Origin of the sequence: Paraburkholderia sp. J67, from assembly GCF_905220265.1 — a bacterium.
Lineage (GTDB): Bacteria > Pseudomonadota > Gammaproteobacteria > Burkholderiales > Burkholderiaceae > Paraburkholderia.
Map to the genome: position 1 here is coordinate 230,687 of NZ_CAJMZK010000008.1, position 57,671 is coordinate 288,357.

Consider the following 57,671-nt stretch of genomic DNA (forward strand, 5'->3'; position numbering starts at 1 on the left):
AGTTTTTCGCGCATATCGGGCCAGCGCGAGGTGTCGTGCTGGTCGGGCATGTCGGCCTGCTCAAGCCCAAGCAGGTCCAGCATATTGCGCCAGAAGCGGGCTTCATTGGCCCCCACGCTGAGCCAGCGTCCGTCCTTCGTCTCATACACGTTGTACCAGGGCGCGCCCGAATCCAGCCGGTTGCTGGCGCGCTGGTCACTCCAGTAGCCACTGGCGAGCAGGCCATAGCAAAGCGTCATCAACGAAGCCGAGCCATCCACCATCGCGGCATCGACCACTTGCCCTTTGCCCGAGCGGCGGCTCTCCAGAATCGCCGACACCACGCCAAGCGCGAGATAGAGCGAGCCGCCGCCGAAGTCGCCCGCAAGATTCAGAGGAATGGCGGGCGGCCCGTCAGCGGGACCAATGGCGTGCAGTACGCCTGTGAGGGAGATGTAATTGATGTCATGGCCCGGAGCCTGAGCGAGCGGGCCATCCTGGCCCCAGCCCGTCATGCGGCCGTAGACCAGCGCGGGATTCGCAGCGAGGCATGGGTCGGGACCGAGGCCCAGTTTCTCTGCCACACCAGGGCGAAAGCCTTCGACCAGGGCATCGGCTTTCGCGACCAGTTTCAGAACGGCCGCTGCGGCATCGGGACGCTTCAGATCGAACGACGCGCTACGGCGGCCACGATTGAGCAGGTTAAAGCGCGGGTCGCCCGGGACGCCGCCATCGTAGCCGGGCGGCCGATCGATACGGATCACGTCGGCGCCGAGGTCCGACAGCAACATGCAGCAGAACGGCACGGGCCCGACGCCACCCAGTTCCACGATTCGAACGCCGCTCAGCGGGCCTTGGTTGTCGCGCATTATCGGAAGTCTCCATTCGGGGGCATTCCAGATTACTGCGCACACCACCCGCGACCAATCGCGAAAATTCGAAGTGCCGCTTCGATATCAGCGAATCGCGTCGAGCACGTTTGCGGGCCTGTCCTGCGCTCAATGCCGGGCGCGTGCCGCCTCTTCAAGGAGGCGTTCACGGTGATCGGGATGGGCGATAGCAATCATCCGCGGAATGCGTTGCGCAAGCGACAGACCGCGCAGATCCGCGACGCCGAATTCGGTGACGATCACACAGGCGTCGCTGCGCGGCACGGTGACAGGGCCCGAGACGCGCGTAACGATCCGGCTATGCGCGCCCGCTGTCGAGGGCAGCGCGACGATCGGAACACCGCCGGGGCTGGCCTGCGCCGCGCGCAGGAAATCGCCAACGCCGCCAACCGCCCCCACGTAAGTGCCCGCGACCATCTCGGCATTCACCTGGCCGCTCAGGTCGACCTCTACCGCCGAGTTGATCGCGACGAAGCGCTCGATCCTGCCGAGCACCGTGGGGTTGTGCGTATATTCCGTGCCACGCAGCTCGAGCGCGGCATTGCGGTGCGCGAACTGGCGCACGCGTGCCGAGCCGATAATGACGCCGCCCACCGTGATGCCCGCGTCGATCGTCTTTCTTGCATTCGTGACCACCCCGGCCTCGCACAATGCAGCGACGCCATCACCGATGCTGCCCGTGTGCACGCCGAGATCGCGCCGATCGAGCAGTTGTGCGAGCACGGCATCCGGGATCGCACCGATGCCTGTTTGCAACGTCGCGCCATCTTCCACGAGGGTCGCGACGTGCCGACCGATGGCCTGCTCAATCTCACCAGGCGCTCCAGCGGGAGCTTCCATGAATGGCGTATCCGACGCGACTAGCAGGTCGATATCGGCACGTTCAAGCCAGGGACCGCCGTAGGTCCACGGCACCTCGGGATGGACCTCGGCAATGATCGCGCGCGCGTGCTTCACCGCTTCGACCAGGTACTCGCGAGCCAGGCCAAGACTGTAGCGCCCCTGTTCGTCGGGCGGCGACACCTGCAACATCACGACGTCGATACGCAATGCGCTGCTGGCGATCAATGCTGGCAACTGCGAATAGTGTGCAGGCAAGATGTCTAGCACACCCGCGCGGGCGAGCTTTCGATTCGTGCCGCTACCGCAGTAGGCGAGAAAGTCGAAAGCATCCGCATGCTCCGGCGCGAGCACATCGGCCAGACCGATGCCGAGAAAGAGCCGGATGCGCCTGAGCCGGTCGCGCTGCGCCACCAGCGCGCGCATGAGCGTGACCGGCTCCGCATGAGACTGTCCCCACATCACCGTGTCGCCTGGACGGATCAAGCCGGAAAGGTCAGGAACAGGGGTCGATTGGGCCGAAGTACCAGTTGATCCGGTGACTTCAAGATACGGGGATTCGTCGTGTTTCATGCGAATAAGAACGTTGGCAAAAAAGAATGATGGGTTACACAGGACTCCAACATTTAATGCCGGTCCCGCACGAAGTGCTGACCATTGCAGCATCGGCATGATCGCGCGTCTACGTGGTCTGGACGGTCGTTCCGTACTTCGATCTGAACGCGCATACGGCAATCTCAGCACTGAGCAAGCACGGCAGAGAACCGGCGAAAGCGTCTCACCTTCCGCATCTCGCACCACTGTACGGAACACGGTGCAGCGGCGTCTTCCCTGCCGGTTTCCCCTGCCATACAGTCGCCTTCATCCGTGACTCGCTGTCGGCGCTTTGCCGTGCAGGCAGACACGGGGGCCATTTCCACCCCGCCGGGCAGCCGTCCGCACTGAGAGCGGATGGTCGTCCACGCATCGGGCCTTGATTCCCGGCCTCGAATACAGATGCGGGGCGGCCGCCGGCGGGCGTCTTTTCCTTTGGCGGGCTTCGCTCGCGGGATGGGACAGTCGTAACGAACAGGAGACGTAAGGTGAAGGTATTGGTCGCGGTCAAGCGCGTGGTCGACGCGAACGTGAAGGTTGGCGTGAAGTCGGATGGCACGGGCGTCGATATCGGCAACGTGAAGATGTCGATGAACCCATTCGACGAAATCGCCATGGAAGAGGCGGTGCGCCTGAAAGAAGCCGGAGTGGCCAGCGAGGTGATCGCCGTTTCCGTTGGTGCCTCGCAGGCTCAGGAGACGCTGCGTACGGCGCTCGCCATCGGCGCGGATCGCGCGATCCTCGTCGAAACGAATACTGAAGTACAGCCGCTCGCGGTCGCCAAGGTGCTCAAGGCGCTGGTCGACAAGGAGCAGCCTTCGCTCGTGATTCTCGGCAAGCAGGCCATCGACGACGATTCGAACCAGACTGGCCAGATGCTCGCCGCCCTCGCCGATCTCCCCCAAGCGACCTTTGCTTCGAAATTGACGGTTGCCGATGGCAAGGCAACCGTTTCGCGTGAAGTGGACGGTGGCGCCGAAACGCTCTCGCTGACACTGCCCGCCGTCATCACGACGGACTTGCGCCTGATCGAGCCGCGCTATGTCACGCTGCCGAACATCATGAAGGCGAAGAAGAAGCCGCTGGAAACCCTCAAGCCTGAGGACCTCGGTGTGGATATCACACCGCGCCTGAAGACCCTCAAGGTCGTTGAGCCGCCCAGGCGCAGCGCAGGCGTGAAGGTGCCGGACGTGAAGACGCTGGTCGAGAAGCTGAGAACCGAAGCCAAGGTGCTGTAAGGAGCGATGGAAAAATGACGAATCTGGTGAATCTGGTTATCGCCGAACACGACAATCAGTCGATCAAGGCGCAACGTTGAACACGGTTGCCGCCGCGCAAAAGATTGGCGGCGACGTACACGTGCTGGTTGCGGGCCATAACGCGCAAGCGGCAGCCGACGCCGCAGCGAAGATCGCGGGCGTGTCGAAAGTACTGCTGGCCGACGCGCCGCAACTCGAAGCGGGCCTCGCGGAAAACGTCGCGGCGACGGTGCTGAACCTTGCGAAGGACTATTCGCATGTCTTGTTTGCCGCCACGGCGGCAGGCAAGAACGTGTCGCCGCGCGTGGCCGCGAAGCTGGACGTCGCGCAGATCTCCGACATCACCGCCGTCAATTCAGCAGACACGTTCGAGCGCCCGATCTACGCAGGCAACGCGATTGCCACCGTTCAGTCGGCGGACCCGGTCAAGGTCCTCACCGTTCGCGCAACGGGGTTCGACGCCGTCGCGGCCCTTGGCGGTAGCGCTGCGATCGAAAAGATCGAGGCAGCCGCCGATAGCGGCCTCTCGCGATTCGTGAGCCGCGAAACGACGAAGCTCGACCGGCCGGAACTCACGGGCGCGAAGATCATCGTCTCAGGTGGTCGCGGTCTGGGTAGCGGCGAAAACTACACGCAAGTACTGGAGCCGTTGGCTGACAAGCTCAATGCAGCGCTGGGCGCCTCGCGCGCCGCAGTCGACGCGGGCTATGTGCCGAACGATTATCAGGTCGGCCAGACGGGCAAGATCGTCGCGCCGCAACTGTATATCGCGGTCGGCATTTCAGGGGCGATCCAGCATCTTGCGGGCATGAAGGACTCGAAGATCATCGTCGCGATCAACAAGGACGAAGAAGCGCCGATTTTCGGCGTGGCCGATTACGGCCTCGTGGGCGATCTCTTCACGCTCGTGCCCGAGCTGGTGCAAGCGCTTTAATGCTGTCATGCCGCGCCGGTTCGACTGGCGCGGTATTCCTGCCGATCGACTGCTGGCCGTTATGTTTCACCATCGTTCGACATTGCCAGGCAGGTAGAACCGCTCGAGCTCCGGGAGCACCGAAAGCATCGCCCAACCCATAGGCGACGAAGCGATGCGCAGACGTGAACCCGCATGAAGCATCGGATCGACGGATACCGACTCGCCCGCACAGGTTTCGAGCACAATCACGTCGAGACGCTCGCGCGTGCCTAACACCACGCAGGTATCGTTTGCATTCGCGAAGGCCTGCATTTCGAGCCGCGCGAACCGTTGCGCACCGGAATGCGCGATGGCCGCGTAGCCAAGCGATAGGACGGCCGCGGCGAGCCGGTGCTTGCGCTTCGCGGGCGAATAATGCAAATAGCCGAGTGCGACGAGGGAGCGCGTCATGCGCGAGATCGTCGGTGCCGGAATGCCGGTTTCGAGTACGAGATCCTTGTTGCCGCGCCACGGTTGGTGCGGCGAAAACGCTGAAAGTATCGTCAGGCATCGTGCGAACGGAGTGACCATTGCGCCGCTCGCGTGAGCACGTCCGCCACCACGGTCCCAGCGGTAGTCCGAAGCTACGGCAACGGATGGACCTTCGTAGTCGACCTGGTTCGACTGTAACGACATCGATTGCTCCGTTTTGTTGGCGCGAGTGAAACCGTTCAATACGCGCCAGTCACGCGGCGCGCATCGTCAGCCTCTGGGGCGACGGCGGGAGGACGCGCCAGGCGCCGTCCTCATGCCGGAAAAAGCAGAGCGTGATGTCGCCGCATGGGGCTCGCGCCTGCACCTGCACGCAGCGACCTTGCGCCGCGTTGCGCAACGCGCGAACCCTGAACGGCACGGCATGGCCAGGCGCCAGCCAACGCGCCACGACTTCACTCAACGACATTCGAACCGTTTCCATCATCATCTCCTGCATTTCAATACTCAACTGCGACTGCGGGTACGTTCGTCGGGTCGTCGTGCGATTCGTGGCTCGCTGCCGGCAGTCAGACGTCCGCGTATGCCATGCGTGCGGGCGCCGTCTCCCTGATCTGGGCCACGACTACGGCCGCGAGCACCGTCGGCACAGCAAACGCATAGAAGTTCCATTGCGTTCCCAGATTCGCGCCAATCACCCAACTGCCGATCATCGGCCCCAGAATCGCGCCGATCCGTCCCAACCCCTGCACGATGCCGATCGCCGAGGCCCGGCACGAAGCGGGAAAATACGTGGCGACATAGCCATAGCTCAGCGTGGTGGAGCCAATCGATCCCAGTCCCGCACCGAACACACCGATCATCAGCCACACGTAAGAAGGCTTCTGGCTAAGCACAAGCAGAGACAGTCCACAGGCGAGAAAGAAAGGAATGAGCACCCTTCTCGATCCGCCCCGATCCGAAAGCCATGCGCCAAACAAGTTGCCCGTGACCGCGCCGAATTGCATCACCAGTAGAAACTGGAGCGATGAACCCAACGGATAACCCGCCTTGCGCATCAGGAGCGGCAGCCACACATTGAGACCATAGACAACCAGTTGGATGCAGAAAGCCATCAGCGCGAACAACAGCACCGCTGAGCGCCAGCCTGACGACATCGCGAGCGTCAAGCCCCGCACGCGCGGTGTGGGTGTAGCGGAATGCGAATGCAATGCGTGCTGCTGTTCTTGCAGAACCTCGTCGAAGTCGATGGCGTAACGTGACGACAGTGCGCGCGCCTCATCCTTGCGGCCGTGATCGACGAGAAAATTCACGGACTCGGGCAAGAAGAAATACATCACCGGCAGAATGAGAATATAGAGTGCGCCGGCGGCATAAAGAACGCGCCATCCATGACTTTCGAGCAGCGCGATGGCGAGCAGCGAACAGATCACGCCGCCGATCGGGTAACCCGTGAGCGCAAGCGCGCTGTACAGTTGCCGGCGATTGCGTGGTGCGTACTCGACGCTCAGCGCGACCGACGACGGCACCACTGCGCCCAGCCCGATACCGGTTGCGAACCGGGCCACACCAAAGGCGAACGGCGAATGCGCGAGCGCGCAAAGGAGCGCACCGATGGAGAACCACAAGACGCCCAGCATGATGAGCTTGCGACGCCCGATACGGTCCGCGAGCGGCCCGGCACCTACCAGGCCCACCATCAGTCCCGCGAGCGTCCAGCTACCGATCATTCCCACGCCGTTCGCATTGAGCACCCAACCCGGTTCCGCGATGAGACGCGGCACCGTCGCGCCATAGACGATGAGGTCGTAGCCATCCACGGCAATGGTCAAAAAGCACAACAACACCACCCATAGACGACTTCCAGTTTGCGCAGACGAATCGTTCACGTTGTCTCCTGTCCTCTCACGGTCACGGGGACCGTGCGGCTTTTATCGTTTTGGGTTAGCCCAACTATAGGGAGGCGAGCTGCCCCCACCAAGTGACGGATTTCGAAGCGAAGCTTTCCAGAGCCCGAATTGCACGCAAGGGGGCTAGAACTTGTGGAGGATGCCGACGCCACCGCCAACGGTCGTGCCGTTCGTGCCCTGCAACGCGCCATCCACGTCGAGACCGAGCGTGGAACGGCCACGGTTATTCGTCACGCCGACCTGCGCGTACAACGACGTGCGCCGCGACAGCGAATACTGCGAGCCCAGTGCGACGAGCAGTCCGTGCGTGCCCGACTCATGCGGATCCCGCTGATACCAGACGCCCGAATTGATCGTGAGCGCCGGGGTGGCGTTGTAGACAAAGCCGAGGTTCCACACATCGTGATTGCCGCCGCCTACCAGGCCACCGAGCGTGGTCTCAGGCGCCTTGTAGTTGGTGAACGAACCCTTCACCGTAAAAGACGAGATGGTGTAGCCCAAACCAAAGGTCTTCGCGATCAGCGGAACCTTGAACAGCGTGTCGTTCAGACTCGCTTCATTGCCCGCACTCGCGTCGTAGACCGCAGCGTTGACCAGCAGCCCCGCGCCCTCGTATTTCAGACTGGCCGAATACTGCCGGCCCGCCTTGAAATCTCCGGCTACGCCGCCGAGCGCGTACATCAGGCTTCCCGTGAAACCGGCCAGTTTGGGCGAGATGTAGGTGATGGCGTTCGAGACGAAAGACCCGGTGAACGTGTTGTTGCCATATACGGAGATGTTGCTGGCGAACTGCGCCATACTGCGCGGATCGGAATCGTAAAGCGCGAGAATGAAGGGCGAAAACTGCACGCCCGCCTTCAACTCCCCTAGATTGCTCGCAAGGGAAATCCACGCCTGGCGGCCGAACAAGCCACCGTTGCTGTTGTCGAAACCGCCGTTGGCAAGACTGATCCCGCTTTCAAGCTTGAATTTGGCCCTCACGCCGCCGCCCAGATCCTCCTGTCCGGTCAAACCGAACACCGACGGCTCCAGCCCGCTGCTGATCATCTGGAATTGCTTGCCGCCGTTCTGTCCGTTTGCCGGATTGAATGACTTGTTCGTGTAGATAAAACCCGCATCGAGTACGCCATACAGCGTCACGCTGGACTGTGCCCACACACTGACCGGCAATGCCGACACCGCCACCAGAACGGCCATTCGCTTGACTGCGAATTTGAATACGCCGTATGAACTCATGTCTGTCTCCTTGATATAGATATCGCTTTGTTATTTTGTTGGCGCTATGGAGCGGTAGATTCCTTGATTAAGGGCTTCTGGCTTCACGGCGATTTCTCCAAACCCCCTGTACGGGAGCCAAATCCATGTCATTCTGGTGGTGGTCCTCCAATCGAATTGCTTACGGAAGGCTATATTTCATTCCTTTCGCAATCTACATTTCAACTAGGATGCCTAATCAATTATTCGGAAGATCGTGTATTTATTTTTGTATCCGACATCCCCGATCAGGCATTTGAAAACCGGGTGGGCGTCGTTGCAACGATTAGAGCAATCGAAGCCAGGAGGGTCAACGCCGCCCCCTGAAACGTTCCGTACTTCGAGGAGCGCCCGGCAGTCCGCCGAGGTGAAGGGAAAAGCGCTTCCGCACTAACCCTGGGTGTCGGGCGTTGTGCGACGCGAATGCATCGTTATGGCGTCGTGCAATAGTCTGGTGCGCTGAGGGAAGCCTCGTCAGCGGCCAGCAGTTCGGGAATGTAATCCTTGAGAAATTCGACGAAGGTTTTGATCTTCGCATCGAGATATTGGCGCGAGGCATACATGGCGTACACCGTGAGCGTCTGGAGACGATGTTCCGGCAGCACTCTCAGCAGCGAACCATTGCGCATGGCGGGCACGGCGGTCGGCATGGGCAGCGCACCGATGCCCACCCCCTCGCGCAATGCCCCGCTCAATGCCTCCGCAACGTTCACCTGAAAGGTCGACGGCGGCAGTTCAAATGTCTCTGGCCCATTTGGCCCCTCCAGCCGCCATTTGTCGCGTTCGAACACGGGCGAAAACAGTTGCAGACAATCGTGTCCCGCGAGTTCCGCCACACTGCCAGGCGTCCCGTGCTCACGCAGATACGAAGGCGCGGCGCAAAGCACGCTATGCAACGTGCCCAGCGCATGCGAGACAAGTCCGGAATCGGGCAGATTCACGGCACTGAGTTGCAACGTGACGTCATAGCCCTCGTCAAGAAGGTCTGGAACATGCTGTGACAACGTCAATTCGACCGCGACTGAACGATGGCGCTGCTGATAGCGCACGATCGCAGGCACCACATAAGCCTGGCCGAATCCCGCTGTGGCGTGCACACGCAGACGGCCGGCGGGCAATGCCTGTGCGTTGCCGGCTTCGGCTTCCGCCTGATCGATGTAGGCGAGGATCTGCTCGCAACGCCGTAGATAACGCTCACCGGCTTCGGTGAGCACCACGCGACGGGTGCTGCGGTTCAGCAGACGAGCCTGTAGATGCTTCTCCAGGCTCGCTACTGCGCGTGACACGGCCGCGGTCGTCATGTCCAGATGCTGCGCAGCGGAAGTGAAGCTGGCTGCGCCGGCGACCCGCGCGAAGATGCGCATACAATGCAGTCTATCCATCTGACAAACTCAGGAAGCGACCGAAAACAATCGCGGCAACACCGCACTCGCGTACCGCACGAATTCAACGGCGATCAAGACGACGACGGCCGGTGAAACGCCGGCCAGCGTTGCAGGACAAGTTCGCGAGAGGCACCGTAGGCATGGCAACTGTCGATCTTGAGCGGTTTGCCGTTCGCGTCGGTGGCCTCCATGAGTCCCTGAGCGCGTAGTGGATTGACGGCCTGGATCGCCGCCGTCGCAAGTGGTATCAGAATCTCCCGCAGATGCGTGCAGGTCTCGCCGGCAGGCAGCCGCTTGCGGACTTCACCGCTCCAACCCGCGCCGATGCGCAGGCCCACAAGGGCCTGCAACGATTCGCCCCCGCCTGCGCAGTCGCGATAGGGAAACGCCCTCATGAAAGTCGAGACGGCGTGGATGACCATCTCCAGGTCGAAGACGACACTTACGCCGATGTCATGGATCGGCGTATTCGCAGAAACCACCCGCAGGCCGCCAGGCGGCGTGAATTCGTACGGTTTCGTGTCGCCAAGCTGGCCGACGATTTCGAACATGCCATCGCTGCGCCTGAAGCCTTCGAAGTGAATGTTTCGGATATGGATGGGTTCGCCCGTCGAGGCCGGTATCGATGCTTCAGTCATGTCCTTCCCTTGCGCCGTTCCGTATCCTTCAGAATGCGGCGCACGCGCAAGGCAGTCAATTTACGCAATCGACTTGTTCCGTACACCGAAACGGCGACATCGCAAAGACGCCGCCGTCTTCAGACCTTTCAGAGGTTTTCCTTGAAGAAGGGGCCACGCTTGCTCATCGCCTGCTCGACGCACGCCGGCTTGTCGTAGAGATCGTAGTGGCTCGCCCCTTCAACGACAAAGAGGTTCTTTCGGCTCGAACGGGCACGGCTGAACAACTTGTAGCCGTCACGCTGCGAACCGAACGCACCGGGTCGGCTGCCGCTCAGTCAGGCCGCCTTGTCGCTACGGGGCATTGACGCCACGGATTCCATCAGCGCCAGATGTCGTAGCAGCTTTCTGACCATTGCGGCCACAACGAACGAGAGGATCACAAAAAATATCGCGAGCGGCGTTAGCGACTGAATGGACACGAAGCCCGCAAGCCCCATCATCGCCGACGACACGAGCAACAGCGCGCACCCAAGAATGGCGCTGGTCAGCCCGGCGATATGCGGGAACAGCGAATTGCCTTTGGCCATCAGCGTCGGGTACATCGCACCGGCGCAGAACCCCATCACCAGTACTGGCGTGGCAAGCGTCCACACCTGCAGACCGACCGTCAGCGCGAGCACCAGCATCGTGACCGAAGCGCCTGCCATGATTCGCGTACCGATGCGCAGACGCTGCTCCGGCGTCGGCAGGCCCGGGCCGTGAATGCGATTGGACAGTCCGCCAAGGAAGTACATCATCCCGATGCCAAGCGCAAGATAGCCGAAATACGTCGGCGGCTTGTGCAGCGTGCTCTGCACCATGAACGGGCCGACGATATTGAACACCAGCAAGATGCTGTAGCACAGCCCCTGGGCGAGAAAACAGCTTTGAAACACCGGGCTCGACAGCACTTTGCCCGCATTCTGCATGAGCGTGCGCGGCTCCAGATGGACGGGCTGGCGCAAGGTCTCGTGATAGCGCGCGAGGAACGCCCACATCACGAGCGAACACACCAGCAGAAACACGAGGCACGCCTGCCAGCCAAACCACGTCTGCAAATGCGCGCCAATCACCGGCGCGACGATCGGCGCAAGCCCCCAGGCGATCGACATATAGGTGAACGCGTGCATCAGGGCCTGCCCGGAAAACGAGTCCGTGATGATGGCCTTCGCAAGCAGATTGGTGGCCGCGATACCGAAACCTTGCAGGCAGCGCGCCGCGAGGAATAGCCCGATATTGGGCGCAGCAAGCGACAGCACACAGCCCAGTGTGTAGATCACGAGTCCCGATGCGAGCACGCGCTTGCGTCCGTAAGCATCGGCAATCGGCCCGAAGACCAGCTGTCCGAATGCGTAGGCGGCCATGTAGCCCGACACGCTCGACTGGATCGCTTGCGGCGAGGTGGAGAAGTAATGCGCCATCGCGGGCAACGCGGGCACATAAACGTCGATGGCGAACTGACCGGCCGAGGCAAAGAGGCAGATCAGGATCAGCAGGAAGCGAGGTGTGTTCGATGCGCGGGAAGGTGCGATGGAGCGGTCGATACGATCGTGGCTCATGGGTCCGTCGAGGTTGCGAATTCGGCGGACATACTAGCATCGCCCTTGCAGAATTTCCTGGACTGCTTCTGCCCGCCGACTTTGCGCTTCACTCAATCGTCATGCGGAATGCCTTCGATCGGGCACTCGGCCGTCCCGGGAGTCGGTCGCGTCAGCGCCTCGACCCGGCCGCGCATGGCTTCCGGGTCTTCGACCCAGTCGCGATAGAACCCAAACGGACAGGCCGCCACGCCGTTCACGCCGTCGCCCGAGTTGATCGTGCCCGTATATCCACGATGCAGCAGTTTGTAGAGATGGTTCTGCGACTGCATGTTGCGCCGCGCGTCGCGGATCATGCCCACCGAAAGCTCCGCGTACTGCACGCCCATCTCCTCTTCGCCGCATTCGCCGAGCGTGCGCCCGTCGAAGCCGACGATCGCCGAGTGTCCGAAGTACGAATACACGCCATCCCAGCCCGTAGCATTGGCCACGGCGACATACGTGTTGTTCATCCACGCCATCGCTTTGGCGACCATGATCTGCTGCTCCTTGGCCGGATACATATAGCCCTGGCAGCGCACGATCAACTCCGCGCCGTTCATCGCGCAGTCGCGCCAGATCTCGGGATAGTTGCCGTCGTCGCAGATGATCAGGCTGATCTTGAGGCCCTTCGGCCCCTCCGTCACATAGGTTCGATCGCCGGGATACCAGCCTTCGATCGGCGTCCACGGCATGATCTTGCGGTACTTCTGGACGATCTCGCCGCGATTGTCGATCAGCACCAGTGTGTTGTACGGCACCTTGTGCGGATGCTCCTCGTGCCGCTCGCCGGTGATCGAGAACACGCCCCAGACGTTGGCCTTGCGGCACGCCGCCGCGAAGATATCGGTTTCCTCGCCGGGCACCGTCGACGCCGTGTCGAACATCTCCTCGCGGTCGTACATGATGCCGTGCGTCGAATACTCGGGGAACACGACGAGGTCCATGCCCGGCAAGCCCTGCTTCATACCGACCACCATCTCGCCAATTCGCCGCGCGTTGGCGATCACTTCCGACTTCGAATGAAGTCGCGGCATCTTGTAGTTGACGACCGCCACGCCCACGCAGTCGCGGCTGCTCGAAATATCACCATGTCGCATGATTCATCCTCCTTGAACACAGATGCAGCGCGAGCGGAGTCCGGCACAAGGGCTCCGCTCGCGCCGATACGCCATTAATGGCTAATCATCCAGGGCCGTCCCGCCGGCCGTTTCAGACCGTCCGCCGCCGCGCCTGCGAGCTTCGCCCCGCCTCCCGTGCAGCAACTGCATCCCGCGCGATGGCGCAGCGGCGCGCCCTCACCCTCGCCCGACTGGCGCGGCGCATGCGCCGCCCGTTCGTTCGTGGCGTGCGCCGAGCGGCGCGTGGACGCCATCAAGGCGAGCGACGGCGCGCTGATCACGCGGCCGCCTTCGGCGCCGCAATCGGGACAGCGGCAAGGTTTTTCGCGGTCCGCGATGCGGCGCATGACGGAGAACGGACCGCAGCTCGCGCACTCGAAGTCGTAAATCGGCATGACAGGCTCCTCTCGTGGCGATGCCTCAGACCTTGATGAGATCCGGCGAACGCGGCAGATCCACCCCGCCCTTGATATGCTGGATCGGCCCTTCAGCGTTCGGGCGAATATCGAAATCGAAGATCTGCGTGGGCAGCCACAAGGTCGCGCAGGCATTCGGAATATCGACGACCCCGCTGATATGCCCCTGCACCGGCGCGCAGCCCAGCAGCGAATACGCTTGCGCACCCGAATAGCCGAACTTCTTCAGATACTCGATGGCATTCAGACAGGCCTGCCGGTACGCGACGGTCACGTCGAGATAATGCTGACCGCCCTGCTCGTCCACCGAAATACCTTCGAAAATGAGGTAATCGTTATAGGCCGGCGTAATCGGACTCGGCTGGAACACGGGATTGCGAATGCCGTATTTCGCCATGCCGCCCTTGATGAGATTCACGCGCATGTGCACCCAACCGGCCATCTCGATCGCACCGCAGAACGTGATCTCGCCGTCGCCCTGGCTGAAGTGCAGATCGCCGACCGAGAGGCCCGCGCCATCCACATACACCGGGAAGAACACTTTCGAGCCGCGCGACAGATCCTTGATGTCGCAATTGCCGCCGTGTTCGCGCGGCGGCACCGTGCGCGCGCCTTGCGCCGCCGCTTTGTCGCGCGCCTCGCCCGTGAGGCTGCCCATATGCGCCGTCGCGGCAAACGGCGGATTCGCGAGCGGCGGCACACGCTCGGGCGCGGTGGCGATCAGCCCGGTCTCGCGCGTGTTCCACGTTTCGAGCAGCTTCGGATCAGGCAGGCACCCAATCAGGCCCGGGTGAATCAATCCCGCGAAATTCACGCCCGGAATATGGCGCGAGCTCGTATAGAGGCCGTGAAAATCCCAGATCGACTTCTGCGCTTCCGGGAAATGGTCGGTGAGAAAGCCGCCGCCATTGCTCTTCGAAAAGAAACCGTTGAAGCCCCACTGACTATCGGCCTTCGCGCCGATGTCGAGCAGATCCACCACCAGCAGGTCGCCGGGTTCCGCGCCGTGCACGCCCACCGGGCCGGACAGAAAATGCACGATCGACAGGTCGATATCGCGCACGTCGTCGGCGCTGTCGTCGTTCTTGATGAAGCCGCCGGTCCAGTCGTAGGTTTCGAGGATGAAATCGTCGCCGGGCTTGACCCAGCAGGCCATCGGAATATCCGGGTGCCAGCGGTTGTGGACTTGTTCGTTTTCGTAGGCTGACTGATTCAGATCGACCTTGATGAGGGTGTCGGTCATTGCGTTCGCTCCTGGGTTCGCAAGTTCGAGGGTTCGCAGCTTGGGATAGATGACGCGGCCAGCCTTGCGGCGCGCCGCGCCGCACTCAAACGGAGAGGTATTCGCGGATACGGTCGGTGTCGCCCGCCTCGCGCGTGCTTTGGTGCACGAAGCGCCCGCCTTCGATCACGAAGAGCCGGTCGGCCACATCGAGCGCAAAACTCAAAACCTGTTCGGACACGACGATGGCGATATTGCGGCTCGTGCGAATCTCGTTGAGCGCTTTCGCGATGTCCTTGATGACGGAGGGCTGAATGCCCTCGGTGGGTTCGTCGAGCAGCAGCACCTTCGGCTCGGTCGCGAGCGCGCGCGCAATGGCGAGTTGCTGTTGCTGGCCGCCCGAGAGATTGCCGCCCTTGCGCCGCCGCATGTCGAACAGCACGGGAAAAAGCGCATAGAGATCGTCGGGCACGCGCTGGCTCTGCGCGTTTTCGAGGCCCGTCTGAATGTTTTCTTCGACGGTGAGCGAGGCGAAAATCTGCCGGCCTTGCGGCACATAGCCGATGCCTTTCGCCACGCGTCGATAACTTTCGTCTTTCGACACGTTGGCCCCGCCTACGCGCACCGTGCCGCGATTGGCCGGCAGCATGCCGATCAGCGCCTTGAATAGCGTGGTCTTGCCCATTCCGTTGCGGCCCATCACCGCCACGCTTTCGCCGCTCGCGACGGAAAAGCCGATGCCGTGCAGCACTTCGCTCTGGCCGTAGCTGACGACGAGATCGTCGACTTCCAGCATGATGTGTTCTCCGTTGTAGCTTTCGGTGGCCAACTCAGTGGCCCATTTAGTGCCCGAGATAGACATCGATCACGCGCGGATCGGCCTGCACCTGGGCCATCGGCCCTTCCGCGAGAATCTTGCCCTGATGCATCACCGTGACCTTGTGCGCGATGCGCTCGACGAAGGCCATGTCGTGCTCGATCACGATCATCGAGCGATTGCGGCAGATACGATCGAGCAGTTCCGCGGTCAACTCACGCTCGCGCACGCTCATGCCCGCGATCGGCTCGTCGAGCATCAACAGTTCGGGATCCTGCATAAGCAGCATGCCGATCTCCAGCCACTGTTTCTGCCCGTGCGACAGCAGCCCCGCTTCGAGATCGAGCACGGCGGCCAGACCGATCTCTTCCGCCACATCGTGCACTCGCCCGGCGACTTCGTCGTCTTGCCGATAGGCGAGCGCGCCAAACACGCTGCGTCCGCGCGGAAACGACACTTCGAGGTTCTGCGCGACGCTCAGGTTTTCGTAGATCGACGGCGTCTGGAACTTGCGGCCGATGCCCTTGCGCACGCGCCGGAATTCGGCGAGGTTCGTGATTTCCTCGTTGCGGAACTTGATGCTGCCGGCCGTCTCCTTCGTCTTGCCGCAGATGAGGTCAAGCAGCGTCGTCTTGCCCGCGCCGTTCGGGCCGATCACGACGCGCAACTCGCCGCGTTCGAGATAGAGATTGAGCGAATCGATCGCCTTGAAGCCGTCGAACGACACGGTCAGGTCTTCGATCGCGAGCAGAAAATCGGTATTGCTCATGCTTCACGCCTCCTTGTTCGCTGCGCCGAGCAGCCGCCGCAGACGCGGGCGCACATGCTCGTCATAGAGGCCCGCGAGCCCGTTCGGAAACACCATCACCACGCCGATGAACATCGCCGCCATCAGATAAAGCCAGAGGTTCGGGAAACTCTCCGAAAACCAGCTCTTGCCGAGATTCACGAGAATCGCGCCATAGACCGCGCCCACGAGCGACATGCGCCCGCCAATCGCCGCGTAGATCACCATTTCGATCGACGGCACGATGCCGACGAACGACGGCGACATGAAGCCCACCTGCAAGGTGAACATCGCGCCGCCGATGGCCGCGAGCATGGCCGCGAGGCAGAACGCGAACACCTTGAACATGGCGACGTCGTAACCGGAAAAGCGCACGCGGTCCTCCTTGTCGCGCATCGCGAGCAGCAGCGTGCCGGCCTTGCTGCGCTGGACCCAGCGGCAGGCGAGCAGCGCGCCGATCAGCAGCACGGCGTTCACGAAGTACAGAACCAGCTTCGCGTGGTCGGTGCGAATGTCCCAGCCCAGCAGCGTGCGCAGATCGGTCATGCCGTTCACGCCGCCCGTGTAGCCTTGCTGGCCGATGATCAGCACCGAGAGGATCAGCGCGACCGCCTGCGTGATGATCGCGAAGTACACGCCGCCCACGCGCCGCTTGAACATCGCGTAGCCGATCACAAATGCGAGTGCCGTGGGCACGACGAGCACGGCGAGAATCGAGAACGGCAGCGAGTGAAACGGCTTCCACCACGCGGGCAGCGCGGTGAGCTGGTTCCAGTCCATGAAGTCGGGGATGCCGGGCGTGGTCTGGGTGCGCGTGGCGGCCGGATCGGAGGCTTCGAGCTTGAGGAACATCGCCATTGCGTAGCCGCCCAGACCGAAGAACACGCCCTGGCCGAGACTGAGCACGCCGCCGTAGCCCCACGCGATCACGAGGCCGATCGCCACGAACGCATAGGTCAGGTACTTGCCCATCAGGTTCAGGCGAAACGTGTCGAGCGCGAGCGGAAACACGACCACGATCAGCACCGCAAGCAACACGATGCCCGCATAGCCCGACGCGTCGAGCCGCGCCGCGAGCGCGCGCCAGCCGCCCGGCGCGGCGCCCGGACCGGATCGCGGGGCGACGCCGCCCGCCGCGGGTTGGATGGGTTCCATGTCCATCTCTCCATACGAATGAAACAGTGAATAAGGCTTGCGCGATGTACTGCGCGGCGCGTTGCGCTCAGACGCGCCGCACCTTCGAGGCGAACAGGCCCTGCGGGCGCAGCATCAGGATTACGACGACGGTCAGCAGCGTGAGCACGCGGGCAATCGAGCCCGAGAGAAAGAACTCGCTGATCGACTGCATCTGCGCGATGCCGAAGGCCGACGCCACCGTGCCGAGCAGGCTCGCTGCACCGCCAAACGTGACGACGAGAAACGAATCGACGATGTACAGCGAGCCGCTCGTCGGCCCGGTCGAGCCGATCGCCGTGAACGCCGCGCCCGCCACGCCCGCAATACCGCAGCCGATGGCGAAGGTCATGCGGTCGGTGCGGCGCGTGTTGATGCCGGCCGCGTTCGCCATGGGCCGGTTGGCGACCGTGGCGCGCACGCGCAAACCCCAGCGCGAGCGATAGAGCGCGAGCAGCAGGCCGCCCGTCATGATCAGCGCAAGCCCCATCACAAACATGCCGCTTACCGGGATGTCGAGTCCCGGTGCGGGCTCCCACGACCCCATCAGCCAGTCGGGCAGCGCGGGGCTCACTTCCTTGGGGCCGAAGGTCGAGCGGAACACCTGCTGCATGCCAAGGCTTAAGCCCCAGGTGGCGAGCAGCGTGTCGAGCGGCCGCCGGTACAGATGGCGGATCAGCGCCCATTCCGCGAGCCATCCTGCCGCGAAGGCGAGTGCGAACGCCGCGAAGATCGCGAAGAAAAAGTACACAGGCGTAAACGCGTGCCAGACGTTCTGCGCGAACCATGAAAACATGTAGACCGTATAGGCGCCGATCGTCATGAACTCGCCGTGCGCCATATTGATCACGCCCATCTGGCCGAAGATCACGGCAAGCCCGAGCCCCATCAGGAGCAGGACGCTGAACAGGCTCAGACCGGCGAAGCCCTGCATCAGCGTGATGTTGAAAATGTCGGTAGCAGACATCGAATGCTCCTCGCGCGGCGACGTCATGCGTCGCCGCGCCGCTGCGGTTGACGGATTACATGTAGCCCTTGGGGAACGGATTCGGCTGGATCGGTTGCGCCGACTGCGCGACGACCTTGAACTGCCCGTCAGCCTGCCCCTCGCCGATCAACGAGCGGCTCCACAGGTGATGGTTCGCGTCGACCTTCGCGTAGCCTTGCGGGGCGTTCGCCACTTCGATACCCGCCGAGGACGCCACCACCTTGTCGACGTCGAAGCTCCCTGCCCGCTCGCACGCGGCCTTCCAGATCCACGGGCCCAGATAGGCGGCCTGCGTGACGTCGCCAATGACGGACTTCTGCCCGTAGCGCGCCTTGAACGCGGCCACGAACTTCTTGTTGTTCTCGTTATCGAGCGACTGGAAGTACTTCATCGACGAATAGAAGCCGGCGAAGTTTTCGCCGCCGATGCCAAGCACCTCGTCCTCGGTCACCGAAAGCGTGAGCAGGAACTGCTTCTGCGGCGTGATGCCGGCGGCCTTGAGCTGCTTGTAGAACGCCACGTTCGAGCCGCCCACGACGGTCGCGAAGATGCAGTCGGGGCGCGCGAGCTTGATCTTGTTCATCAGCGAGGCGAACTCGGTCGTTCCGAGCGGGTAATACTCCTCGCCCACCACCTTCGCGTGCAGATGCTGCTCGATGTGGCGGCGCGCGATCTTGTTCGACGTGCGCGGCCAGATGTAGTCCGAACCGATCAGGAAGAAGGTCTTGGCCTTCTTCGTGTTCGAGGCCCAGTCGAGGGCCCAGAGAATCTGCTGGGTGGCTTCCTGGCCCGTATAGAACACGTTCTTCGATTGCTCCAGGCCTTCGTAGAACGTCGGGTAATAGAGCAGGCCGTTGTCCTTCTCGAACACCGGCAGCACCGCCTTGCGCGAAGCCGAGGTCCAGCAGCCGAACACCGCCGCGACGTGATCGTTCTCCAGCAGCTTCTTCGACTTTTCCGCGAAGGTCGGCCAGTCCGAGGCGCCGTCTTCCTGGATGATCTGGATCTTGCGCCCGAGCACGCCGCCCATCGCGTTGATCTGCTCGATCGCCAGACGCTCCGCCTGGATCGAGCCGGTTTCGGAGATCGCCATCGTGCCGGTGGCCGAGTGCAACTGCCCGACCGTGACCGTCGTATCCGTGACCGCGAGGCCCGTCGTATTGACCTTGGCCGTGGGCGGCACCTGCGCAAAGGCGGTGCGCGGCAGCCCCAGCGCCATCAGCGGGGCGGCGGCGAGGCCGCCGATCAGGCGTCGGCGCAGCGGCGAAATTTCACGGGCATCGTCATCGTTCCGGTCGTCGATTCGGTCGTTTTTGGACATCGCGTTTTCCTTATTGAGTGCCCCGGCGCACTGGCGCTGTGGGCTCGGTCTGGGTTGGACGCAATGTAGAAAGCCAATTTCACGATCGAAATACGTCGATTGACGTATTCCCGGCGAGCGCGCTGGAATGTAACTTGCAACGTACGTCGATCCCGAAGTTCGCGCACCAATCCGGATCATCTTCATGTCTCACGTGCACCAGCCGCAGCCGTCGCAGCCTTCGAGTCCTCCCGCGGATACGCCCAGCACGCAGCGCATCGTCAAGGTCCGGCGCGACTACAACGCGTGGGTCGGCGATGAAACCCTCGAGGACTACGCGTTACGCTTCACGCCGCGCTCGTTTCGCCGCTGGTCGGAATTGCGCGTCGCCAATACGGCGATTGGTGCGGTGTCGTTTCTGGTGCTCGAAGCCATCGGCGGCAGTCTCGTCATCAATTACGGCTTCACGAACGCGATCTGGGCGATCGCGGCCGTCTCGGCGCTCATCTGGCTCACGAGTCTGCCCATCAGCTATTACGCGGCCCGCTATGGCGTGGACATGGACCTGCTCACGCGCGGCGCGGGCTTCGGCTATATCGGCTCGACCGTCACGTCGCTGCTCTACGCGGTCTTCACGTTTATTTTTTTCGCGCTCGAAGCGGCCATCATGGCGCTCGCGCTCCAGCTCTATTTCCATATTTCGCTGGCGATCGCCTATGTGGTGAGTTCGCTCGTGGTGATTCCCATCGTGATGTTCGGCATCACGCTCATCAATCGCCTGCAAAGCTGGACCCAACCGCTCTGGCTGGTGCTGTTCGTGCTGCCCTATGCGGCTGTCCTGTGGCGACATCCGGGCCTGCTTCAGGAGTGGACGACGTTCGCGGGTTTTGCGCCGCAAGGCCGCGCATTCAGCCTCATCGCTTTCGGCCAGGCGTCGACCGTGGTGTTCGCGTTGATCGTGCAAGTGGGCGAACAGGTGGACTATCTGCGCTTCCTGCCGCCGCTCACGGCACGCAACCGCACGCGCTGGTGGCTCGCGCTGCTCTCTGCGGGCCCCGGCTGGATCGTGCCGGGCGCGCTCAAGATGCTGGGCGGCGCGTTTCTCGCCTTCGTCGCGATTCAGTACGAGGTCGATGCGACCTACGCCGCGCAACCCACGCAGATGTATCTCGTCGCCTATCATCTGCTGCTCGACCCGCTCGGCCTCGCCGGATGGGCGCTGCCCGCCATGACGCTGTTCGTGATCGTTTCGCAGTTGAAGATCAACGTGACGAACGCATACGCGGGTTCGCTCGCGTGGTCGAATTTTTTCGCGCGCCTCACGCACAGCCATCCTGGGCGCGTCGTGTGGCTCGTGTTCAACGTGATGATCGCGTTGCTGCTGGTGGAAATGGGCGTATTCGAGGCGATCGGCAAGGTGCTGTCGCTCTACGCGAACATTGCGATTGCGTGGGTCGGCGCGCTGTTTGCCGACCTAGTCATCAACAAGCCGCTCGGTTACAGCCCGCGACATATCGAGTTCAAGCGGGCCCATCTTTACGATGTGAATCCCGTCGGCGTGGGCGCGATGCTGATTGCGGCGGCCGTCGCGATGCTCGCACACAGTGGCTTGTTCGGCATACTAACCAAGGCGATGTCGTCGTTCATCGCCTTCGGCGTGGCCTTCGCCTGCGCGCCCGTACTCGCGATCCTGACGCGCGGACGCTATTACATCGCGCGCGCCGCGCAGCCCACGGGCGACGCCACGTCGCTGCGTTGCGCGATCTGCGAAAACGCCTTCGAACCCGACGACACGGCCTACTGCCCCGCCTATGGCGGCACCATCTGCTCGCTGTGCTGCTCGCTCGACTCGCGTTGCCACGACCGCTGCAAGCCGCATGCGCGCTTTTCTGCGCAGGCCGACCGCGCGTTGCATCGCCTCTTTCCGCGCGCCCGTCTCGGCCCCGCCGCGCTGCGGCTGATTCACTACGCGAGCCTCATGGCCGCGATGCTCGCAGTGCTGTCGAGTGTGCTCTACCTGATCTGGTCGCAGAGCGTGACCTCGCTCGCGGCCACCGAATCGTCGCTCGGCCACGCCATCGCGAGCAGCTTCCTGAAGATTTTTTTCGCGCTCTCGCTCGTGGGCTGCATCGCCGCCTGGTGGTTCGTACTGGAACGCGAGAGCCGGCGCGTAACGCAAGAAGAGTCGCAGCGCCAGAACGAACTGCTGATGCTCGAAATCGACGCGCACCAGAAAACCGACGCCGCGCTCAAACGTGCGACCGCGGCCGCCGAATCGGCCAATCAGGCGAAGAGCCGTTATGTCTCCGGTTTGAGCCACGAATTGCGCACGCCGCTCAACAGCATCCTGGGTTACGCGCACTTGCTGCTGCAAGCACGGGAAGAACTGACACCGACGCGCTACAACGCGGTGCGCACGATTCATCGCAGCGGCGAACATCTGCTCGCGCTCGTCGATGGCCTGCTCGACGTCGCGCGCATCGAGGCGGGCAAACTGCAACTGAATATCGCCAAGGTGCCGCTCGCCGATTTCGTCGCGCATGTCACGTCGATGCTGCGCCCGCAGGCGCTGGAAAAAGCGCTCGCGTTCGATGTGCAGACCGTCGGCCGCCTGCCCGCCACCGTGCGCACCGACCAGAAGTGCGTGGGACAGATTCTCACCAACCTGATCGGCAACGCGATCCGCTTCACCTCGACGGGCACGGTGACGCTGCGGGTGAGCCACGTGCTCGACACGCTCAAGTTCGAAGTGGTCGATACCGGCCCCGGCATTCCGCCAGCCGAAATGGAGCGCCTGTTCCTGCCGTTCGAGCGCGGCGAGGCGGCCCATGCGCACGATCACGGCGCGGGTCTCGGCCTCACGATCTGCCGTTTGCTGACGCAGGCGCTCGGCGGGAGCCTCGAAGTCGACAGCGAGGTGGGCCGGGGCACGCGCTTCGTGGTGCGGCTGTTCGCGCCGGCCGTCGACAGCGCCGCCATTGCCCACGCCGAACTCGGCGCGATACGCGGCTACGCGGGCGCGCGCCGCGCGATTCTCGTGGTCGACGATCTCGCGGATCAACGCGGCATCGTCGCGCAGCTGCTGACGCCGCTGGGCTTCGACGTCGCCGAAGCCGCCAGCGGCCCCGACGCCTTGCGCTGGCTCGCCACCCACCGCGCGGACGCGATCATCATGGACATCTCCATGCCGCTGATGGACGGCTACGAAACGAGCCGGCTGATTTCCGAGAACCAGCTTTCGAACGCGCCCATCGTGCTGCTCTCCGCCAACGCTTTCGCCGACGATCGCGAGCGCGCGAGCGCAACCGGTTGTGCGGGCTATCTGGTGAAGCCGCTGCGGGTGAATCTGCTGCTCGACAAGCTCGCGCAACTGCTCTCGCTCGACTGGATTGCCTCGGAGACCATCGCGGCCGCGCCCGCGACGGATGCGCCGGCCGAGGCGCTGGCAGCCGCCCCGGCGTGGCCGCCCGCGCTCATCGAACATCTGCGCGCCCACCTCGAAGTCGGCTATGTACAAGGCGTGGTCGAACAACTCGACGCGGCGCGCGCCACCTGGCCGGCCTTGCAGGAACAATTCGACGTCCTGCGCGCGCTGGCCGAACGCTTTCAGCTAAGAGAACTGGAGCATGAACTTGCCCGACTTACGCGCGACGCCAACACCTGACGCGGACCACACCGCCGAACGACCGGCGTGGCAAGCCGACCGGCCCGTTGTGCTGATCGTCGACGATACGCCGGACAATCTGGCGTTTCTCTCCGACACGCTGCAGGCGCACGGCTATGCGGTGCTGGTCGCGCTCTCCGGCGAAGACGCGCTCAAGCGCCTCGCGCGCGTGACGCCCGATGTCGTGCTGCTCGACGCCATGATGCCCGGCATGGACGGCTTCGAAACCTGCCGACGTTTGAAACAGGACGAACAGCATGAACACCTGCCCGTGATCTTCATGACCGCGCTCACAGAAACCGAGCACGTGGTGCGCGGCTTTCGCGTGGGCGGGATCGACTACGTGACGAAGCCGGTGCGCCCCGAAGAGTTGTGCGCCCGGATTGGCGCACACGTGCAACGTTCGCGGGCCCAACTCTATGCACAGACCGCGCTGTCGCTCGATGCGCGCGCAGCGGTGATCGTCGGAGCGGATGCCACGATCCGCTGGCAAAGCCAGCAGGCGGCGCAGCAGATCGCGGCGTATTGCGCCGCCCCACCCGTTGCAGAGCCGAATGAAGCCGATACGCAGGCGAAGCTCCCCTTGCCGCTGCGTAACTGGTTTCTGACGTGGATCGCGCGGGGCGCGCAGGCCGACGCCACGCACGAGTTCACGCTGGGCCACGTACGGCGCTCGGCCAGCGTGACACCCACGGCCGAATCGGGCGAGTGGATCATCATCCTCAAGGAAAGCGACGACGCCTTGCACGGCGACGCGCTTGCGGCACGCTTCGGCCTCACGGCGCGCGAGGCCGAAGTGCTGCTCTGGGTGTCGCGCGGCAAGACCAACCGCGACATCGGCGACATCCTGGGCATGGCGACGCGCACCGTGAACAAGCATCTGGAACATCTGTTCCGCAAGCTGCATGTCGAGACGCGCGCCGCCGCAGCGGCGACGGCCATCAAGGCGCTGGATCGCGCGTGAGCGCAAGCGGTCGATTCGCTCGCTGGGGTGCGGCGTTTCGACGCGATTGTCGGGCCGCGCTGGCCTCAGGGATTCCCCACATTGACATTGTTCAGCCTCCCCGACTTGTCTTTTCGGTATCCGCTACTTTTTCCTGGACAAAACGCTGCTTAAACTACGACGCCTGAATCCGCGTTCAATTCACGCTCAATCCACGATTAAGGCCGTCATGCAAATCGACACCCCTGCGACTCCCGTAACCCTGGATGGAACGTCGACGTCCGCGAGTCAATGGCTCTCTGTCGTTGCTGTCGCCATTAGCGCATTCGCGTTTGTGACCGCCGAGTTTCTGCCGGTTGGCCTGCTGCCGCAAATCGCCCACGATCTGGGTGTGTCGACCGGCGTGGCGGGCCTGATGGTCACTACCCCTGGCGTCCTTGCCGCCATATCGGCGCCGATGCTCATCGTCGGCGCGGGCCGCATGGACCGCCGCTACGTGTTCCTGCTGCTCACCGCGGTGCTGCTGATCGCGAACGTGCTGTGCGCGATCGCGCCGAACCTGCCGGTCATGCTGGTGGGACGCGCCTTGCTCGGCGCAGCGCTGGGCGGCTTCTGGACACTGGCCACGGCAGCCGCCCCCCGCCTCGTGCAAGGCAAGGATGCCGCTCGCGCAACCGCGACGATCCTGACCGGCGTGACCTGTGCGACCGTGGCCGGTGTGCCGCTCGGTACGTTTATCGCGTCATTCTCCTCGTGGCGGTTCGCGTTCGCGGCCACCGCGGGGCTGGTGGCGCTCGCCCTCGTTGCGCAGGCGTTGCTGGTGCCGTCGCTGCCTTCTGCCTCGGCGTTGCGACTGGCCGACTTCAAAAAGCTGTTTGGCCGGTCCCACACGCGCTTGAGCATGTTGATGGTCGCACTCGTTTTTGGCGCGCATTTTTCGACCTATACGTACATCGCGCCGCTGCTGGAAAACGACTTCTCGCTGAGCGCCATCACGCTGCTGCTGTTTGGATTTGGCCTGATCGGTTTCTTCTCCAATGCGCTGACGTCGACCGTGATTTCGGGCCATCTGAAGAAGTCGGTCGCCGCGATGGTCTTGCTGCTATTGGCGGCGATGTCTTCGATGCTGTTGCTGGAACACTCGCCCATCGGCGAGACGGTGGGGATGTTGCTGTGGGGCATCGCATTCGGCGCGCTGCCGCTGTGCTTCAGCGTCTGGATTCAGCGCGACACGACGGACTTGCCCGAAGCGGGATCGGCGATGTTCGTGAGCGTCATTCAGGTGGCGATTGCGATGGGTTCGGCCGTGGGCGGCACGATCGTCGACCGCGCGGGCGTGCACGCCGATTTTCTGCTCGGACTCGCCCTGGCCCTGCTCGGTCTGGCGACGCTGCAACGGCTGGCCGCATCGCAACGGCAGAGCGCTCGAGCCAGTCTCGATTGCTCCTGCGATTCGTCGATGGAGTGACGCGACGCTGGAAACCGGGCGTGAGCATTCGCTGCCCACGCCCGGCCATACAGGCGCCGCTCAGCGATCCGTCAAGCCGAGCATCTTGTCGAAGAACACGCTCGCAACAATCCCCGCGACGATGCCGTTCTTCGGCGTTGCGGTATACGTCGGATTGCCCCAGGTGTTGGTGTTCCACGTGCGCATCACATACGGGCTCAAAATGATGCTGCGCGTAAGCGCGATATTGGCGTCGAGCTTCAGACCGTACTGCGTGCGCCCCACCGTATAACCGCTGCCGCCCGCCGCGAGATTGGCCTGCTTCAGGTATTCCTGCTCGTGTGGCGTGAGCGTCGCCCAGTTCAGCGAGAGCGAAATGCTGTCGTGCGGACGGCTGCGCAGCGGCGCTTCGAGAATCACGCCTGCGCTGCCCGTCATCGCAAGACCGTAGCTCGAATGCGCGTCGAAGCTGCCGGTCGCCGTGGCGAACAAGGAAACCGCGGTCGGGTCCGGCGCGCCCGCCTGACCGCCATCGGCACGCCAGACCACCTGACGCCCGCCGAAATAAATCCCCGATGTGCCCTTGTGCGTCTCCTCCGTGAGCGGGTCCGTCTGCGTGCGCGTGTTGTAGTAGAGCATCAGCTCATAGCTCTTCGGATAGAGATCGCTCTGATATGTCGTGCGGTACGCGGTGCTCGCGAGCCAGACGTTGCTGTCCGGCACGCTGTTGGTCCATTCCCAGCCATTCGTGAACGGATAGGCGGGATTCGAGCGAAACAGCCCCGCCTGCACCGACCACGCGGGCGTGATGTTGTAGCGCGCGCGACCGCCCCAGTTCACATACACGGGCGGATTCATGCCCGCGCTGTTCTGCAGGATCGCGCTCTGGCAGCCAAAGCCCTGATTGCAGACGGGCGCACCAAAATAAGCGCCCGCGTTGGTCTTGCCGAACTCGACGTCGAGCTTGTCGTGAAACGCCTTCTGCTCCCAGGTGAAGATGCCCAGATGCGAGACCTGCGGAACGTAAGGGCCAGGCTGGCCCGCCAGCACGTCGCCGACCTGGCTGCCCCAGGCGAGATTGTTCGTGAACGGCACGAACAACTGCTGGAAGTGAATCGTCGCGCCCGGAAAGCCGGCGATTTTCTCCATGTCGAAGTCGCCGCCCACGGCGATGAAGGTGAGCGCCTCGTGATTGCCCGTTTGCTGACCGACACTCGGATTAGCGAGGTACATCTGCACGAGATTGAGCGACGGCGTGAAACCCCAATCGTTGAGCTTCTGGCCGATACCCGCGAGCAGGCCCTGACGCGGACCCGCCGCAGGCGATGGCGTGGCGTCGCCGATATGCGAGACGCCAAGCTGGTCTGTCGAAGGAATGCCTTGCTGCACGCTCGGCCGGTCGGTCGAGGCTTGCTGGAGCGTGCCGTCGGCGGCGGCGAGTTTGATGGCGGCATTCGGCGCTTGCGGCTTCGCGGGTTGGCCGATTTGCGCTGTGGAAGGCGAGTCGGTGGGTGTGGCGGCAGTCGTTGCGTCCGCACTGGACTGCGCGTGAAGCACGCCGCTCGCCAGCATCGCGGCAAGCGCAATCGCCGAGCGGCACGGTACACGGCCCGAATATCGCGTGGCCGAATGATGGGGAAATCCAAACCTGTCTAACGTCATTATTATCGTCTCCTGTTTTTTGGGGCAAAGCGTCTCCCGCCGCGTCTGTCGCCAGACGCGGTGAGGTATTCGAAGGAATCGGAGAAGCGGCCTGGGCGCCGCTAGCGCGGAGTCATTGCGCGTGGATGACGTGCAAGGCGCTTACCACGCCGTCGCGCCGCCATCGATGGGGAAATCCGCGCCGGTGACCCAAGTGGCCTCGTCCGAGGCGAGGAACAGCGCGCACCACGCCACGTCCTCGGGTTGGCCCACACGCTTGATCATCAGCTTGCCGAGCGCACGCTCGACGAACTCGGGTTGCGCCTGCATGTGGCGGCGCGTGGCGTCGGTTTCCACGAGCGCGGGCGAGATCGTATTGGCGCGGATGCCGTGCGGCGCGCCTTCCATCGCAAGCTGGCGCGTCATGGCCAGCACGCCGCCCTTGCCCGCGCAGTGCGCAAGCGCAGGCGAGCCGTCGAGCGCGAGCGCCGCGTTGGCCGAGGCGAAATTGATCACCGCCCCGCCGCCGCGCGCGATCAGCGCGGGCCATGCGGCGCGGCACAGCAGGAACACGATGTCCAGCTCGCCGGTGAGCGTCTTGCGCCACTGCGTTTCGTAATCCATTTCGGAGAGCCAGGCAAAGGCGCCGAACGCAGCGGCATTGACGAGCACGTCGATGCCGCCGTGCAACTCGACCGCGTGCTCGATCACGCGCGCCGCTTCATGCGGTTGCGTGAGATCGCAAGGCTGCACGCCGTCGATACGCAAGCCGCGTTCGCGGGCTTCCTCGATACAGCGCGCGGCAGCGTCGGCGTCGATATCGCAGCCCACCACGCGCGCGCCCTGCGCGGCGAACAGCAAGGCGCACGCGCGTCCGATGCCGCTGCCGATGCCCGTCACCACCGCGACCTTGTCGCGCAGACGCTCGCCGCGCCGGATCGGCAGCGCGGGCTGCGCGGATTTCAACACAGGTTTCATGCTGGAATTCATGGCGCGCCCTCCGCTCAACCGAGCTTGAGCCGACGCACGCGCAACAGCGATCCCGCCACGCAGACGGCGGCGAGCGCGAACAGCGCAAGCCCCCAATCCTGCACGACCGCGAAGCGCGAGCCGACGTGCATGACCATGCCCATGACGAGAATCGGGCTGCAAAAGTAGCCGATGAACTGTGCGGCCGTGAACGCGCCGGTGCCGAAGCCGCGCCGTCCATAAGGCAGCGAACGCAGCCCCCAGCTCACGAGCGCGGGCAGCACGATGCCGCAACCCACGCCGTTGATCGCGCCGCCCAGCGTGAGGACGCTGGCGTCATGCGCCGAACCCATGCAGACGAAGCCAACACCGCACACCACCGTGCCGAGCACGAACTGCTGGAGCACGCTGCACCGGCTCGCGATGAACCAGCCGAACCCGAGCGTGCCCGCGATGATGCCCACGCTGTTCATCGCATACGCAAAGCCAATCGCACCCGTTGCATGCACACCCAGTTGCACGAGCATGAACGACAGATGCACGGGCACCACCATGAACACCATGCCCACGCCAAACGCCGCTACGCAGATCAGCGCGAGCAGCCACGGCTTGAACTCCGGTTCGTCGGCGGCACTGCGCAACTGGGCCTGCGGTGCTGCGCCACGCGTATCCCAGATAAAAATCTGCACGAGCGGCGCGAGCAAAAGCGGCAGCGCATAGGCCGCGAACGGCGCACGCCAGCCATACGCGCCGAGCAGCCCGCCCATCAGGTTGAACACGAACGCCGAGGTGGACGCCACCGTCACTTGCAGCGCCGCATAGCGGTCGCGCTTTGCGCCCGTGAACAAATCGCCGATAAACGAGGTGCTCACGGTCATCGCGGCGGCTTCCGCGAGCCCCACGAGCGCGCGGCTCGCGAGGATCGCGTGAATCGAATCGAGCCACAGCGGCGCGGTGCCCGCGATCGCATAGAGCACGAGCGAGCCCACCAGCACGCGCTTGCGGCCGATCTTGTCGCTGATCGCGCCGATCACCATCGCCAGCGCGCCGAGCACGAACATCGGCATCGTCACGACCACGGGCACCAGCGTTTCGATATTGGGCACGGCCGCGAAATGCTGCTGCATCGCGGGCAGCACGGGGCCGATCACGGTCGGCGCAAGTGTGCCGCAAATCACCGTGCTCAGAAGGATCAGCGCGTGCAGGAAGTGCGCTTCTTGACGCGCAGGCGCGCCGTCGCGCCGCTCGAGGGGGACATGCATGAGGTCGTCTCCGTTGTAATCAAAAAAGTTCGTCGGGCAGGTACGGCGCGCGAGGCGTTCGTACCGGATCGAGAGCTTCCCGTTTGTGTGAGACGAATGATTCCGGCGGCGACGTTACGACACAATCAGATTGCGTTGACGAGACCATTTGATGTCGTCAACGCATGGCGGCGATGTTCCTGCTACGCGCGCTGCGTGAAAACGGCCCCCGGCGCGAGCGCGCTGGCTTGCGCCTGCTCCAGCAGCACGCGGCGCATCCACGTGTGCGCGGGGTCGCCGTTATTGATCGCATGCCATTGGATCATTTCCACGAGCGGGGGCAGATCGAGCGGCAAGGGCAGAACGCGCAGCGGCAGGAAATGCGCATAGATTTTTGCCAGGCGCGTATGAACGGTGGCGATGCGCGTGGTGCCGATCACCAGTTGCGGCAGCGTGTTGAAGTTCGTGGTGGTGACTTCGATGTTGCGCGTGATGCCGCGATTGGCCATCACGAAACCTTCAAAGCTTGCACTGCGGCTGTCGCCGAAGGTGGCGGCCACGTGGCCCAGTTCCGCGTACTGCTCCACCGTGAGCGTGTCCCCCACCAGCGGGTTGCCTTCCCAGACCACGCAACTGAACGTCTCTTCGAAGAGCGCCTGGGAAGGATGCTCGGGATTGACCGAGACGCTCGGATAGATCACGAAGTCGACTTCGCCGCGATCGAGCCGCTCCGGCACGTCGTCGGCCATGTTGGCGATGTGCAGCGTGATGCCGGGCGCCTCACGTTGCAAACGCTGCACCACGTCGATCAGCAGCACCGTGGTGAGGTAGTCGGAGGCGCGAATCACGAAGTTGCGGCGCGCCTGCGCCGGATCGAACTCCAGCCGCGCCACCACGGTGGACTGCACGGTCAGCAGGATCTCGCGCACGGGCTGCGCGAGGCTGCGCCCGAGCGGGGTCAGTTCCATACGGCGTCCCACCTGCATTAGCAAGGGATCGTCGAAATATTCGCGCAGACGGCCTAGCGCGCTGCTGGTAGCGGAGGCGCCGATATGCAGCCGCTCGCTGGCGCGCGTCACACTGCGCGTGTCGAGCAGCGCGTCCAGCGCCACCAGCAGATTCATGTCGAAGTGACCGAGTCTCATGGGGCGCCACTATCGCGCCACCATCCGATCCCATCAATGCGTGTTTCCACTAGGAATTGATGGTTTCGAAAAATGATTCGCTCTAGAGTGGCTCCATACGAATCGACGATGCCGCCCGCCACCCGGCCGCGCGGCACGAACAAGCCGGAGACAAGCGAACATGACAGCCGTGCCCTGCACGTCCGCGCCGCTGGCGCGCCCCGAATCCCCCTGCCACGCGCCGCTGCTCGCCGCACTGCGCCCGCATCATTTCGGCATCAGCGTGCCGGATCTCGACGCCGCCGTTGCCTGGTACGAACGCATGCTGGGCTTCACGCTCGAGCAGCAACTCACGATCGACAAGATTCCGGCCCGCGTGGCCTTCGTGCGCCGCGACGCTTACCGCATTGAAATCTTCGAGGTGCCCGGCGCGGACCCGCTCCCCGCCGAGCGGCGCGTGCCGAATCTCGATCTGCGCACGCACGGCAACAAGCACATGTGTTTCGAGGTGCCCGACGTGCCCGCCGCCGTGGCCGCCCTGCGCGAAGCCGGCGCCGATATCGCCTTCGAACTGGTGGTGGACGGCAACCCCACGGCCTTTATCCGCGACGTCAGCGGCAACCTGATCGAACTGCTGGAGCCGTTCGCCGCCGATCTGCGCGCGGCCTGAACGCCGACTCGATCCGACTCCCCTCGCTCACGCACTCACACACATGACGACATCGACCAATCCGCTGCACGGCTGGCAGGTCAACCGCGACGACATCCGCATGGTGGGCCGCGACCTGCTGCGCCCCGAATGCATCCTGGCCGAAGCCGACGGCACGCTCTGGACCGCGGACGCGCGCGGCGGCGTGATGCGCATCGCCCCGGACGGCACGCAGACGCTGATCGCCCAACAGAGCGACACGCAAAACCCGCAAGAAGCGCCCGCCTCGGACGACGCCCAGCAGCTCGTGATGGGCGGCACGCTGCCCAACGGCCTCGCGTTCGACCGCGACGGCAACATCGTGATCGCGAACTTCGGCACCGACGCCATCGAACTGATGTCGCGCGACGGCGCGTCGCGCACGCTGTACGACCGTATCGACGGCCAGCCGCTCGGCAAGACCAACTTCGTGCTGACCGATTCACGCGGCCGGATCTGGTTCACGGTCACGACGCGCCAGGTGCCGTGGACGCGTTCGATCAACGAAAAGACTGCCGACGGCTACGTGGGCCTGATCGACGAAAGCGGCATCCGCATCGTTGCGGACGGCTTTGTCGGCACCAACGAGATCCGGCTGGACGCGAACGAGGAATGGCTCTACGTCGTGGAGACCAACGCGCGCCGCATCTCGCGCCTGCGCGTGCAGGATGACGGCTCGCTCACCGATCGCGAAATCTACGGCCCGCACGATATGGGCGGCTTCCCCGACGGCTTCGCCTTCGACGCGCACGGCAACCTTTGGATCACGCTGATCCTCAACGAAAAGCTGATCGCGCTCACGCCGCAAGGCGAGATCCTCACGCTGCTCGACGACGGCAACCCGGAAGCTTTCGCGCGCTACGAGGAGCACTACCGCGCGGGCACGACCACGCCCGAGTTGATGGGCGCTTGCCGCGGCACGCTCGCGCCGATGATGGCGAGCCTCACCTTCGGCGGCCCCGACCTGCGCACGGTCTATCTGGGGAGTCTCGGCGGCACCACGCTCGCGAGCTTCCGCTCGCCGGTGCCGGGCCTGCCGCTCGCGCACTGGCAGCGGACCCTGGCGAGCGCCTCGTAACTCCATCGACTCTCACAGCACTTTCGACATGACGAAGTTCACCACCACCACGGGCGAGCGCCCCGTCGCGCTCGTGACCGGCGCAACGGGCGGCCTGGGCGAGCAGATCTGCCGCACGCTCGCACAAGCCGGTTGCGCGGTTGTCGCCGGTTATCGCAGCTCGGCTGAAGCGGCGCAATCGCTCGTCGCGCAACTCGACGGCGCGGGCCATCGCGCCTGCGCCGCGCCCGTCACGGACAGCGCCGCGCTCGCGCGCCTCGCCGACGACATTGCCACGCACTATGGCCGTTGCGACCTGCTCGTGAATTGCGCGGGCACGACGCGCTTCGTCGCACACGACGATCTCGACGGCATGAGCGACGCGCTCATCGACGACGTGCTCGCCACCAACGTGCGCGGCCCCTTCGCGATGGTGCGCGCGCTGCGCTCGCTGCTCGAAAAAAGCACGCTCGCGGGCGGCGCAGTCGTCGTCAATATCTCGTCGATTGCGGCGCAAACGGCGATGGGCAGCAACGTCATCTACTGCGCGTCGAAGGCCGCGCTCGACAACCTCACGAAGTCGCTGGCACGCGCACTCGCACCGCGGATTCGCGTGCTGTCCGTCTCGCCCGGCCTCGTGGATACCGAATTCGTGAAGTCGATGGACATCGCATGGCGCGACGAACAGGCGGCGCGCACGCCGCTCGCACGTCTGGCCGATCCGCAGGAGATCGCGCAGGCGGTCCTCGTCGCCGCGCGCGATCTGCGCTTTTCGACGGGCTGCGTGCTGCCCGTGGACGGCGGCCGACCGCTGCGCTAACCCACATACAAGAGACAAGGAAGGAGACAGACACCATGAAATTCGCGTCGCTCAACAACGGGCATCCCGATGGCGCGCTGATCGTCGTCTCGCGCGATCTGCGCCGCGCGGTGCGCGCCACCCCCATCGCGCCGACCCTGCGCGCCGCGCTCGACGACTGGAAGCAGGCCGAGCCCGCCTTGCAGGCGCTGTATGCCGCGCTCAACGCAGGCAGCGCCGCTGATGCTTTCGACTTCGACTCGCACGCCTGCACCGCGCCGCTGCCGCGCACGCACCAGTTCATCGACGCCTCGGCGTTTCTGAACCACGGCCGCATCATGACGCAGGCGTATCACCCGGAGAAGAAGTCCGATCCCACGATTCCCGTGCTGATCCAGCGTCAGGCCGACGATTTCGTTGGCCCGCACGCCGATTACCCCTTCCCCGACGAAGCCGATAACTGCGATTTCGAAGGCGAAGTGGGCGTGATTCTGGGCGATGTGCCGATGGGCACGCGCGCCGCCGATGCCCTCGCGCATGTGCGCCTTATCGTGCTGTTCAACGACGTGAGCATGCGCAAGCATCTCTTTCGCGAACTGGGCATGGGTTTCGGTTTTATCCTCGCCAAGCCCGCCACGGCGTTCGCGCCTGTTGCCGTCACGCCCGACGAACTGGGCGACGCGTGGCGCGATGGGCGCGTTCAACTCGACATGGAAGTCTCGCGCAATGACGAGCGCTTCGGCGCACCGAATGGCCGCGAAATGAGCTTCGGCTTTCATGAGCTGATCGCGTACATCACGTACAACCGCAATCTGCGCGCGGGCATGCTGCTCGGCTCCGGCACGTTTTCGAATCTCGACTATCGCGTGACCGGGTCTGCCTGCCTCGCGGAACAACGTGCCATCGAAACGCTGGAACACGGTGAATCGCGCACGCCGTGGCTGCAATTCGGCGAGCGTTTGCGCTTTGAAATGAAGGGCCGCGACGGGCAATCGGTATTCGGTGCGATCGACCATCGCTTCGTGCAGGCCCATTACGTGCAGCAACAGGCAACTTCGGGAGTCGACGCATGAGCCAGCAGTACGACATCGTCGCGATGGGCGCGGGCCACAATGGCCTCGTGGCCGCCGCGTATCTCGCGAAGGCGGGCAAGAAAGTGCTGGTGCTGGAGCGCAAGGCCTGGCCGGGCGGCGGCGTGAGCACGCGCGAACTCAACACGCCGGGCTACTGGCACGACGAGCATTCGAGCGTGCACATCATGATTCAGGGCAATCCGATGCTGCGCCAGGACGAACTGGGGCTGCTCTCGGAACACGGCCTGAAGTATCACTATTCGCCGGTCCCGCACGCCACGATCTTCCCGGACCAGTCGGTGCTGTTCACGTACAAGGATCTGGACAAGACCTGCGAATGCTTCGCGAAGGTCTCGCAGAAGGACGCCGATACCTATCGCGCCTTCGTGAAGATGAGCCAGCAGGTCCTGCAGATGTTCATGCCCGGCCTCTATTCGCCGCCGCCACCGCTGGGCGAGCTGGTCGCGATGCTCGACCGCAGCGACGAAGGCCGGCTCATGCTCGACTACATGAACCGCGATTGCCTCGACCTCGTGAACCAGCTTTACGAGAGCGACAAGATCAAGATCCATCTGTTGCGCCTCGTGAGCGAAAACCTGCAGGCTCCCAACGAACTGGGCACCGGCATGGGCGTGCTGCTGATGCCGGGCATCATTCACACCTATGGCGTTTCGCAGCCGATTGGCGGCAGCGGCAAGCTCACCGAGTCGCTGGTGCGCTGTATCGAGTCGTATGGCGGCGAGGTGCGTTGTAACGCGGAGGTCGCGCAGATTCTCACGAGCGCGGGCCGCGCAAGCGGCGTGCGTCTTGCCGATGGCGAAACGATCGTCGCGAAGGATGCCGTGATCGGCGCGATCCATCCGCACGTGATCCGCCGCTTCGTGGAAGGCGTGCCGGAGCCGGTGCTCAAGCGCGCCGAGCGCGCCACGCTCGCGCCCTTCTCGATCATGGTGAGCCACTACGACCTGAAGGAAAACGCGCGCTACTACGCGGGCGAGGAAGTGGGCTACGCCACCATGCTCGAATTCATGGCGACGGACAGCCTGGACGAGATGCTCGCCGACTTCGACGACCTCAAGCGCGGCCTGATCACCGACCGTCGCCTGTGCGCGGGCGGAGATGAGAGCATCGGCGACAAGACCCGCGTGCCGGCGGGCAAGGGCATGTTTCATGGCATCACGTTCGCGCCGTACCAGGTGAAGGACAAGCGCTGGGCGGGACGCCACTGGGACGAGTTCAAGGAGGAGATCGGCGACCGTTCGCTCGCGCACTATCGCCAGTTCGTCTCGAACTTGACGAGCGAGAACATCGTGGCGCGCAGCATCGTGAGCCCGGTCGATCTCGAACGCTCCAGCCCGAACAGCATGATGCGCGGCGACCTGCACGGCGTGGCGCCCTACTTCTACCAGAGCGCAGGGCATCGCCCCACGCCGGATCTCGGCCAGTTCACGGTGCCTGGTGTCGAGCGCCTGTATCTGGCCGGGCCTTTCCAGCACCCGGGCGGCGGCGTCTACGGCGCGGGCCGCGCCACGGCCATCAAGATGTTCGAGCAACTGGGCATGGACTTCGGCAGCGTCGCGAAGGGCGCGCGCCAGGACAGCGGTGTGCCCGCCACGGCTCAGCAGAACGGCGCTGCGAAGAAGGATGGCATGGTGCTGCGCGGCGCGGCCGACGAAGAACTGATGCACGTGGAGTCGCTGGAGCGCGTGGGCAACGAGCTGGTCATCAAGGGCAAGAGCTTCGGCACCATGCCGATGGAAGCGCGGCTCGATGCCGCTTCGGCACGCGCGGGTTTGAAGATGCTCGGCGTCTCGCGGCTGGCGTTCCTTGCCACGCTGCCGTTCCGCAAGGGAGACGCGCAATGAGCCATGTCGTCGTTACCGGGGCGCAGGGGTTCGTCGGCCGCGCGCTTGTGCGTCGTCTGCTGGCTGAAGGCCTGGGCGCACGCGCGGTGTCGAAGCTCACGTTGCTAGACGTTGCGTTCGATGCGCCGCATGCGGACCCGCGCGTGACGCAGCTCGCGGGCAGCATCGCGGATGCCAACGTGCGCGTGCAAGCGTATGCCACGCCCGTCGATGCCGTGTTCCATCTCGCCAGCATTCCGGGCGGCGCGGCGGAGCGCGATTACGCATTGGGCCGCGCGATCAACCTTGATGCCACGCTTGGCTTGCTCGAAGACCTGCGCGATCAAGCCCGCGCGCCCCGCTTCGTGTTTGCGAGCACGGTAGCGGTCTATGGCGAAAAACTGCCCCCTGTCGTGGACGAAAGCACCCTGCCCGCGCCGGCGCTGAGCTACGGCGCGCACAAGCTGATGGGCGAAGCGCTGGTGGCCGACGCCACGCGCCTCGGCTGGGTGCAAGGTTGCTCGCTGCGCCTGCCCGGCGTGGTCGCACGGCCTGGCGACGGCGCGGGTTTGGTGTCCGCGTTCATGAGTCAGTTGTTCTGGAAGCTTGCGGCCAACGAACCGCTCACCGTGCCGGTCTCGGCGGAGGGCGTCGCGTGGTGGATCTCCGTGGGCGCATGCGTGGACAACCTGCTGCACGCGGCGACCGTCGATGTGGATCGCTTCAACGCGCGGCGCTGCTACCAGATGCCGGTGCTGCGTCTGACGATGGCCGAAGTGGTCGATGCGCTGGCCGCGCGCTTTGGCGAAACGCGCAAGACGCTTGTGACCTACGCACCCGATCCGTTCGTCGAGCGCTTGTTCGCGTCCTATCCGCCCCTGCTGACGCCCGAGGCCGAACGCCTCGGCCTGCGTCACGACGGCGACGTCGAGCAACTGATCACACGCGCGATGGCGCAGTAAACATACGGCAACGTCACCGCGATAAAAGCGGTGCGATGCCAACAAAAAGGATTCCTGATTATGCAGATCGTAGGACTCGAATATCTCGTCTTCGGCATCGACGACATGGCGGGTGCACGCCAGTACCTGCTCGACTACGGCCTCGACGAGGTCGAATACGATCCCGTGCACGGCGGCGTTTTCACGGCGCTGGACGGCACCGGTCTCGTGATGCGCGCCGCCGACGACCCGCGCCTGCCGCCGCTGCCGCCGAAAGCCGCCACGCCCAGCCTGCGCGAAACCGTCTACGGTGTCGACAACGCGGACACGCTTGCCTCGATCCGCGCGCATCTGGAAGCCGAGCGCGCCGTAACGGTGGACGCGAACGGCACCGTCCACTGCATCGACGACGCGGGTTTTGGCGTGGCCTTCATGGTCACGCAGCGCCGCCCTTACGAGGCGCGCTACCTGGGCTTCAACGTGCCGGGCCAGCCCGCGGGGCGCGCACCGAACGATTGCGCCGCGGACCACAACGAAGTCATCAAGCCGCGCACGCTCTCCCATGTCGTGTACTTCGTCGAAGACGCACCAAAAGCTGAGGCGTTCTACGCGCGCCTGGGATTCGTGGTGACCGACCGCTTCAACCACCTCGGCCCATTCATGCGCCCCGCAGGCACGCTCGATCACCACACGCTCTTCATGATCGAGAGCCAGAACGATCACATGATCGGTTGCAACCACTTCACGTTCCATCTGGGCTCGCCCGCGCAAGTGCTCCAGCACGGCTGGAACTTCGTGAAGAAGGGCTACAAGAGCTTCTGGGGGCCCGGCCGCCACGTTCTGGGCAGCAACTTCTTCTGGTACTTCAACAGCCCGTTCGGCGCGACCATCGAGTTCGACGCCGACATGGATCATCACGACGACAGCTGGACTCCGCGCGCCGTCGATCCTGGCTCCGACAACTCGCAGATTTTCCTGTTCGAGGCGCGCAACAAATGGGCGCCGGGCGAATAAGCGAGAAAGCGAGCGAGAAAGATAGCGAGCCGATCATGCACGACGAAGAACGCCTGCTCTGTCTGCTCGACGACCTGCCGGACGGCGGTTCGCGCGGCCTCTTGCGCCGGGGACTCGACGACCAGCTCTGCGTCGTGCGCCAGGGCGACGAGGTCTTCGTCTGGCTCAACGACTGCCCGCACGAGCACAGGCCGCTCGAATACCGCCAGGACCGCTTTCTGTCCGGCGACGGCCAGCACATCGTCTGCTACGCCCATTCGGCCCATTTCGATCTACGCACGGGCTACTGCTTCGCAGGCCCCTGCACGGGTCAGTCGCTGCGCAACGTGCCCGTGCGCGTGGAAAACGGCAAGGTCTGGATTCCCGCGACGCTGCCCACGATGTTCGACTGACCCTGTTCATAGACTACCTAACCGGACACCTTCACCATGTTCCAGTACTTCCCTACCAACTACGTCTGGAGTCTCTCGACGATGATCGCCCTCTCGCACGGCGGCAACATCGGCGAGGTCGATGCGATGTGCGCGCCGCTACGCGACGCCGCGCTCGCGGGCGACGATCCCGGCACCGTTGCGTTCTACGACGCGTGGAAAGCCGGCGCCGACCAGCTTTCCGCGCTCGCCGATGCAGACGTCGAACACGGCCACACGCTTTCGGCCGGCGAAAAATATGCACGCGCGGGCCTCTATTACGGCATCGCCGAGCGCATGCAGGCACACGGTTTCGAGGCGCGGCTCGCGATCTATCGCCGCTCGCTCGACCAGTTCGAACGCGGCCGCACGCTGGGCCGGGAGAATTGCGTGCGCGTCGAAATCCCTTATGGCGATACGCATCTGGGCGCGCTTTACGTGCGCGCCGAAGGTCTCCAACCGGGCCAGCGCGCGCCCATCGTCGTCGTGATGAACGGGCTCGATTCGACCAAGGAAATGCTGCAAAAGAGCGTGATGGGCACGATGTCCGCGCGGCGCGGCCTCAGTGCGCTGTTCGTCGATCAACCCGGCACCGGTGAAGCGCTGCGTCTGCAAAACCTGCCCGCCGTGCATAACACCGAAGTGTGGGCCGCGCCCATCGTGGACTGGCTCGAACGCCACGAAGAAGTGGACGCGCAGCGCATCGGCGCGCTGGGCGTGTCGCTGGGCGGCTATTACTGCCCGCGCGCGGTCGCGTTCGAACCGCGCTTTGCGTGCGGCGCGGTGTGGGGCGCGAATCACGACTGGCGCGCCGTGCAGCAGGCGCGTCTGAAGCGCGAAGGCGAAAACCCCGTGCCGCACTACTGGAAGCACGTGCAATGGGTGTTCGGCGCACACGACATGGATGACTTCTTCGCGAAGGCCGAGTTCATGCATCTGAACGGCGTGCTCGATCGTATCCGCGTGCCCTTCCTTGTCACGCACGGCGAAAACGATCGCCAGATCCCGCTCAAATACGCCCACGAGACCTTCGAACAACTGATCAATAGTCCGAATAAAGATCTCTTCATCTTCGACACGCGCGAAGGCGGTGTCGAACATAGCTCGCTCGACAATCCGCTCAACGCGGGCAACCGCATCGCCGACTGGCTCGCGGAGCAACTCGGCGGCACGCTCGGCTGAGCCTGAATCCCAAAGCACGCATCCATAACTACAGAGAGACACCATGGCACTCGTCAACAAGGTTCTGATCGTCGGCGGCGGCATTGGCGGCATGTGCGCCGCGATCATGCTGCGCCGTCAAGGCATCGACGTCGATCTCGTCGAACTCAATCCCCAGTGGGCGGCGGACGGCGCGGGCATCACCATCAGCGGGCCGACACTGCGCGGTCTGCGCGAAGTCGGTGTCGTCGACGAGGTGCTGCGCGTGGGCGGTTCGTGGGGCGCCGTCGATATCTGCGATGCCGACGGCGCTTTGCAGGCCTGCGTGCCGATCGAGCCCGCGCACGGCGCCGAGGGCCTGCCGGGCGCGGCGGGTATCATGCGTGCGGCGCTGGCCTCGATTCTTGGCGACGCCACGCGCGCGGTCGGCGCGCAAGTGCGCCTTGGCGTGAGCTTCGAGACGCTCGCGCAGGACGCCGAGGGCGTGGAGGTCGTTTTCACCGACGGCAGCCGCGCACGCTACGACCTCGTGATCGGCGCGGACGGTGTCAATTCGGCGGTGCGTCGCCACGTCAAGCCCGACTTCGCGGGGCCGCGCTTCACAGGCCAGGGATCGTGGCGCGCGGTGGTGCCGCGTCTGCGCGAAAACTCGACGATCTATATGGGCAAGACCACGAAAGCAGGCATGAATCCGATCAGCGCGACGCACTGCTATCTGTTCGTGCTCGACAAACGCGAGGGGATGGAATTCGTCGCGCCCGAGCAATGGCCGCATCTGCTCGCCGAACTGCTCGAAGAATTCGACGGCCCGATCGGCGAATTCCGGGCGGGCTTGCTCGACGGCTCGCTCAAGGATCATCGCGTGTTGTACCGCCCGCTTGCGGGGCATATGATCGACGGGCCGTGGCATCGCGGGCGCATCGTGCTGCTGGGCGACGCGGTTCATGCAACTACGCCGCATCTTGCCTCGGGCGCGGGCATCGCCGTTGAAGGGGCGATCGTGCTCGCGCAGGAACTGGCGCGACGCCACTCGCTCGAAGGCGCGCTGCTCGCGTATGCGGGACGACATTACGATCGGGCGCGGCTGGTGGTGTCGTCGTCGGCGCGGCTTGGCGAAATCGAGCGCAACGGCGGCTCGCGCGACGATCACACGCGCATCATGGTCGGCGCCCTGCAGGCGCTGCGCGCGCCGATCTGACGCGCGCCAGCCTGGCTCAACCCCAATTGAATAGCGACAACATCATGACCGATTCCCAATCGAACGCCGCACGCGTGGCCGTCGTCACCGGCGCGGCCGGGGGCCTGGGCGAAGCGTTCGCGCTGCGCCTCGCCGCGAGCGGCCACACGCTCGTGCTGACCGATCGCGCGCCGTGCGACGCACTCGCGGCACGAATCGAGGCACAAGGTGGGCGCGCGTTCGCACTGGCTTGCGATCTCGCCGATGTGAACGACATCGCCCGCTTCACCTCGCGCGTGCTGGAACTGACCGGCAAGGTCGACGTGCTCGTGAACAACGCGGCATTCATGCCGATGGCGCGTGTCGCGGATATCGACGCCACGCTCTGGCGGCAGATCATGACCGTGAACGTCGACGCGCCCTTTTTGCTCGCCCAGGCGTTCTCGGCGGGGATGATCGAGCGCGGCTGGGGCCGCATCGTCAATCTCGCATCGAGCACCGTGTGGGGCCCGCCGCCCGGCATGAGCGCCTATGCGTGCAGCAAGATGGGCGTGATCGGCTTGACGCGCGCGCTCGCGTCGGAGTTCGGCCCGCATGGCGTGACCGTCAACGCCATTTCGCCGGGGCTCACGAAGCACGCCGGCAGCGCGGCGAACCTGCCGCCCGAGGCGTTCGAAGCCGTGCGCGCGCGGCAGTTCATTCCGCGCACCGAGCAACCCGAGGACCTGACCGGCGCGCTCGCGTTCCTCGTCTCCGACGACGCGCGTTTTGTCACCGGCCAGGTCATGAACGTGGATGGGGGCGGCTTCGGGTTTTGACGCTTGAGGACGATGCGAGGCTCGCTGGCGTCATACCGCTCTTACTGCTGCACGCCCCAGCGCCGCACGGTCAGGCGTTCGAGCGTATCGAAGACCAGATGCTCGACCAGCAGCCCGATGATGATGACGGCAGCGAGCCCCGCAAACACGCGATCGGTATAGAGCTCGTTGCGATTCTGAAAGATGTACCAGCCGAGTCCGCCCTGCCCTGCACTCGCGCCGAACACCAGCTCTGCCGCAATCAACGTGCGCCACGCAAAGGCCCAACCCACGCGCAGACCCGCGATGATCGACGGCAGCGCTGCGGGCACCAGAATGAGTGCAACGTGGCGCAGTCCGGTCAGCCCGTAGTTGCGCCCGGCCATCCTGAGCGTGGCGGGCACGCCGAGAAACCCGGTGTACATGTTCAGCGCGAGCGGCCAGAGCACCGCATGGACGAGCACGAACAGGAGACTGCCGGTGCCCAGCCCGAACCACAGCAACGCGATGGGCAACAAGGCAATCGACGGCAATGGGTTGAACATCGCGGTCAACATGGAAAGCAGATCGCGACCCACGCGCGTCGACACGGCCAGCGCCGTCAGCGCGAAGGCCAGCACCACGCCGATCGCATAGCCACGCAGCAGCACGGACAGCGAGATCGCAGTTTTTTCGAGCAACTCGCCGCTCAGGATGCCTTGCACGAAGGCCTCGAACGTCGCGCCGAAGGTGGGCACGAGCAGATCGTTGTTGACGATGCGGGCCGTGATTTCCCATGCCGCGATCAACAGCAACGCGATCAGCGTGCGTCTCAGCCAGCTTGCGTCGGCTAGACGGCGCGCGAGCGGCAGCGGCACCGAATCGCCGCCGGGCGGCACGGGTTGCAGCGTGTGCTCGTACTCTGCACGGATGGGCGGCAGCGGCGGCAATACTCGATGGGGCGTATTCACAGGCGTGCTCATGCGTGAGCCTCCACGTCCGAGCCGGTTTCGAACAACAGGTTGTGAATGCGCGTGACGCTTGCGCGAAACGCGTCGTCGTCGGTGCTCGCGTGCGTCCAGGCGTGGCTGTTGAGTTCCGCGCGCACGCGTCCCGGATGCGGCGAGAGCAGCAGAATGCGATTGCCCACCACGAGCGCCTCCTCGATCGAATGCGTGACGAAGAGCAGTGTGAAGCGTTCGCCGTCCCACAGGCGCAGCAGTTCTTCCTGCATCTTGCGACGCGTCAGCGCGTCGAGCGCGGCGAACGGTTCGTCCATCAGCAGCACCCGCGGCTGCATGGCCAGCGCGCGGGCAATCGCCACGCGCTGCTTCATGCCGCCCGAGAGCGTGTGCGGGTAGGCATCGGCGAATGCAGCCAGGCCCACTTTGTCGAGGTAATGCAGGGCTCGCGCCTTAGCCTCGGCGCGCGAGAGCTTGCGCGCCACGCGCAAGGGAAACGCGATGTTCTCGACCACCGTCTTCCACGGCGGCAACTGGTCGAACTCCTGAAACACCACCACGCGATCGGGACCGGGGCCGCGCACGGTTTGGCCGTCGAGCGCGATGGTCCCCGCCACCGGCTCGATAAACCCTGCAATCGCCTTGAGCAACGTGGATTTGCCGCATCCTGAAGGCCCCAGCAGCACGAAGCGGTCTGCGCCGTAGACGTCGAAGCTCACCTCATGCGTCGCCTTCACGATGCGTTCGCGATTGCGGTATTCGAGGCTCACGTCATCGATGGCAAGCAGACGTTCGCCCTGTGACGCCGGGGCGTGCAGCGTGGCGCCTGCCTGACGGTCGAAACGGGCGTCTACATCGCGTGCCTGCGATGCGCCACCCAGCGCACGGCGCGCAAGCGGCGCGTGGGCTACGAGTCGGGTCGTATTGACATTCACGATTGAAAATCCAGCAGAGAAAACGTCAACATACGGGCAGCCGCCGTGCATCCCAACCAATGAATCGCCATATTCATTACACGGCGGCGCATAAACAGCTATTGCGCTGCTGAAGCAGGTAGGCTCAGCTTCCGCCAGCTGTCGCGGGATCGTCGAAGAAGTAGTCGCGCCAGGACTTCGGCTCGTTGCGGATCGCGCCCGTGCGGTACATGGCTTGCGCGAGGCTCAGCGTATTTTGCGGTGCGGTCTTGAACTGCACCTGCGGATCGCGCAGGATCTTCAAGAGCAGATTGCGGTCGATTTTCGAATCGTTCACGCGGATATAGATATCGGCCGCTTTCTCGGGATCGGAGGAGATCAGACGGGCAGCGTCGGCCAGCGCCGCGACGAAGGCGTGATACGTCTTCGGGTTATCGTTGCGGAACTTCTCCGTCGTGTAGAGCACGGTCGCCGAGCTGGGGCCGCCCAGTACGTCATACGAGTTCAGGACGATGTGCGCCTTCGGGTTGGCAGCCAGTTCCTGCTGCTGGAACGGCGGATTGCCGAAGTGCGCCGTGATCACACTGCTGTTGGCAATCAGCGCGGCGGCCGCGTCAGGATGCGGAATGGCCTGCGTGAACTTGTCGAGGCGGTCGAACTGCTTGTCGCCCCACTGTTTCGCCGCTGCGTACTGCAGCACGCGCGACTGCACCGAGACACCCACGGCCGGAACCGCGATGCGATCTTTGGCCGAGAAGTCCGCGATCGTCTTCACGTTCGGATCGGTGCTCACGAGGTAATACGGCAGATTGCCGAGCGAGGAGACGCCCTTCACGTTCTGGCGCCCATGCGTGCGGTCCCAGACCGTGAGCAGCGGGCCAACACCCGCACCTGCGATGTCCACCGCGCCCGAGAGCAGCGCGTCATTGACGGCCGCGCCGCCCGAGAGGCGCACCCAGTCCACCTTGATGTCGAGTCCGGCCTTGCGGCCCTCCTGCTCGATAAAGTGCTGGTCGCGCGCGACGTTCAGCATCAGATAGACCACGCCGAATTGCTCAGCGATGCGGATGGTGCCCTCGGCTTGCGCTGGTTGCGCGACGGCCAGCGTCGTCACGGCCAGTACGGCGGAAAGCGAAGGCGCTGCGACGCGGCGCAAGGCGTGTGCGCCGCGAGCAAGCGCGGTGCGAAGCAGGAACGGCATGGGAATTCCCCGTGATTGTCGTATTGGAAATGCGAAGCGCGGTGCCGCCCTGAAGTGCATCAGCGATGCGGCCGCCTCGATGCATCCAATCTACGTGCGCTCATCAGGCCTGACAACGAAGCAAATCCGATACGTTTATCCAATCGAGTCATAAAGCCGCTGCTAATGCATACGGGGCGGGACCACATTGCGTGCTTTCGCGCCCTCCCCAAGCAGACGGTGCGCGAGCCATTGAAGCCCGCCGCACAGCAGCAGATAGACAAAGCCGACAAACAGGAATATCTGCGCGGGATACACCATTAACCGGTTGTTCAACTGATTCGCGAGGAAGGTAAATTCCGGCACGCCCACGATATACGCCAGCGATGTGTCCTTGATGAGCGACACGCACTGATTGACGAACGACGGCATCATCACGCGCACCGCTTGCGGCAGGACCACTTCCCGTAGCGCCTGCCATTTCGTCAGACCCAGCGACAACGCGGCGTCACGCTGCCCGGTGCCGATCGACACGATGCCTGCGTACACCGAATGCGAAAGGTAAGCGCCGCCAATCAGCGCGAGCGCGCACACGACGGTTGCGAGACCGGGCACGTCGACGTGCAGCAGGATCGGCATCAGGAAGAAGGTCCAGAAAATCAGCATCAGCACGGGAATGGCGCGAAAGAACGCCACCACCGCCGTGAGCGCCAGTTTGACGACGCCGCGCGTCATCGCAAGCGCCACGCCGCCCGCGAGGCCGATCAGCGCCGCGAGCAAGGTCGAGAGGATCGAGAGCACGATCGTCAGCGCGACGCCGCCGAGCGGCCCGGCCGGGAACGAACCCAGCAGCAGGTAACGCAGGGTCGAAAGCCAGTCGAATTCGCTCATGCGCGGCCTCGCGACAGTGCACGCGTACCGGTGTGTTGCCAGACGACGAGCGCGACTTCAATGACCGCAATCGTCAGCACGTAAAACACGGTCGCAATGCCGAAGGCCTGGAATGTCTTGAATGTTTCGGTATCCACCTGGCGGGACATGTACGAGAGTTCCGCCACGCCAATGGCCATTGCAAGCGATGAGTTCTTCACCAGGTTCATGTACTGACCCGCGAGCGGCGGCGTGGCAATGCGCAACGCCTGCGGCAGGATCACGTAGCGCAGCGCGGTCCAGCGGCGCATGCCGAGCGCGGCGGCCGCGTGTGCCTGCGCCTCGCTCACGCCGCGCATCCCCGCGCGAAATTCCTCGCCGATGAAAGACGTCGTATAGCAGGTCAGCCCGATCCAGCCGGCCAGCAATTCGAAGCTCGGCCAGCGCAAGGTGAACGGTCCCCACGTGAGCGTGTGCGATGCGTTGAGCCACGTCATCCAGTCCTGCGGTAGCAACGCGGCCGCGCCGAAATACCAGAACAACAGTTGCACCAGCAACGGCGAGTTGCGAAACACGAACACATAAAGCGATGCGGCACGCGCCAGCGCCGCGCTACGTCCGCTACGCGCGATCGCGAGGGTGAAGCCGAACAGCGTCGCGCTCAGGCCCGCGCAGACGGAAAGCCACAAGGTGACGGCGAGGCCCTGTTCGAGCCATGCGAAATACTTCGGTTCAAGCCAGGTATGCATGAATCAGGACGCAGAAAGCACAAAGCCCGGGCCGCCATATAGCGAGGCCCGGGTCCGGATAGGGAGGCGGTGGATCAGTTGCTCTTTTGCGGATCGCCGATCTTGAAGAGACGCGGCAGCGGCGCGGCGCTCTTCGGGCCGAACCACTTGTCGTAGATCTGGGCGGCCTGGCCGTCCGCTTCGAGATGCGTGAGCGTCGTGTTCACCACGTCGAGCAGACGGGTTTCACCCTTCGGCACGCCAACGCCTTCATAGTCGTTGGAGATGGTGAACGCAGGAATCTCGTAGTTCGCCTTGTCCGGCACGCGTGCGAGCAGCGCCACGAGCTTCGGACCGTCCTGCGTGATCGCCTGCACGTTGCCTGTGCGGAGTGCGGCGAACGCAAAAGGCGTGTCGTCATAGGCCACAATGGTCGCGTTCGGATATTTCGCGCGCACCTGCTGTTCGTTGGTCGTGCCCTTGTCCGCGCCGATGCGCAAGCCATTGAGTTGATCGGCCGACTTGAGCGTGCCCTTCTTCGCGATGAACTGCGTGCCCGATGCGAAATATGGCGTGCTGAAATCGACTTCCTTCTTGCGCTCGTCCGTGATCGTGAAGTTGGCGAACACGAGATCGACCTTGCCCGACTTCAGAAACGCGATGCGATTCGCCGGGTTGGTCGGCTGCACCTCGAGCTTGACGCCGAGGCTTTTCGCCACGGCTTGCGCGTAGTCCACATCGAGGCCGACGATCTGATTGTCGGCGGAGTTGACGAAGCCAAACGGCGGATTGCTGTCGAACGCGGCCACCCGCAGCACGCCCGCCTTCTTGATGTCGTCCAGTCGATCCGCATGCGCCGCATTCGATGCCACGGCAAAGAGTGCCGTCAACAGTGCCGGAAGCACTGCGCCCCTGATCTTCATCTTCATTGCTGGATTTCCCTTTTTGTTTGTTGCGCCGTCGAGCGTTGGGCGCCCGGTAGCCTTGCCCGCACTCTAAAGGCGCAGGCTACGCAAGGGAACGAAGTTTTTTTCAGGTTGAAAGTCCGGGGAAAGATTTGGCGCACGCGATACGCGGCGACCGGATCGGATCGATGACAGGGCGAATCCCGTCCGCAGGACTACAGCTCGAGCGTGGCAACCGACGACACGGGACTGTCAGCCTGGTCGGCCGTTGCCTGCTCCGTCGCTTTGCGAGTCTTGCCTGCGCGCGACGGAGGCCGGCAGGCCCCGCACACGACGCCCTTCTGCAAATCATGCTTGTGGGCGACGAATTTACCCGAGCAACGGCAGCACGGCGTCAGTTGCAGCATCTCGGCGCCGAAGAAGCGCACGAGCGTCCAGGCACGCGTCAGATTCAGTACGGGCGCGTTGCCGGACTGCTCGCAGTGTTCGAGGTACAGCCGATAGGCTTTAGTGAGCGCATCCAGATGCGAGCAATTGGCTTCCTTCGTCAGGAACAGATACATGTTGAAGAACAGCGACGCATGGATATTGGGCAGCCACGGCATGTACCAATCGGCCGAGAATGGCAGCATGCCCTTGGGCGGCGACACGCCTCGCACTTCACGATAAAGCCGGATCAACCGATCGCGCGAAAGCGTCAACTCGCTTTCGAGCACTTGCATACGCGCGCCGAGCTTGATGAGTGCGATAGCACGGAATACTTCCTGTGCGTCTTCGGTGACGCTCCTTCTGGTTGTCGTATGCATGGTGGACCGTGCCTAGTCCAGTTGCTCGACGGGGTGGCCGGCCATCAGGATGGCGGCATGCGTGGCGGCGATCCCGGCCTGCTTCGATGGTTGCGTGAGCACCGATAGCAGCACCTGATCGTTAAAGCGGAAGGCGCAAAGCAGGTGGTCGGATGCGGCCAGTTTCACGACCTGGGCCAACGACAGGCCGACCACAAGGTCCGCGATCTCGGCCGACAAGCCAAGGCGAAACATGCCGATGGCCCAATCCTCGCGCAACAGGCGCTGTGCGAGCATGAGATAGGAGAGGTTGACTTCGCGAATGCTTTCCTGAACGTCGAGGGTGTTCATGGTTGTTAGCCTCATTCGCCGAACATCAGCGATTACGCTGAACGCATATCTCGCTTCATCCGCAAACTTCGCGTTGATGCGGGCCGAGTCAATGCCGATGAATCAAGCGTTTTATTGACGTTTTCAAAAGGAAAGATTAGTCCGGCCCTATCCACTTGGTCAATATTCATACGAATAAATTAAATCAATTGATCAGCGCTTGCAGTGAACAGTCTTTATCGCCTCTCTTCTATTCGCGGTAAGGATTTCTTGTCCGCTGTGAAGTACCGCCCATGCTTCGGCAAAGATGACTACGAAGCGTGAACTCTGATGAAACTGGCATTTAATGTATGTGGCCTGCATTGCTTTTATTCGGAAATGAGCAATGCCGATTTGGACGATTTTTATGGATATCGGCGCCGTCTTTTCGCTCGCGGGAGTCAAAGCGCATTGCTGATTGATCCGTGGGATTAATCAGCAGGTTTAAAACGGGCGAAAGTGACGCGTAGTACGAGTCTTTAAAGACGGGTGTCGTAAAGGCGCAAGCGCGCCTGGATCTCAACCTCAGCGCCAATCCGCGCCGCCCGTCGATACCGCCCGGTCGGTGCCAGGCCCTTCGGCCATGCCGCGCGATGCCTGGGAGTGCCGATTCAGCCATTGGTCGGCGGCCTGAGCATCTAGCGTGCCTGACCACTTCGCCACCACTACGGTGGCGAGCGCGTTGCCGATCGTGTTGCAGGTGGCGATCGCCATCGACATGAAGCGATACACGCCAAAGATGATCGCGACGCCTTCGACCGGCAGCACGCCCGTCGAAGCCACCGTGGCCGCGAACACCACGAACGAGCCGCCCGACACGGTCGCCGCGCCCTTCGAGGTGAGCAGCATCAGCAGCAGAATGCCGAGTTGATGCTCGAACGTGAGCGGCACGTTGTAGGCATGGGCGATGAAGAGCACACCCATCGACATGAAGATCGAGGTGCCGTCGAGATTGAACGCATAGCCGGTGGGCAGCACGAGACCGACCGTCTGCTTCGCGCAGCCAAGACGTTCGAGCTTGACGAGCAGGCGCGGCAACGCGCTCTCCGACGATGCGGTGCCCAGCACGATCAGGATTTCGTCCTTGATATAGCGGAGAAAGCGCCACATGCTAAAACCTGTTAGCCGCGCGATGGCGCCCATCACCACGAATACGAACAGCGCGATCACCGCATAGAAGCTCAGCACGAGTTGCGCAAGCGCGATCAGCACTGCCGTGCCGTTGCTGCCAACGGCGAATGCCACCGCGCCGAAAGTGCCGAGCGGGGCGAGCTTCATCACGACATTGATGAACGCAAACAGCACCTGCGAGACGAGATCGAGCCCTTCGCTGATCCGCACGCGCCGCGACTCGGGAATCGCCAGAATGCCGATGCCGACCATCACCGCGAGCACGACCACCTGCAACAGTTCGCCCTTCGCAAACGCGCCGATGAAGTTGTCGGGCACGAGGTGCATCACGAACGCGCTGAAGCTTTGCGGCGGCGGCGCCTTGGCAACCGTCGCCGCGCTGCTGGCCACACCATGCGAAGCGAGCGCGGTCATGCCCTTGCCGGTCTGGAGCAGATTGCCGGCGAGCATGCCCACCGCCAGCGCGATCGTCGAGACGCCCTCGAAGTAGACGAGCGAGCGCCAGCCCACGCGGCCCGCGCTGCGCGCATCCCCTGCCGATGCGATGCCGTGCACGATCGTGAGAAACACGAGCGGCGCGACACCCGCCTTGATCAGCGCGAGGAAGATGTCGCCGAGCACCTTGAGCTGCGCCGCGAAGGCCGGAAACACGATGCCCACGCCGATGCCCAGCACCAGCGCGATCATCACCTGCATGCCCAGGCGTCGATACCACGGTTGCCGCACGAGCGGCGCCAATGCCCCGTCAGCGGGGATCTTGTCGTTCATGATGTGTGCTCCTCCAGCCTCTTGCGGTCAGATTTCGCTCGACGCCGCGAGCGCGCGGTCCACCATCTGCGGCGCGAGGCCCAGATAGTTGGCCGGATCGGTCATGCGGTCGATCGCGGCGCGATCGAAGTGATGCGTGACCTCGGGCAGCGCGGCGAGCGCGTCGGCCAGCGTCCCGCCTTGCTCGTTGACCGTGCGGCAGGCGTCGTAGACCAGATCGTGCGCCTGTTGCCGGCCCGTGAACGGCGCCATCTGCATCATCGCGGCCTCGGCCACGATCAGACCGCGGCTGATGCCGAGGTTGTGCTTCATGCGCGCTGTGTCGACGATCAGGCCGCCCAGCGCGAACTTCGCCTGATGCAGCGCACCCGAGGCCAGAATGAAGCTCTCCGGAATCGCGATCCATTCGGCGTGCCAGGGACCGGTTGCGCGCTCGAAGTCCTGGATCATCGCATCGACCATCAGGCCCGCATGCTGGCGCACGGCCTTGGCCGCCGCGAGCATCAGTTCGCTCGAAATCGGATTGCGCTTTTGCGGCATCGTGCTGCTCGCGCCGCGGCCTTTCACGAAGGGCTCGTAGACTTCCGCGAACTCGTTGGACGCCATGATCATGATGTCGGTCGCGATCTTGCCCAGCGACCCCGTCACGAGCGCGAGCAGGTTCACCGCTTCGGCAAAGCCATCGCGGGCGACGTGCCAGGTCGTGGTCGGCACGCCAAGGCCGAGTTCCTGCGCGAGCGCCTGCTGAACCGCGAAACCCTTCTCGCCGATCGAGGCGAGCGTGCCAGCCGCACCGGCGAACTCCACCACCGCCACGCGCTCGCGCAGTTGCGCGAGGCGCTGCTGATGGCGGTCGAACATGGCCAGCCAGATCGCGGCCTTGTAGCCGAAGGTCACGGGCAGCGCCTGCTGCAAATGCGTGCGGCCCGCCATGGGCGTGTCGCGATGCTTCTTCGCCAGGTCGGCGAGGATGCCGCGCAGTTCGCGGATGTCGGCATCGACCGAATCGAGCGCATCGCGCACCTGCAACGCCACGGCCGTGTCCATGATGTCCTGCGTGGTGGCGCCCCAGTGCACATAGCGCCCCGCTTCGCCGCACATGCCGACGAGCTGGTGCACGAGCGGCAGGATCGGATAGCCGACGATGTCGGTTTCCTCGCGCATATGGTCGAAGTCGATGCGCTCGATCTGCGACTCGCGGGCGATGGCTTCGGCCGCTTCGGCCGGAATCACGCCGACTCGGGCCTCGGCTTTCGCGAGGGCGACTTCGACGTCGATGTAGCGCTGGATCAGCGCGGTATCGGAGAAAACGGCGCGCATTTTGGCGGTGCCGAAGGCGTCGCGAAACAGGATGGAATCGACGACGGTGCTGGAAGCGGGCATCTGGCTGCGGATCATGGTTCGGTGTCGGTGCGTGAATTTTGGGAGGGGCGGACCGGCGATCGCGTCGCACATATGTCCGGACATATTTAGAGTAATATGTTCGAACATATTGTTCAAGTCGTGATTTACCCTGGACGCGGCACGCACGCCTTAAACTTCCGCCATGAACAGACCCCGCTTTGCCGAAATCGCCCGCGAACTGACCGAGGGCATTGCTTCAGGCCGCTTTCCGGTGGGCAGCTATCTGCCCACCGAACTGGAATTGCGCGACCAGTACCAGACGAGCCGCCACACGATTCGCGCCGCGCTCCACGAGTTGCAGCAACTCGGCTTCGTGTCGCGCCGCAAGAATGCGGGCACGCGCGTGGAGTCGGCGCAACCGCGCAACGGCTTTCGGCCCACGCTGGCTTCGGTGGACGATCTGGTGCAATTCGGCAGCGAGAACCTGCGCGAAGTGCAGTCGGTGGAGGACGTGGCGGCCAATGCCGAACTCGCGCGCCTGCTTCAGTGCGACGAGGGCGAACGCTGGCTGCGCATTTCGAGTCTGCGCGTGGAGCGCAACGGCCAGCGCGCGAGCGCGTCGGTGCCGGTCGGCTGGACCGACGTCTATATCGATCCGGCCTACCAGGAAGTGGCCGACCAGGCCCGCACGGAACCGGACACGCTGATTAGTTCGCTGATCGAGACGCGCTACGGACGGCGCGTAGCGGAGATTCGCCAGGACGTGAGCGCGCTGATCCTGCCGCCTGAGATGGCCGCTCGCCTGGCGGTCGACGCCGGCACCGCCGCGTTGCGCGTGGTGCGCCAATATCTCGATGCGTCGGGCAAGACGTTCGAGGTGTCCGTGACCGTCCACCCCGCCGAGCGCTTTTCGATTTCGATGCGCCTGCAGCGCTCGGAGGATGAAGGGGCTTAACGGCCGCGCTACTGGCGGCTCGGCCGGTTGACGCATTCCAGCCGCCGGATTTGCTCCGGTTCCGCCGATGCAGTTATACGACGTCCTATCTTAAATTTTGTGATATTGTCGCGGCCCAACGCTCCTGGGTGGCCTGAATTCGCCATACCAGGCGATATCAACCGCCCCACAGCATTTTTGTCATGTCATCAGACATCTCAACATCGCGACGCAAATTCTTGCTGTCGTCGATATTGGCGCTGCCCACGCTGGGCGTGCTCGTCAACACGCTCAGCGCCGCCGAAGCTGCCGAGCTGGCCGCGCCGGACCTGCATACGTACCGGCCCGCATTTTTTTCCTCTGAAGAATGGGCGTTCCTGCTCGCGGCCTGCGATCGGCTGATTCCCGCCGATGGACGCGGCCCGGGCGCACTCGAAACCAATGTGCCGGTTTTCATCGACCAGCAACTGCACGGCGATTTCGGCCGCGAGATCTATCTGCAAGGGCCGTTCGACACGCAGGCGCCGAAGGAACTCGGCTACCAGCTGCCCTATACGCCGCAAGAGATCTATCGGCGCGGCATCAAGCTCACCGACGCGTATTGCCGCGAGCACTATCACTTGCGCTTCAGCGCACTCGACGCCGCGAAGCAGGACGCCGTGCTCAAGGCGCTGCAAGGCAACGACATCCATTTCGCCGATGGCGGCGATAGCGCGCTCAAGGCGAGCCAGTTCTTCGGCGAATTGCTCGCCGATTCGAAAAACGGCTATCTCAGCGATCCGATGTATGGCGGCAATAAAGGCATGAAAGCCTGGATTGCGATTGGTTTTCCCGGCGCGCGGGCGAGCTTCCTCGAATGGGTCTCGCAGCACAACGTGAAATATCCCCTCGGGCCCGTGAGCCTGAAGGGACTTCGCGCTTGAGCGCCGACGCTTCGCGCGAACGCAGGCGTATTCAGAATCAACGAGGAAAACCGTGGCAAAAATAACCAATGACGCCGTCGACGTGGTCGTCGTCGGACTCGGCTGGGCCGGCTCGCTCATGAGCATCGAACTCGCGCAGGCCGGTCTGAAAGTGCGCGCGCTCGAGCGTGGCGAAGACCGCAGCAACGCCGACTTCGCCTATCCCAAGCCAGCCGACCAGTACGCCTATGGCGTGCGCAACAAGATCATGGTCACGCCGCGCGACGGCGCGCTGACCGTGCGCCATTCGGCAAAAGACACCGCGCTGCCGACGCGCAAATGGGGCGCCTTCGTGCCGGGCACCGGCGTGGGCGGTTCGGGCCTGCACTGGACCGGTGTGCTGATCCGCCCCACACCCACCGATCTCAAGCTCAAGACTTACGCCGATCAGGCCTACAAGAAAGGCCAGCTTGAAGCCGGCATGCAGGTGCAGGATTTCCCGTTCAGCTGGGACGAGATCGAGCCGTACTACGACTTCTTCGACAAGGTGTGCGGACTCTCGGCAAAAACCGGCAATCTGCGCGGCAAGATCGTCGAAGGCGGCGACCCTTTCGAAGGGCCGCGCTCGAATCCGGCTCCCCTGCCCGCGCTGGAAGACACGCTGAACAACACGATGTTCGCGGACGCGGCGCGCAAGCTCGGCTATCACCCGTTTCCGAATCCGTCCGCCAACGTCTCGCGCGCGTGGACCAATCCGTACGGCAACCAGATCGCGCCGTGCAACTACTGCGGCTATTGCAGCAAATACCCGTGCCTGAACTTCTCGAAGGCCTCGCCGCAAACGGCGGTGCTCGACGCGCTCAAGCGCATGGAGAATTTCTCGTACCGCGTGAATGCCAACGTGCTGCGCGTGGACATGCACGCCGACGGCAAGACCGCCAAGGGCGTGACCTACGCCGACGAACACGGCAACGAAGTGTTCCAGCCCGCGAAAATCGTGGTGCTGGCCGGGTTCCAGTTCGTCAACGTGCGCCTCATGCTGCTCTCGGGCATCGGCAAGCCCTATGACCCGGTGAGCGGCAAGGGCGTGGTGGGCCGCAACTACGCATTCCTTAGCAATGGCGGCGCAACGCTGTTCTTCAAGGACAAACACTTCAATCCCTTCGCCACGGCGGGCGCGACGGGCCAGATGTTCAACGACGTTTCGCCCGGCAACTTCGACGGGCCGTCGCTCGGCATTCTCGGCGGCGCGAAGATCCATAGCTCGCAGTCGAGCGGCGCGCCGATCGGCACTTCGCTGCCGCCCGGCACGCCCGCGTGGGGCCGTGGCTGGAAGGAAGGCATGCAGGACTGGTACGGCCATTCGATGAAGATCAGCATCACGACGAGTTGCATGTCGTATCGCGATCATTACGTGGATCTCGACCCCACCTACAAGGACCCGTGGGGCCAGCCGCTGCTGCGCATCACGTTCGACTGGAAGCAGAACGAACTCAAGCTTCAGCAGCATTTGCGCAAGATCGTGCTCGATGTCACGAAGGAACTGAAGCCGGACAGCTACAGCGAAAGCTTCCTCTCGATGGATTCGCACTGGGACATCACCAAATACGTGTCGACGCACAACGTCGGCGGCGCGGTGATGGGCGACTCGCCGGAAACGAGCGCGCTCAACCGCTATCTGCAAAGCTGGGACGTGCATAACGTGTTCGTGCCGGGCGGCAATGCCTTCCCGCAGAACTTCCAGGCCAACCCGACCGCGACGATCGGTGCGATCACTTTGTTCGCCGCCCGCGCGATCAAGGAGCAGTACCTCAAGAACCCCGGCCCCCTCGTGCACGCATGATCGCCATGAACTTTCTGAAGACCATTACGGCCGCGGCGCTCATGGCGAGCGCGGCATTAGCCCCTGCGTTCGCGCAGGCCCAGACCACCGCTCAAGCGCAGAATCCGAGCGCCGCCCTCATCAAACAGGGTGCGTATCTCGCGCGCGCGGGCGATTGCATGGCCTGCCATAGCACGACGGGCCGCAAGCCCTATACAGGCGGCCTGCCGATCGTGAGCAACATCGGCACGATCTATTCGACCAACATCACACCGGGCAAGCGCAACGGTATCGGCAACTATACGGAGCAGCAGTTCGCGGCGGCGGTGCGCCAGGGCATTCGCGCGGATGGTTCGCACCTGTATCCGGCGATGCCCTATCCGTCTTACGCGAAGATCTCGGACGCCGATATTCACGCGCTCTACACCTACTTCATGCAAGGCGTGGCGGCGAGCAACGATCCTGCGCCCGCCACGGATCTGAGCTTCCCGTTCAATCAGCGCTGGGGCATGGCGCTGTGGAACTGGGCGTTCACGTCGGACGCGCCCTTCAAGGGCCCCGATGGCGCAAGCGAGCAGGTGCAACGCGGCGCATATCTGGTGGAGAGCCTCGGCCACTGCGGCAGTTGCCATACGCCGCGCGGCTTCGCGATGAACGAGAAGGCGCTCGACAGCAGCAATGCGCTATTCCTCGCGGGCGGCACGCTCAATGGCTGGAACACGCCCTCGTTGCGCGGCATGTCGCGATGGAGCCAGCAGGATATCGTCGACTACCTGCAGACGGGCCGCAACAACCGGGCCGCCGTGGCGGGCGAGATGACCTCGGTCGTCTATAACAGCACATCGCATATGAGCGATGCTGACCTTGCTGCCATCGCTGCGTATCTGAAGACCTTGCCTGCGTCAGGTGAAAAAACGGCCGCTGTGCAGCCGAGCGCAAGCAACACGACCGCGAGGCTGACGGCCGCCCAGAACCTGACGCTCGGCGAACGGCTCTATGTCGACAATTGCAGCGCCTGTCACTTCGTCAACGGTCAGGGCGCGCCGCGCGTGTTCCCGCATCTCGACGGCGCGACTGTTGTGGATGCAACCGATCCGACGGGGCTGATCAAGGTCATTCTCGCGGGCGCGCGAACGCCATCGACGGCGAAGGCGCCGTCGGTATTGCCGATGTCGGGCTTCGCCGATCGTCTCGACGATGACGAAGTCGCCCAACTCGCGACCTTCGTGCGCGGCGCCTGGTCGAACCGTGCGGGCGTGGTGGATGCCAGCGAAGTACGCGCAGTGCGCGCGACGGTGTCGAGCCAGTAAGCGGTAGCCGCCGGATCAACGCATCCTGCCAACGCGGCGCATTCGGTTTCCAGCCGATGCGCCGCTTTTTAATTTCCCGCGATCCTTTTTCGGCGAGTAAAAGGCGACTCAGGGCCGTCCGGAGCGCCGACTTCAGTATCAGAAGTCCACGGTCGCCGACGCAAACACCGTGCGCGGCGCACCAAGGGAAATCGTCCCGTACGAGGCCACACCCGACCAATACTTGCGATTGAAGGCGTTGAGCAGGCCCGCCCGGAAAGTGGTCGACTTCGCATAGATCGACGTGGTGTAGCGCGCGCCGAGATCGACCGTCGTCCACGATGGCACAGACTGCTTGTTGGCCTGGTCGAAATACTCCTGGCCCGTGAAGTTGACGCCTCCGGTCAGCGTCAGCCCCTGCACCCACGGCAGGTCCCATTCGGTGCCGAGATTGGCCATCCAGCGCGGCACGCCAACCGGACGATTACCCACTGTCGAGGCACTGTTCGTTTTCGTGAGTTCGGCGTTGAGATACGTCACGCCGCCAAGCAGCCGGACACCCTTTAGCGGTTCGCCCGCGAACGCCAATTCGAGGCCCTGGTTGCGTTGCTCGCTGTCGACCGCATAGACGGTGCCGTAGAGCTGACCGCTTGGCTTCGTGATGCGGAATGCCGCCAGCGTCGCCATGACGTTGTGGTAGTCCAGCTTGACGCCGAATTCCTCTTGCTTAGCCTTGTAGGGCGCAAATACCTGCCCTGCGTTCGACGCGGTGGTCGGCGCGATGTCGCCACGACTCAAACCTTCGACGTAGTTCGCATACAGCGACACATACTGGATGGGTTTGAAGACGATGCCGACCAGCGGCGTGAGCGCGCCCTTGTCGTATGACGACGAGTTCGCGCCGGTGACCGTATTGAAGTTATTGGACTGGATCTGTTGCTGCCGCAGGCCAGCGGTGAGTTGCACGCGGTCGTTCAGGACGCTGAGCGTGTCAGCCAGGGCCACGCCGTAGAGTTGCGACGAAGAGACCTTGGGCACGCGTGACGGCGAGGCGATATCCTGCTCGGGACTCGCAATCGGCGAATAGATGTTCGACAGGATCGCCGAGCCCGAATTGCTCCCATTGGCGATCCGGTCGCGGTAAATACTGGCCATGAGGGTGACCTGATGCGATACCGGGCCGGTGTCGAAGTGCGCGCGTGCACCCGTATCGGCGCTCCAGCGATTGACCTGGAATTTCC

The 57,671-nt window shown here is 63.8% G+C and carries 52 protein-coding genes and 1 pseudogene (2 of these 53 running past the window's edge); 20 read left to right on the top strand and 33 right to left on the bottom strand.

Going from position 1 to position 57,671, the window contains the following annotated elements:
• Nucleotides 1–848 carry the 5' portion of a CaiB/BaiF CoA-transferase family protein gene (locus U5782_RS17710; protein ID WP_322045154.1) on the bottom strand. It extends 307 nt beyond the left edge of the window, so the window shows 848 of its 1,155 coding nt (coding positions 1–848); its start codon is at nucleotides 846–848; the stop codon falls past the left edge of the window.
• Between the two features lie 129 nt (nucleotides 849–977).
• On the bottom strand, nucleotides 978–2,171 hold the full coding sequence (locus U5782_RS17715) for an acetyl-CoA hydrolase/transferase family protein (RefSeq protein ID WP_322045155.1): 1,194 nt from the start codon (nucleotides 2,169–2,171) through the stop codon (nucleotides 978–980).
• 620 nt (nucleotides 2,172–2,791) lie between these two features.
• On the opposite strand from U5782_RS17715, the gene U5782_RS17720 reads away from it, so the two are divergent.
• Both U5782_RS17720 and U5782_RS17725 read left to right on the top strand, forming a co-directional pair.
• The gene (locus U5782_RS17720) at nucleotides 2,792–3,541 is read left to right on the top strand and encodes an electron transfer flavoprotein subunit beta/FixA family protein (RefSeq protein ID WP_322045156.1); all 750 of its coding nucleotides are present in this window, start codon (nucleotides 2,792–2,794) and stop codon (nucleotides 3,539–3,541) included.
• Nucleotides 3,542–3,564: 23 nt separating this feature from the next.
• Nucleotides 3,565–4,496: pseudogene (locus tag U5782_RS17725) on the top strand (electron transfer flavoprotein subunit alpha/FixB family protein).
• Between the two features lie 66 nt (nucleotides 4,497–4,562).
• On the opposite strand, the gene U5782_RS17730 reads toward U5782_RS17725, so the two are convergent.
• From U5782_RS17730 to urtA, 16 genes are all read right to left on the bottom strand, one after another.
• Entirely contained in the window at nucleotides 4,563–5,153 is a 591-nt protein-coding gene (locus tag U5782_RS17730; RefSeq protein WP_322045157.1) for a helix-turn-helix domain-containing protein, read from the bottom strand.
• A gap of 49 nt (nucleotides 5,154–5,202) precedes the next feature.
• Nucleotides 5,203–5,418, bottom strand: coding sequence for a hypothetical protein (locus tag U5782_RS17735; protein WP_322045158.1), 216 nt, complete (start codon nucleotides 5,416–5,418; stop codon nucleotides 5,203–5,205).
• A gap of 100 nt (nucleotides 5,419–5,518) precedes the next feature.
• On the bottom strand, nucleotides 5,519–6,838 hold the full coding sequence (locus U5782_RS17740; protein ID WP_322045159.1) for an aromatic acid/H+ symport family MFS transporter: 1,320 nt from the start codon (nucleotides 6,836–6,838) through the stop codon (nucleotides 5,519–5,521).
• Nucleotides 6,839–6,982: 144 nt separating this feature from the next.
• A complete protein-coding gene (locus U5782_RS17745) occupies nucleotides 6,983–8,095 on the bottom strand; it encodes a porin (RefSeq protein WP_322045160.1) in 1,113 nt (370 codons plus the stop codon).
• 449 nt (nucleotides 8,096–8,544) lie between these two features.
• Nucleotides 8,545–9,495: a LysR family transcriptional regulator gene (locus U5782_RS17750; RefSeq protein WP_322045161.1), complete on the bottom strand. Its 951-nt coding sequence runs from the start codon at nucleotides 9,493–9,495 to the stop codon at nucleotides 8,545–8,547.
• Nucleotides 9,496–9,569: 74 nt separating this feature from the next.
• Entirely contained in the window at nucleotides 9,570–10,136 is a 567-nt protein-coding gene (locus U5782_RS17755) for a DUF2889 domain-containing protein (protein WP_322045162.1), read from the bottom strand.
• A 128-nt stretch (nucleotides 10,137–10,264) separates the two neighbouring features.
• Entirely contained in the window at nucleotides 10,265–10,402 is a 138-nt protein-coding gene (locus U5782_RS17760; protein ID WP_322045163.1) for an alpha/beta hydrolase, read from the bottom strand.
• Nucleotides 10,403–10,453: 51 nt separating this feature from the next.
• Nucleotides 10,454–11,716 carry a multidrug effflux MFS transporter gene (locus U5782_RS17765; protein ID WP_322045164.1) on the bottom strand — a complete coding sequence of 421 codons (1,263 nt, stop codon included), beginning with the start codon at nucleotides 11,714–11,716 and terminating at the stop codon, nucleotides 10,454–10,456.
• A gap of 92 nt (nucleotides 11,717–11,808) precedes the next feature.
• Nucleotides 11,809–12,834, bottom strand: a complete 1,026-nt coding sequence (locus U5782_RS17770; RefSeq protein WP_322045165.1) for an aliphatic amidase — start codon at nucleotides 12,832–12,834, stop codon at nucleotides 11,809–11,811.
• 74 nt (nucleotides 12,835–12,908) lie between these two features.
• The gene (locus U5782_RS17775) at nucleotides 12,909–13,250 is read right to left on the bottom strand and encodes a zinc ribbon domain-containing protein (RefSeq protein WP_322045166.1); all 342 of its coding nucleotides are present in this window, start codon (nucleotides 13,248–13,250) and stop codon (nucleotides 12,909–12,911) included.
• A 25-nt stretch (nucleotides 13,251–13,275) separates the two neighbouring features.
• Complete coding sequence (gene fmdA / locus U5782_RS17780) at nucleotides 13,276–14,514, bottom strand: formamidase (RefSeq protein WP_322045167.1); 1,239 nt, start codon at nucleotides 14,512–14,514, stop codon at nucleotides 13,276–13,278.
• A gap of 85 nt (nucleotides 14,515–14,599) precedes the next feature.
• Nucleotides 14,600–15,289: an urea ABC transporter ATP-binding subunit UrtE gene (gene urtE / locus U5782_RS17785; RefSeq protein WP_322045168.1), complete on the bottom strand. Its 690-nt coding sequence runs from the start codon at nucleotides 15,287–15,289 to the stop codon at nucleotides 14,600–14,602.
• Between the two features lie 46 nt (nucleotides 15,290–15,335).
• Nucleotides 15,336–16,079, bottom strand: coding sequence for an urea ABC transporter ATP-binding protein UrtD (gene urtD, locus U5782_RS17790; RefSeq protein ID WP_322045169.1), 744 nt, complete (start codon nucleotides 16,077–16,079; stop codon nucleotides 15,336–15,338).
• A gap of 3 nt (nucleotides 16,080–16,082) precedes the next feature.
• Nucleotides 16,083–17,252 (bottom strand): urea ABC transporter permease subunit UrtC, encoded by a 1,170-nt coding sequence (urtC, locus tag U5782_RS17795; protein WP_322045170.1) that lies wholly within the window; start codon nucleotides 17,250–17,252, stop codon nucleotides 16,083–16,085.
• Nucleotides 17,253–17,319: 67 nt separating this feature from the next.
• Nucleotides 17,320–18,237, bottom strand: coding sequence for an urea ABC transporter permease subunit UrtB (urtB, locus tag U5782_RS17800; RefSeq protein ID WP_322045171.1), 918 nt, complete (start codon nucleotides 18,235–18,237; stop codon nucleotides 17,320–17,322).
• Nucleotides 18,238–18,292: 55 nt separating this feature from the next.
• Nucleotides 18,293–19,579: an urea ABC transporter substrate-binding protein gene (urtA, locus tag U5782_RS17805; protein WP_322045172.1), complete on the bottom strand. Its 1,287-nt coding sequence runs from the start codon at nucleotides 19,577–19,579 to the stop codon at nucleotides 18,293–18,295.
• A 184-nt stretch (nucleotides 19,580–19,763) separates the two neighbouring features.
• Between urtA and U5782_RS17810 the strand changes: the two genes are divergently transcribed.
• From U5782_RS17810 to U5782_RS17820, 3 genes are all read left to right on the top strand, one after another.
• The gene (locus tag U5782_RS17810) at nucleotides 19,764–23,222 is read left to right on the top strand and encodes an ATP-binding protein (RefSeq protein WP_322045173.1); all 3,459 of its coding nucleotides are present in this window, start codon (nucleotides 19,764–19,766) and stop codon (nucleotides 23,220–23,222) included.
• A complete protein-coding gene (locus U5782_RS17815) occupies nucleotides 23,185–24,186 on the top strand; it encodes a response regulator transcription factor (RefSeq protein ID WP_322045174.1) in 1,002 nt (333 codons plus the stop codon). Before U5782_RS17810 ends, U5782_RS17815 begins: the two co-directional genes overlap by 38 nt.
• A gap of 208 nt (nucleotides 24,187–24,394) precedes the next feature.
• Nucleotides 24,395–25,633: an MFS transporter gene (locus tag U5782_RS17820; RefSeq protein WP_322045175.1), complete on the top strand. Its 1,239-nt coding sequence runs from the start codon at nucleotides 24,395–24,397 to the stop codon at nucleotides 25,631–25,633.
• A gap of 60 nt (nucleotides 25,634–25,693) precedes the next feature.
• Here U5782_RS17820 and U5782_RS17825 read toward each other — a convergent pair whose 3' ends face one another.
• The 4 genes from U5782_RS17825 to U5782_RS17840 form a co-directional block, all read right to left on the bottom strand.
• A complete protein-coding gene (locus U5782_RS17825; protein WP_322045176.1) occupies nucleotides 25,694–27,274 on the bottom strand; it encodes a carbohydrate porin in 1,581 nt (526 codons plus the stop codon).
• Between the two features lie 141 nt (nucleotides 27,275–27,415).
• The gene (locus U5782_RS17830) at nucleotides 27,416–28,243 is read right to left on the bottom strand and encodes an SDR family NAD(P)-dependent oxidoreductase (protein ID WP_322045177.1); all 828 of its coding nucleotides are present in this window, start codon (nucleotides 28,241–28,243) and stop codon (nucleotides 27,416–27,418) included.
• Between the two features lie 14 nt (nucleotides 28,244–28,257).
• Nucleotides 28,258–29,484, bottom strand: a complete 1,227-nt coding sequence (locus tag U5782_RS17835) for an MFS transporter (RefSeq protein WP_322045178.1) — start codon at nucleotides 29,482–29,484, stop codon at nucleotides 28,258–28,260.
• Between the two features lie 182 nt (nucleotides 29,485–29,666).
• On the bottom strand, nucleotides 29,667–30,608 hold the full coding sequence (locus U5782_RS17840) for a LysR family transcriptional regulator (protein WP_322045179.1): 942 nt from the start codon (nucleotides 30,606–30,608) through the stop codon (nucleotides 29,667–29,669).
• Between the two features lie 160 nt (nucleotides 30,609–30,768).
• Here U5782_RS17840 and U5782_RS17845 point away from each other — a divergent pair, with 160 nt between their 5' ends.
• The 11 genes from U5782_RS17845 to U5782_RS17895 are packed head-to-tail and all read left to right on the top strand — an operon-like array spanning nucleotide 30,769 to nucleotide 41,569.
• Nucleotides 30,769–31,257, top strand: coding sequence for a VOC family protein (locus U5782_RS17845; protein WP_322045180.1), 489 nt, complete (start codon nucleotides 30,769–30,771; stop codon nucleotides 31,255–31,257).
• Nucleotides 31,258–31,300: 43 nt separating this feature from the next.
• Nucleotides 31,301–32,353 (top strand): SMP-30/gluconolactonase/LRE family protein, encoded by a 1,053-nt coding sequence (locus U5782_RS17850; RefSeq protein WP_322045181.1) that lies wholly within the window; start codon nucleotides 31,301–31,303, stop codon nucleotides 32,351–32,353.
• A gap of 28 nt (nucleotides 32,354–32,381) precedes the next feature.
• Complete coding sequence (locus U5782_RS17855) at nucleotides 32,382–33,152, top strand: SDR family oxidoreductase (protein WP_322045182.1); 771 nt, start codon at nucleotides 32,382–32,384, stop codon at nucleotides 33,150–33,152.
• Nucleotides 33,153–33,187: 35 nt separating this feature from the next.
• Entirely contained in the window at nucleotides 33,188–34,204 is a 1,017-nt protein-coding gene (locus U5782_RS17860) for a fumarylacetoacetate hydrolase family protein (RefSeq protein ID WP_322045183.1), read from the top strand.
• Nucleotides 34,201–36,069, top strand: a complete 1,869-nt coding sequence (locus tag U5782_RS17865; RefSeq protein WP_322045184.1) for an NAD(P)/FAD-dependent oxidoreductase — start codon at nucleotides 34,201–34,203, stop codon at nucleotides 36,067–36,069. The genes U5782_RS17860 and U5782_RS17865 overlap by 4 nt, the downstream gene beginning before the upstream one ends.
• Nucleotides 36,066–37,010 (top strand): NAD-dependent epimerase/dehydratase family protein, encoded by a 945-nt coding sequence (locus U5782_RS17870; RefSeq protein ID WP_322045185.1) that lies wholly within the window; start codon nucleotides 36,066–36,068, stop codon nucleotides 37,008–37,010. The genes U5782_RS17865 and U5782_RS17870 overlap by 4 nt, the downstream gene beginning before the upstream one ends.
• A 60-nt stretch (nucleotides 37,011–37,070) precedes the next feature.
• Entirely contained in the window at nucleotides 37,071–38,003 is a 933-nt protein-coding gene (locus U5782_RS17875; protein ID WP_322045186.1) for a VOC family protein, read from the top strand.
• Nucleotides 38,004–38,038: 35 nt separating this feature from the next.
• Nucleotides 38,039–38,395 carry a Rieske (2Fe-2S) protein gene (locus tag U5782_RS17880; protein WP_322045187.1) on the top strand — a complete coding sequence of 119 codons (357 nt, stop codon included), beginning with the start codon at nucleotides 38,039–38,041 and terminating at the stop codon, nucleotides 38,393–38,395.
• Nucleotides 38,396–38,431: 36 nt separating this feature from the next.
• Nucleotides 38,432–39,595, top strand: a complete 1,164-nt coding sequence (locus U5782_RS17885) for an alpha/beta hydrolase family protein (protein WP_322045188.1) — start codon at nucleotides 38,432–38,434, stop codon at nucleotides 39,593–39,595.
• Between the two features lie 43 nt (nucleotides 39,596–39,638).
• On the top strand, nucleotides 39,639–40,772 hold the full coding sequence (locus U5782_RS17890) for an FAD-dependent oxidoreductase (RefSeq protein WP_322045189.1): 1,134 nt from the start codon (nucleotides 39,639–39,641) through the stop codon (nucleotides 40,770–40,772).
• Nucleotides 40,773–40,816: 44 nt separating this feature from the next.
• A complete protein-coding gene (locus U5782_RS17895; RefSeq protein WP_322045190.1) occupies nucleotides 40,817–41,569 on the top strand; it encodes an SDR family oxidoreductase in 753 nt (250 codons plus the stop codon).
• 41 nt (nucleotides 41,570–41,610) lie between these two features.
• On the opposite strand, the gene U5782_RS17900 is transcribed toward U5782_RS17895, so the two are convergent.
• From U5782_RS17900 to pcaB, 10 genes are all read right to left on the bottom strand, one after another.
• Complete coding sequence (locus U5782_RS17900) at nucleotides 41,611–42,510, bottom strand: ABC transporter permease (RefSeq protein ID WP_322045191.1); 900 nt, start codon at nucleotides 42,508–42,510, stop codon at nucleotides 41,611–41,613.
• Entirely contained in the window at nucleotides 42,507–43,424 is a 918-nt protein-coding gene (locus U5782_RS17905) for an ABC transporter ATP-binding protein (protein WP_415914355.1), read from the bottom strand. The genes U5782_RS17900 and U5782_RS17905 overlap by 4 nt, the downstream gene beginning before the upstream one ends.
• Before the next feature lie 124 nt (nucleotides 43,425–43,548).
• Nucleotides 43,549–44,604, bottom strand: a complete 1,056-nt coding sequence (locus U5782_RS17910; protein WP_322045193.1) for an ABC transporter substrate-binding protein — start codon at nucleotides 44,602–44,604, stop codon at nucleotides 43,549–43,551.
• Between the two features lie 162 nt (nucleotides 44,605–44,766).
• Complete coding sequence (locus tag U5782_RS17915) at nucleotides 44,767–45,474, bottom strand: amino acid ABC transporter permease (RefSeq protein ID WP_322045194.1); 708 nt, start codon at nucleotides 45,472–45,474, stop codon at nucleotides 44,767–44,769.
• Complete coding sequence (locus tag U5782_RS17920) at nucleotides 45,471–46,202, bottom strand: amino acid ABC transporter permease (RefSeq protein WP_322045195.1); 732 nt, start codon at nucleotides 46,200–46,202, stop codon at nucleotides 45,471–45,473. The genes U5782_RS17915 and U5782_RS17920 overlap by 4 nt, the downstream gene beginning before the upstream one ends.
• 74 nt (nucleotides 46,203–46,276) lie before the next feature.
• On the bottom strand, nucleotides 46,277–47,110 hold the full coding sequence (locus tag U5782_RS17925; RefSeq protein WP_322045196.1) for an ABC transporter substrate-binding protein: 834 nt from the start codon (nucleotides 47,108–47,110) through the stop codon (nucleotides 46,277–46,279).
• A gap of 191 nt (nucleotides 47,111–47,301) precedes the next feature.
• Nucleotides 47,302–47,892, bottom strand: a complete 591-nt coding sequence (gene flhC / locus U5782_RS17930; RefSeq protein ID WP_322045197.1) for a flagellar transcriptional regulator FlhC — start codon at nucleotides 47,890–47,892, stop codon at nucleotides 47,302–47,304.
• Between the two features lie 12 nt (nucleotides 47,893–47,904).
• Complete coding sequence (flhD, locus tag U5782_RS17935) at nucleotides 47,905–48,222, bottom strand: flagellar transcriptional regulator FlhD (protein ID WP_322045198.1); 318 nt, start codon at nucleotides 48,220–48,222, stop codon at nucleotides 47,905–47,907.
• Nucleotides 48,223–48,765: 543 nt separating this feature from the next.
• Nucleotides 48,766–50,139: a cation:dicarboxylate symporter family transporter gene (locus U5782_RS17940; protein ID WP_322045199.1), complete on the bottom strand. Its 1,374-nt coding sequence runs from the start codon at nucleotides 50,137–50,139 to the stop codon at nucleotides 48,766–48,768.
• Between the two features lie 27 nt (nucleotides 50,140–50,166).
• Nucleotides 50,167–51,537 (bottom strand): 3-carboxy-cis,cis-muconate cycloisomerase, encoded by a 1,371-nt coding sequence (gene pcaB, locus U5782_RS17945; protein ID WP_322045200.1) that lies wholly within the window; start codon nucleotides 51,535–51,537, stop codon nucleotides 50,167–50,169.
• 148 nt (nucleotides 51,538–51,685) lie between these two features.
• Between pcaB and U5782_RS17950 the strand changes: the two genes are divergently transcribed.
• From U5782_RS17950 to U5782_RS17965, 4 genes are all read left to right on the top strand, one after another.
• Complete coding sequence (locus tag U5782_RS17950) at nucleotides 51,686–52,438, top strand: GntR family transcriptional regulator (protein WP_322045201.1); 753 nt, start codon at nucleotides 51,686–51,688, stop codon at nucleotides 52,436–52,438.
• A gap of 218 nt (nucleotides 52,439–52,656) precedes the next feature.
• Nucleotides 52,657–53,340 carry a gluconate 2-dehydrogenase subunit 3 family protein gene (locus tag U5782_RS17955; RefSeq protein WP_322045202.1) on the top strand — a complete coding sequence of 228 codons (684 nt, stop codon included), beginning with the start codon at nucleotides 52,657–52,659 and terminating at the stop codon, nucleotides 53,338–53,340.
• A 52-nt stretch (nucleotides 53,341–53,392) separates the two neighbouring features.
• Complete coding sequence (locus U5782_RS17960; protein WP_322045203.1) at nucleotides 53,393–55,162, top strand: GMC family oxidoreductase; 1,770 nt, start codon at nucleotides 53,393–53,395, stop codon at nucleotides 55,160–55,162.
• Nucleotides 55,163–55,167: 5 nt separating this feature from the next.
• Entirely contained in the window at nucleotides 55,168–56,451 is a 1,284-nt protein-coding gene (locus U5782_RS17965) for a cytochrome c (protein ID WP_322045204.1), read from the top strand.
• A gap of 138 nt (nucleotides 56,452–56,589) precedes the next feature.
• Here U5782_RS17965 and U5782_RS17970 read toward each other — a convergent pair whose 3' ends face one another.
• Nucleotides 56,590–57,671 carry the 3' portion of a TonB-dependent receptor gene (locus U5782_RS17970; RefSeq protein ID WP_415914356.1) on the bottom strand. 850 nt of this gene lie beyond the right edge of the window, so only the last 1,082 of its 1,932 coding nucleotides appear in the window; its start codon lies off the right edge, out of view; it ends in the stop codon at nucleotides 56,590–56,592.

Bases quoted from the DNA above. Each gene is read 5' to 3' on its own strand.
- U5782_RS17875 (WP_322045186.1), top strand. From the start codon at position 37,071: ATGCAGATCGTAGGACTCGAATATCTCGTCTTCGGCATCGACGACATG.
- U5782_RS17890 (WP_322045189.1), top strand. From the start codon at position 39,639: ATGGCACTCGTCAACAAGGTTCTGATCGTCGGCGGCGGCATTGGCGGC.
- U5782_RS17835 (WP_322045178.1), bottom strand. From the start codon at position 29,484: ATGCATGTCCCCCTCGAGCGGCGCGACGGCGCGCCTGCGCGTCAAGAA.
- U5782_RS17895 (WP_322045190.1), top strand. From the start codon at position 40,817: ATGACCGATTCCCAATCGAACGCCGCACGCGTGGCCGTCGTCACCGGC.
- urtD (WP_322045169.1), bottom strand. From the start codon at position 16,079: ATGAGCAATACCGATTTTCTGCTCGCGATCGAAGACCTGACCGTGTCG.
- U5782_RS17845 (WP_322045180.1), top strand. From the start codon at position 30,769: ATGACAGCCGTGCCCTGCACGTCCGCGCCGCTGGCGCGCCCCGAATCC.
- U5782_RS17730 (WP_322045157.1), bottom strand. From the start codon at position 5,153: ATGTCGTTACAGTCGAACCAGGTCGACTACGAAGGTCCATCCGTTGCC.
- U5782_RS17965 (WP_322045204.1), top strand. From the start codon at position 55,168: ATGAACTTTCTGAAGACCATTACGGCCGCGGCGCTCATGGCGAGCGCG.
- U5782_RS17810 (WP_322045173.1), top strand. From the start codon at position 19,764: ATGTCTCACGTGCACCAGCCGCAGCCGTCGCAGCCTTCGAGTCCTCCC.
- U5782_RS17855 (WP_322045182.1), top strand. From the start codon at position 32,382: ATGACGAAGTTCACCACCACCACGGGCGAGCGCCCCGTCGCGCTCGTG.
- U5782_RS17830 (WP_322045177.1), bottom strand. From the start codon at position 28,243: ATGAATTCCAGCATGAAACCTGTGTTGAAATCCGCGCAGCCCGCGCTG.
- U5782_RS17865 (WP_322045184.1), top strand. From the start codon at position 34,201: ATGAGCCAGCAGTACGACATCGTCGCGATGGGCGCGGGCCACAATGGC.
- U5782_RS17910 (WP_322045193.1), bottom strand. From the start codon at position 44,604: ATGCCGTTCCTGCTTCGCACCGCGCTTGCTCGCGGCGCACACGCCTTG.
- U5782_RS17770 (WP_322045165.1), bottom strand. From the start codon at position 12,834: ATGCGACATGGTGATATTTCGAGCAGCCGCGACTGCGTGGGCGTGGCG.
- urtA (WP_322045172.1), bottom strand. From the start codon at position 19,579: ATGTCCAAAAACGACCGAATCGACGACCGGAACGATGACGATGCCCGT.
- U5782_RS17765 (WP_322045164.1), bottom strand. From the start codon at position 11,716: ATGAGCCACGATCGTATCGACCGCTCCATCGCACCTTCCCGCGCATCG.
- U5782_RS17870 (WP_322045185.1), top strand. From the start codon at position 36,066: ATGAGCCATGTCGTCGTTACCGGGGCGCAGGGGTTCGTCGGCCGCGCG.
- urtE (WP_322045168.1), bottom strand. From the start codon at position 15,289: ATGCTGGAAGTCGACGATCTCGTCGTCAGCTACGGCCAGAGCGAAGTG.
- flhD (WP_322045198.1), bottom strand. From the start codon at position 48,222: ATGAACACCCTCGACGTTCAGGAAAGCATTCGCGAAGTCAACCTCTCC.
- U5782_RS17820 (WP_322045175.1), top strand. From the start codon at position 24,395: ATGCAAATCGACACCCCTGCGACTCCCGTAACCCTGGATGGAACGTCG.
- U5782_RS17915 (WP_322045194.1), bottom strand. From the start codon at position 45,474: ATGAGCGAATTCGACTGGCTTTCGACCCTGCGTTACCTGCTGCTGGGT.
- U5782_RS17880 (WP_322045187.1), top strand. From the start codon at position 38,039: ATGCACGACGAAGAACGCCTGCTCTGTCTGCTCGACGACCTGCCGGAC.
- U5782_RS17860 (WP_322045183.1), top strand. From the start codon at position 33,188: ATGAAATTCGCGTCGCTCAACAACGGGCATCCCGATGGCGCGCTGATC.
- urtC (WP_322045170.1), bottom strand. From the start codon at position 17,252: ATGGAACCCATCCAACCCGCGGCGGGCGGCGTCGCCCCGCGATCCGGT.
- U5782_RS17850 (WP_322045181.1), top strand. From the start codon at position 31,301: ATGACGACATCGACCAATCCGCTGCACGGCTGGCAGGTCAACCGCGAC.
- U5782_RS17715 (WP_322045155.1), bottom strand. From the start codon at position 2,171: ATGTGGGGACAGTCTCATGCGGAGCCGGTCACGCTCATGCGCGCGCTG.
- U5782_RS17940 (WP_322045199.1), bottom strand. From the start codon at position 50,139: ATGAACGACAAGATCCCCGCTGACGGGGCATTGGCGCCGCTCGTGCGG.
- flhC (WP_322045197.1), bottom strand. From the start codon at position 47,892: ATGCATACGACAACCAGAAGGAGCGTCACCGAAGACGCACAGGAAGTA.
- U5782_RS17950 (WP_322045201.1), top strand. From the start codon at position 51,686: ATGAACAGACCCCGCTTTGCCGAAATCGCCCGCGAACTGACCGAGGGC.
- U5782_RS17815 (WP_322045174.1), top strand. From the start codon at position 23,185: ATGAACTTGCCCGACTTACGCGCGACGCCAACACCTGACGCGGACCAC.
- U5782_RS17840 (WP_322045179.1), bottom strand. From the start codon at position 30,608: ATGAGACTCGGTCACTTCGACATGAATCTGCTGGTGGCGCTGGACGCG.
- U5782_RS17750 (WP_322045161.1), bottom strand. From the start codon at position 9,495: ATGGATAGACTGCATTGTATGCGCATCTTCGCGCGGGTCGCCGGCGCA.
- U5782_RS17885 (WP_322045188.1), top strand. From the start codon at position 38,432: ATGTTCCAGTACTTCCCTACCAACTACGTCTGGAGTCTCTCGACGATG.
- U5782_RS17925 (WP_322045196.1), bottom strand. From the start codon at position 47,110: ATGAAGATGAAGATCAGGGGCGCAGTGCTTCCGGCACTGTTGACGGCA.
- U5782_RS17825 (WP_322045176.1), bottom strand. From the start codon at position 27,274: ATGACGTTAGACAGGTTTGGATTTCCCCATCATTCGGCCACGCGATAT.
- pcaB (WP_322045200.1), bottom strand. From the start codon at position 51,537: ATGATCCGCAGCCAGATGCCCGCTTCCAGCACCGTCGTCGATTCCATC.
- U5782_RS17755 (WP_322045162.1), bottom strand. From the start codon at position 10,136: ATGACTGAAGCATCGATACCGGCCTCGACGGGCGAACCCATCCATATC.
- U5782_RS17745 (WP_322045160.1), bottom strand. From the start codon at position 8,095: ATGAGTTCATACGGCGTATTCAAATTCGCAGTCAAGCGAATGGCCGTT.
- fmdA (WP_322045167.1), bottom strand. From the start codon at position 14,514: ATGACCGACACCCTCATCAAGGTCGATCTGAATCAGTCAGCCTACGAA.
- U5782_RS17775 (WP_322045166.1), bottom strand. From the start codon at position 13,250: ATGCCGATTTACGACTTCGAGTGCGCGAGCTGCGGTCCGTTCTCCGTC.
- U5782_RS17900 (WP_322045191.1), bottom strand. From the start codon at position 42,510: ATGAGCACGCCTGTGAATACGCCCCATCGAGTATTGCCGCCGCTGCCG.
- U5782_RS17735 (WP_322045158.1), bottom strand. From the start codon at position 5,418: ATGTCGTTGAGTGAAGTCGTGGCGCGTTGGCTGGCGCCTGGCCATGCC.
- urtB (WP_322045171.1), bottom strand. From the start codon at position 18,237: ATGTCTGCTACCGACATTTTCAACATCACGCTGATGCAGGGCTTCGCC.
- U5782_RS17920 (WP_322045195.1), bottom strand. From the start codon at position 46,202: ATGCATACCTGGCTTGAACCGAAGTATTTCGCATGGCTCGAACAGGGC.